This is a genomic window from Bradyrhizobium valentinum (genome assembly GCF_001440405.1).
GTDB classification, from domain to species: domain Bacteria; phylum Pseudomonadota; class Alphaproteobacteria; order Rhizobiales; family Xanthobacteraceae; genus Bradyrhizobium; species Bradyrhizobium valentinum.
Genome location: NZ_LLXX01000226.1, coordinates 494 through 41064, shown reverse-complemented (window position 1 = coordinate 41064; position 40571 = coordinate 494). Strand labels below are relative to the sequence as shown.

Genomic DNA, 40571 nt, shown 5'->3' with positions numbered 1-40571 from the left:
CCAGACCCGGAATCTCGAGATTCTCAGGTGCGCAATTGCGCACCATAGTTCGATGCGTTGCATCGCCCCGGAATGACAGCTATGAGCGGCACGTCACGTACAAACCGCCTCGACATTGTTGCCATCGGGATCGATCAGGAACGCCGCGTAATAGGTCGGGCTGTAATCCGTCCGCGGCCCGGCGCCGCCATTGTCGCGGCCGCCGGCCTTCAGGCCCTCGGCGTGGAATTTCTCGATCGCCGCATGATCCTTGGCGCGAAACGCAACATGCGCGCCGGTATTCGGCGATCCCTTGTGCAAGTGCAGCCAGAGGGCAGGGGCGCCCTTGGGGCCAAAGCCCGCGCCGGAATCGTCGCGCGAGCACAGCACGAAGCCGAGAGGCGCGAGCGCTGCCGTATAGAAGCGCACGCTGGCGTCGAGGTCGCCGACACGTAATCCGATGTGGTCGTACATGATATTCTCCAGTTGAAGCGCGCGAACTCGCGCGTCCCGGAGAAAGCCTAGCTAGTTGAGGGCCAGCCGTTCTTGGAAAATCTTGCGCTTGCCCCGCGATGCCTGGCGGAACTTCAGCGGCGAGATGCCGGCGGCGCGATGGAAGGTGCGCACGAAATTGGACAGGTCGGCAAAGCCGACATCGTAGGCGATATCGGTAACCGGACTGTCGTCGTCGGCCAGCCGTCGCGCCGCGTGGCGCAGCCGCGAGCGCACCAGATATTGATGCGGGGTGACGCCGAGCACCTCCGAGAACAGCCGCAGGAAGTGGAACGGGCTGATACAGGCCTGCGCGGCAGCATCTTCGAGGCCGATCGCCTGGTGCGAATGGGCGTCGATCCACAGCGCGGTCTCGACTGCGCGGCGGCGGTCGCGCGCCGCGTCGGGACCGGATTTGCGCGGCTTGCCGGAGACCACCTCGATAAAACGGCTCGCCAGCACCTGACCGATCTCGTCGAGGCCGATATCGCTGCTGCCATCTGCTGCCGATTGCGCCAGTTCGCCCAGTACCACCAGTTCCGGCAGCGGCGGCGCCGAGCCGATCTGCCAGGGCGTCTTGCTGTCGCTGATCGCTTCCACCAGTTCGGGGGCGAGGAAGAATGACAGGCACTCGTCGCCGCAGACGTGCTCGTGGGTGCAGGTATATTCGTCGCCGGGATGGCCGATCAGCACCGATCCCGCCACCAGTTCGCTGAACTTGCCGCGGCAATGCAGGCCGAAACTGCCCTTGCGCACATAGGAGATCGAATAGCGGCTGTGCTGCTCCGCAAACGGCTTATCGCCGGGCCCCGCGGTGCAGCGGAAATCGGAAACGGAGATGGACTTGCGTTCGAGAAGCGTGGTCGCGTTCATCGGGCAGATTTAGGGATGCCGCGGCGGCGGTGCAACCGGCAGCAGCACATCGAACAGCGTCTTGCTGGAAGTCGGGCTGGTGCCCTCGATCGAGAGCAGCCGGCGCTTGGAGATCGCCCCGCCATGGGCTGAGATCTTGTCGGCATAATTGCCCGCCTCGAGCACGCGATGGCAGGGTACGATGATCACGAAGGGATTGCGCGCGATCGCCTGCGCCACCGAATAGGTCGCGCCGGATGCGCGAAGGGCCGAGGCGATTTCCGCATAGGTCCGGGTCTCGCCGCGCGGGATCGTGCGCGTAAAGGCGTAGACGCGCTGGTTGAAGGCGGGAATGCCGGTCATATCCAGCGTGACGTCGGCAAAATCGCACGTCGCCCCGCGCAGCAGCGTGCCGATGCCCTCGATCGCGGCCAGGACATTCGGGGGAGGGCGAAGTTCGCGCGCATCCGGATAAAGCTGAAACAGCCGCCGCCGCGTGTCGATCTCGCGGACCTCAGGGAGCTGCACGCCGATAATGCCTGAAGGGCCCCATGCGATGCCGCAGCGGCCGATCCCCGTGTCAAAAATGGTATAGCCACGCCCCGTCATACGCCAATCTGCCCCGGAACAGATCATAGCACCGGCTTGAGAGAGCGCATCTGGAATTTTGTGGAAGCCAACAGTGTGGCGGGACGGGTAACGGAACAGCTTGGCGGATCGCGCGATGTCGGCTAATCATGGGGCGCGATCCGCGGGCGTAGTTCAATGGTAGAACGGCAGCTTCCCAAGCTGCATACGAGGGTTCGATTCCCTTCGCCCGCTCCATTCCATGCTGCATCCCTAGCCCTGCATCGGGTTCGTCGCCTCGACTGTTGTCTGTTGCGGAACCGCGCCGCATCACCCGCCGGGATGCGGATGCCGAAGACGTATCTGCTGTTGCCGCGCCTGACACCGGGCCTGCGTTTCAAGCATGATTGCGACGATGAGCGCAGTCCGCATTTCAGCTTCCCCCAGTGTTTCTACGGTTGAGAGATCGCGCGACGGTAAACCGGTGCGCCAACAAAGAACGCCGATAGCTTCTTCGCTGCATTGGTAGGACCTTCGACTTCGTCCCGCACGAACGGGAAAGCAACAGTCCTGCTTAAAGAGCTCGCCGCTCAGAAAAGAGGCTCCCATTTTTTTGGGGATCTGGCCTCCTTAATTGCCGGGAGTTCGTGTGATTCGCGAATTGATGTCAGTCCACAATGGAGGCTGCCATGAAAGCGTTCGGTCGCGTACTTACGATGTTCGGTATTCTTCTGGTGTCTTTTCGTGCTGACGCTCACGATGCGTCGATGCAGCACCACGAGTGGTTCAATGCGCAGGAAATGAACCCGGCCGCACGGGAGCGGCTCGGTGTTCCATGGAAATCATGTTGCGACAACGGCGATGTGTTCAAAACACGCTTCCGCGTCGCAGACGACCATTCGGACCAGTGGCAATACCTCAAAGACGGCCAGTGGAAAGTTATCCCACCCGACATCATCAAGTCTGAAGACACGCCAGATCATTTGCCCGTGCTGTTCATAAACAAGCGCACGGGGGACGAGCTCTGCTTCTTCGTGCCGAAGGGTGGATTGTGATGCCTTAGACCTGTCGCCAGCTCGACCCGTCGATTACGGGCAACAGAAGCCTATCTTTCGCGAGCGATCACGCGTAGGGTCGCCTCGTCGCAAGACGATGGCGCTGAACCTTAGAGTGGACTGCGGGCAGACCCGGGGGCAGTACCCGGCGCCTCCACCTTAGCAGCTTGAGCTTAAAGGTCTCATCTCGGTGAGATCGATTCTGCCGAAAGGCCGAATCCCAGGGCTGCTAAGGCGGGGGCGAACCAGGATCGATGGTCGCAAAGAAGCTCTGAATTGTGCTCGGCATGATACCGCCGTTATCGGGTCAAAAACCTAAATGCAAACGATAACGTTGCATTGAACGAAGTGCGCCTCGCGGCGTAACCTGTTCGGGGTTGGTCCACCTGGCAACAGAACGGCCATCGCCGCGTCAGCCTTCGGGTTGGCGCGGCTTTTATTTGCAGTCTGCCCGCCTCACTTGCGTTGCCTTCAATCTCGGTCCTTGCCGTGCTAGGCGTAGGGCATATCGAAAAAAAAGGAGTGAGCGTTGACGCAGGCGATCACCTCCGCCGGCACCTCCCGCAACAACCTGCTGATGATCGCCGCCGGCGGCGTCATCTCCGGCATTCTCACCCCACTGTTGCCGGCGCTGATCGACCAGATCGGCGGTCCCGGCCAGCTTCGCATTTCGCTGATCGCGGTGCCGTTCGCCGTGCTCGTCTTCATTCTGGCGCGGCGCTTCAGCGCCAATCCGCTTTGGGCAGCCATGCTTGCCGCCATCGTCACTATGATCGCGTTCGTCTGCGCGGTGAATGCGGCCATCTTTATCGAGGGGCAGACCGCGGGCGCGGCCACGGTCATGCGCTATCTCCTCGCCGGATTGACCGGCGGCCTGGTCGGCACCGCCGTGATGGCGCTGGGAATCGGCCTGCTGCCGGCAGGGCCGCGCATCGCCGCGGCGTGGTGGCCGATGCTGATCACGGGCACGCTCGCCGGCACGCTGCTGGCGCTCGACAATGCGCTCGGCCTCGACCAGATCTCATTCCTCTATCCGGTCTGGCAGGCGGCGGTCGCGGTGCGGTTGGTGATGGCGCTGCGGTCGTGACGGCCCAGAGTCGCGTGCAGCCCCGTAGTTCTACCGGCCCGCATTGAAGCCTGCATTAAGGCTGCCTTAGCCGAGTTCCGCCTACGTTGACCGCTCCCTCACGCAGCGGAATCACAAAATGCGGATCGGTCGACTCTTTGCGGTATCGATGCTTTCGGTGACGCTCCTGGCGGTCATTCTTGGCGCCGGGGTCCTTATCCCGCAGTACCGGACCTATGCCGGAAAGACCGAGGCGATCAAGGCGGTGGAGGCCTACGGCTCCGTGCTGGCGGTTGGCCAGCAGGTCGCGGGCTACCGGGCGCCTTATGTCGGCCCGCTGTTTCAGGAAGGCGCCGCGACGCAGGCCCAGCTCGATGTGGCGGCGAAGGCGGTGCAGACGGCAGATGCAGCGTTCGCCAAGGCGCGGACCGCCGTCGGCGCACTCAGCGATGGCGCGGCGATCGTCCAGGGCCTCAACCAGGCGGCCGCCAAACTGGCCGAGGTTCGCACAGCGAGCGATCGCGCGATGGCGCTGCCGATGAGTGCGCGAGATCAGGCTGATATCAAAGGCTTCCTGCCGGGCATTGCACAGACCGTGGCCATTCTCGAACCGCTGTTGAACCGGCTTGAAAATCAGGTCGCGATGGCGGACGCGTCGTTGACGGCGCTGTTGAATGTCGCCCGCACGTCGCAGGATTTGCGGATCTCGGCCGGCGGCCGGGCTGCTACGGTATCGCTTGCGATCAGTACCCGCCGACCAGTGACGGCGGCTGAAATATCCACCATGGACCGCGCCCAGGGCCGCGTCGATCTCGACCGCGAACGGATCGAGGCCGGTGTGGATCAGATAGGCAGTCCGCCGCGTCTTGCGAAAGCGATGCACGATGCGATCGAGGCGTATTTCGGAAAAGCCGCGCCGTGGCTTGAAAAAGTGATGGCCGCCGGACGCAACGACGGCCAATACGGGATCGGCGCCAATGAACTCGCCACGACGATCGTGCCGGCGGTGCAGGCCTTCTTCGCCGTGCGCGATGCCGCGTTGGCGGAAGCCGCCGAACGCGCGGGCGCAGCGCGCGATGGGGCGCTAACGATGCTGGCGCTGGCCGGCCTTGCCGTCGCGGCGCTGCTCGCCGTGCTCGCCGGCGTCACCATGATGCTGCGTCGGCGCGTGATCACGCCGCTCGCAACGCTAACCGGCGCCGTTGGCGAACTCGCCGCCGGCCGGCATGACGTCACGATTCCGACCATCGATCGCGCCGACGAAATCGGCGCCATGGCGGGTTCGCTGCAGGTCTTCAAGGATGCCCTGATCGCCAAAAAGGCCGCCGACGAGGCCGCCGCAGTGGAAGCCGATGCAAAGATCCGGCGCGGCCAGCGCGTCGACCGGATCACAAGCGACTTCGAAGCGATGATCGGCCAGATCGTCGACATCGTGTCGTCCGCCTCGACTGAACTGGAGGCCTCCGCCGGCACGCTGACGGCGACCGCCGAACGTTCGGAAGAGCTGACCACCATGGTCGCGGCGGCGTCTGAGGAAGCCTCCACCAATGTGCAATCGGTCGCATCCGCCACCGAAGAGATGGCTTCCTCGGTCAACGAGATCAGCCGTCAGGTCCAGGGCTCGGCGCGGATCGCCGGTGAAGCGGTGGAGCAGGCGCAGAAGACCAACGACCGCGTCGCCGAACTCGCGAAGGCCGCCGCCCGAATCGGCGACGTCGTGGAGTTGATCAACACCATCGCCGGCCAGACCAATCTGCTGGCCCTCAATGCCACCATCGAGGCGGCGCGGGCTGGCGAATCGGGGCGCGGTTTTGCCGTGGTGGCGTCCGAAGTCAAGGCGCTGGCCGAACAGACCGCGAAAGCAACCGGCGAGATCAGCCAGCAAATATCGGGTATCCAGGCGGCAACACAGGAATCAGTCGCGGCCATCAAGGAGATTGGCGACACCATCGGACGGATGTCGGAGATCGCCTCCACCATCGCAGCCGCGGTCGAGGAGCAGGGCGCGGCGACCCAGGAAATTTCGCGCAACGTGCAGCAGGCCGCGCACGGCACGCAGCAGGTCTCCTCCAACATTACCGACGTGCAGCGCGGCGCCAGCGAGACCGGGTCCGCGTCGGCTCAGGTGCTGAGCGCGGCAAAGTCGCTGTCCGGCGAAAGCGACCGGCTCAAGCGCGAGGTCGGCAAGTTCCTGAGTTCAGTGCGGGCGGCCTGAGCCGCCGCTATCGCAAAAGCGGACGCGCTACGGCGCGATCGTCAGCACCGCCTTCATGTTGGGATGGTACCGGCAATAATACTCGACGGTACCGGCCTTCGTCAGGACCGACGTCACCGTCTTCTTCGCCGGCATCATCACGTCGAAATCGCCGTTGTGTGCGGTCGCGGTGTGCACGAACACGTCCTTGTTGATCCATTCGATGGTGTCGCCGACCTTGACCGAGACCTCGGCCGGCGCGAAGACCAGATCGGTCGTCGTGATTTGAATCGTCGCCGCATGTGCCGGGACTTCTATCGCGCCGAACAGCAGGGCGGCCATGACAGGCAGATAGCGTCCCGGGCGCATGGCGGGCTCCTTACTTCAGCTTGGCTGCGACCTGTTCGGCATGCTGCTGGTGGCCCTGGAAGATCTTCAGGCCGGTTTGCAGCAGGCTCTTCAGCTCGGCATTGCTGGCCGACGGAATCAACTGCGTCTCAAGCGCGCCGTTGACGGCCTTGTGGTAGGCGACCTCGTTGGCGACATAGGCCTTGTCGTATTCGGCGCCTTTCAGCTTGGCGAGTTCGGCGAGCTTATCGGCCGCCTGCTTCGACAGCGTCTTGCTGGTGTCGTTGTCCTCCGGCGTCACGTTCAGCTTCTTGACGAGGTCGAGCGCCTGCTTGTTCACGGCCTCATGGTCGCGCACCATGTCCCGCGCGAACGCCTTGACGTCCTTGTTGCCGGCTTTCTCGATCGCCTGCTTGGCGGCGGTTATGTCGATGACCCCTGCGGTGTAGGCGATATGCGCGATCTGCGGGTCGGTGGGTTTTGCGCCCTGCGCCAGCGCGGCGCTGCCTAGGATGCTCAATGCGGCGATCGCCGCGCTCAATCGAACGAACATGTCTGACACTCCTGTGGCGCGGCAAGCCGCGCGTTGTTGATGCACAGGAGTTGGATGGTGGGAATGCGCAGAGGTTCCGAAAAAAGATCAGCTTCCGGGCCTCGTGGTTCGAGACGCGCGGCTGTGCCGCGCTCCTCACCATGAGGGTCTCAGACCTCATCCTGAGGAGCATCGCGAAAGCGATGCGTCTCGAAGGATCGAGCCCCGCTGCCTCAGAACCCCAGCCGCTTCAATACGGCGTCCGTCAGCCGTTCGCAGCGCTTGCCGGCAAAGGGAAAGGCTTCCATGACCACGGGGCCGATTTTCCTCTCGACGTTGTCGCGCAGCATGGAGCGGGCGCGGTGCAGCCGGCTCTTCACCGTCTCCGGCTTGAGCGAGAGAATCCCGGCGGTCTCTTCCACGTTCATCCCCTCGATCACGCGGGTGATGAAGACGAGACGAAACGCCTCCGGCAGCTCGTCGATGGCATGCTCGACGACGGCTTGAATTTCACGCTGGGCCATGGATTTTTCCGGATCGTCTGACACGGCGAGAGGGAACGGGATGATCTCCGCTTCGAGCGCGCCCTGCGGCAACGAGTCGAGGTCGACGGCGGGCCGCTGACGACGCAGCCGGCCGAGCGCCTCGTTCATGGCGATCCGCGACAGCCAGGTCGAAAGGCTGGAATCGCCGCGAAAGCTCTCCAGATGCGTGAAGGCGCGGACGTAGGCCTCCTGCACCACATCCTCGGCCTCGCTGTCGTTGCGCAGGATGCCGCGGGCGAGCCGGTAGAGCCGGCGGTTGTTCGCCCGCATGATGGCGCGAACCGCGGCTTCGTCACGGGCGAGCGCGCGGCGCACCAGTTCGGCGTCGCCGGTGTCGAGGGGCGCTATATGCGGTATCTGGGCCTGGCGCATGATGGCTCCACCAATAACAGGGTATTGGGATTGGATGCGGCAAGGGCCAACAGGTTCCCGAAATAAATCGGGGTGGGTTATGCGTGCCCCGCCCACCCCACACTGCCAGACCTCATCCTGAGGAGCGCGTCTTCGCGCGTCTCGAAGGATGATTGGCACCAGCCGGGCCACATGGTTTCGAGACGGCGCGGAGCCTGTCATCGGGCCGCGCTACGCGCGGACCCGTTGGCGCCTCCACCATGAGGATCCAAGAGCTGCTACGCCTTCGGCACCTGGTCGAGGAACCCGGTGATGCTGCGGATGCGCCCGTTGCTGAGCACGGCAAAATCCGTTCCCTTGATCGAGCTGTCGCCGCCATCGGGGCCGAGCCCCCAGGAGAAGCGAACGTGGTCGCCGAAACCGTTGGGCTCGCCGATCAGCTTGAACCTGAAATCCGGAAAACGCTGCTGCACGCCGGCGACGAGCGCGTCCACGCCGTCATGGCCGTCGCCGCTCATCAGGGGATCGACGTATTTCGCGTCCGTCGTCCAATTCGCTGCCAGCATCTCGCGGCGGCGGGTTGGGGCGCGCTCGTTCCATAGGGCGATATAGTTGCGGGCAATGCTGTGAACGTCGGTCATGGTGATCTCCTTATGGTTAGGCCGGATTGATCGGTTGACCGACTATCTGATATCCGCGAGCGCCAATCGATTACCTCTGAGGTCAAGGATTGTCCGGATCGCATCCACGGACCAATGATCGGGCTAGGGCATGCGCCGGATTTGGCGTAAAAGCATGATCCCGACCTCGTCGGTTCCTAGGGAAAACGTCAAAGCTCGGGCTCTTGCCGTCCTCCTCATTGTGGGGCGATCGATCGGTGGCAGAAGAAACCAAGACGCCGAAGCAGAACGCGGGCGCCGACTGGGCGCAGCAGGTGTGGCTGTGGCCGCTGGAAGCCGCGCGACTGGCGCTCGACAGCTACGCGCAATGGTTCGCAGATCAGAAGCCTGCGCCTTCCCCCGCATCGGAACAAAAGCCGCTCGCCTGGACCACGCCGAACACCGTAGTGCTGCAACTTCAGTCGATGCGATTGCGGGAGTTTTCGCGCGGAAATTCGAAGCAACAGCCTGTTCTTGTTTGCGCGCCCTACGCGTTGCACGGGGCGCTGGTTGCGGATTTCGCGCCTGGCCATAGTCTTGTCGAGGCGCTGCAGCGAGACGGCATGAACCGCATCTATGTCCCGGACTGGTGCTCGGCGACGGCGGACATGCGCAACCTGTCGATCGACAATTATCTTGCCGAGCTCAATGTGGCGATCGATGAGATCGGCGCGCCGGTCGATCTTGTCGGTCTGTGTCAGGGCGGATGGCTGTCGCTGGTCTATGCCGCGCGCTTTCCCGGCAAGGTGCGGCGGCTCGTGCTTGCCGGCGCCCCTGTCGATATCTCGACGCCCTCCGAACTCTCGAAGATGGTGGCTGCACTTCCGCGGCAAGCTTTCGAGCAGATGGTGCGCCAGGGCGAGGGCATCGTGAGCGGCGAGCATATGCTGCGGTTCTGGAACATTCCGTTCAACCAGCATGACGTGGAAGCAACGCTGCAAAGGAATCTCGGCGAGGGATCGGACGAGGCCTGCGTGCTGCTGGATCGTTTCGAGCGCTGGGACCGCGCGACGCTGGATCTGCCGGGGACCTATTATCTCGAAGTGACCGAGCAGGTTTTCCGGCAGAACCTGATCGCTAGAGGCCGCTTTGTCGCGCTCGGCCGCCGAATCGATCTCGGCGAGGTGCGCGTGCCGGTCTTCCTGCTGGCCGGCGATGATGACATCGTCGTCCCGCGCGATCAGGCGTTCGCGACTGCAGCGCTGCTGGGCACGCCACCGGCGCGGCTGGAGCGGGCCTGCGAGCCGTGCGGTCACCTCAGCCTTTTCATGGGGCGTAAGGTCTTGAGCCATTCCTGGCGCCGGATCGCCCGATGGCTTCAGGCCGATCTCGGCGATGTCGCCGGCGCCAAAATCAGCGCGTGAGATGCAAATGAAAACGCCCCGGATTGCGCGTGCAATCCGGCGCAACGAAACGTTTGCGGTAATGGCCTTACTTCGCCGCGACCACCATGATCTCGACATTGTACTGCGGCGCCGCCAGCTTCGCCTCGACGGTGGCGCGTGCCGGCGTGTTACCCGCCGACACCCAGCCGTCCCACACCGCGTTCATTTCGGGAAACGTCTTCATATCGGTGATGTAGATCGTGGCCGACAGCAGCTTCGACTTGTCGGTGCCTGCCTTGGCAAGATGGCCGTCGATGATCGAAAGGATGTCCTGCGTCTGCTCGGTCACGCTCTTGCCGGCTGCCTTGCCGGCGACGACGCCCGCGAGATAGACGGTGTCGCCGTGGACGACGACCTGGCTCATGCGAGGTCCGGTTTCGAAGCGCTGGATGGTCATATTGTTCTCCTGATAGGGGGCCGCGGTTTCTTAGCGCGCTCACGCCTCAAGGGCTACTGCGTTATTTGCATCGAACCTTGCCGCACCCGGGCTTGACGAGAAGGCGTTTCACCCTGCCGCCTTCGCCGCCGCGCGTCCTGCATTCCTCCCCGAGAACAGGCAGCCGCCGAGGAAGGTACCTTCCAGCGAACGGTAGCCGTGCACGCCGCCACCGCCGAAGCCGGCGGCTTCGCCCGCGGCGTAAAGCCCCCTGATGATCTGGCCGTCATTGCCGAACGCGCGCGAGTCAAGATCGGTCTCGAAGCCGCCCAGCGTCTTGCGGGTCAGGATGTTGAGCTTGACCGCGATCAGCGGGCCGTGTTCGGGATCGAGAATCCGGTGCGGTTTGGCGGTGCGGATCAGCCTGTCGCCGATGTAGCGCCGCGCATTGTGCAGGTTCATCACCTGCGCGTCCTTGACGTAGGGGTTGGTGATCTCGCGGTCGCGCGCCTCGATCTGCGCCTTGATGTGATCATGCTTGAGCAGGTCGCTACCGGCGAGCGCGTTCATCGCGCTGACGAGGTCGGCGAGATTGTCGCGCACGATGAAGTCGGCGCCGTTCTGCTTGAACGCTTCCACCGGCGCCGGCGCGCCCTTGTTGGTGGCGCGCTTGATCGTCATGCGCCAGCTCTTGCCCGTGAGGTCGGGGTTTTGCTCGGAGCCGGAGAGCGCAAACTCCTTCTTGATGATGCTCTGGGTCAGGATGAACCAGGAATAATCATGGCCGGTGCCCATGATGTAGTGCAGTTGGCCGAGCGTGTCGGAGCCCGGGAACAGCGGCGCCGGCAGGCGCTTGCCCGTAGCGTCGAACCACATCGAGGACGGGCCGGGCAGGATGCGAATGCCGTGGCGCGGCCAGATCGGATTCCAGTTTCGGATGCCTTCGACGTAGTGCCACATCCGGTCGCGGTTGATCAGCCGCGCGCCCGCGGCTTCCGTGATGCCGATCATGCGCCCGTCGACATGTTCGGGCACGCCGGAGATCATGAATTTCGGCGGCTCGCCCAGGCGCTTCGGCCAGTTCTGCCGGACCAGGTCGTGATTGCCGCCGATACCGCCGGAGGCAACGATCACCGCCGGTGCGCGAAAGCTGAAATCGCCGATCACCTTGCGCGACGAGCTTTTGCCGCGCTCCACGGGATCGGGCTCGAGCACCGAACCGCTGACGCCCCCGACCGCGCTGCCTGTCATCACAAGTGTGTCGACGCGGTGGCGGAACTTGAACATTAACCGTCCGCTCTTCTCCGCCTCGCGTGCGCGCCGCTCGAACGGCTCGACCAGGCCCGGACCGGTGCCCCATGTGACGTGAAAGCGCGGCACCGAATTGCCGTGGCCCATCGCGTCATAGCCGCCGCGCTCGGCCCAGCCGACCACCGGAAAAATACGGTGGCCCATCGCGCGCAGCCAGTCGCGCTTTTCGCCGGCGGCAAACGCGACATAGGCTTCCGCCCATCGCTTCGGCCAATGGTCGTCGTCGCGGTCGAAGCCCGCGGTACCCATCCAGTCTTGCAGTGCGAGATCGTAGGAATCCTTAATGCCGAGCCGGCGCTGTTCGGGAGAGTCCACCAGGAAGAGTCCGCCGAACGACCAAAAGGCTTGTCCGCCAAGGCTTTGCTCGCCTTCCTGGTCGACGACGATGACGCGCTTGCCGGCGTCCGCGATCTCCGTCGCCGCGACCAGACCTGCCAGTCCGCCGCCGACCACAATTACGTCTGCGTTGTCAGCCATCATTTCCTCCCCGTGCCATTTTTGATTCAAGCCCGCGTCCTCGCGCGCGGTCAACGGCTATTGGGTTCTTGGCTGTGACTGCTTCGCCACCTCGGCAAGAGTCGTTTGTTCCAGTTTGGGACCTTTGCGCGCGGAGGGTGCAGCGGCCAAGCAACACTTAATTTGAATTTGTTTTGACGTGCTGTGGTTGCCTAGACAAAATCACGATCTCAAACGACGCTACGTCCTGTCTTGCATCACTGAGACGATCAGATTCGGTTTCGACATTTTTCGACTGGGGCAGGGATATGAAGCTGCTGACGGGGTTGCTTGCCGCGGTGCTGCTGCTGGCGGGGGTAGGCGCGAGCCAAGCGGTGGTGCGGATAGCCGATGATCGCGGCGGCCGGATCGGCACCTATGTCGACAGGTATCAAGGCCTGCGCTCCTCGGGCGAAACCGTCATCATCGATGGCCTTTGCGCCTCGGCCTGCACCATCGTTCTAGGCGCAGTTCCCCATGACCGGATCTGCGTTACCTCGCACGCCAATCTCGGCTTCCACGCCGCCTGGGATTTCGGCGCCAATGGCCGCGCCATCATGAACGCCGAGGCGACCCAGATGCTGTATTCGATGTATCCGCCTGCGGTGCGGAAGTGGATCGCTGCGCGCGGCGGCCTGACCCAGCGCATGATCTTCCTGCGCGGCAAGCAGCTGCAGGCAATGTATAGGCCCTGCTATCTCGATGCGCAGGCCTCCAGCAACAAGCCGGCGTCGCGTTAAGCCTAGCGAACTGACCTTCCCAAATTCATGGTTCGAGACGCGCGGCGGTGCGCGCTCCTCACCATGAGGACGTCGGTCAAACCCTGAGGAGCGGCGTCTTCGCCGCGTCTCGAAGGATAATGGCCCCGCTCTCGCCAAGCCTTCCCCTCCGCATGACGTGATCTGCCGCCCGGCCATTCCGCTTGCCTGCCCGGGGAACTCGCCCTATCTCAACCCCATGGTTCAGCCGATCTCCACCCGACAGGGCATCATGGCGGCCGCCCGGCCGCAGGGCAGGGTGGCCTCGATGATTGCCTGGGGCGCCGCCGGCATCAGTGCGCTGGTCGTGCTCGGCGCGGCCGCATTGTGGTTCCATTACGGCACCGCCGTGTTCTTCGAAATGATCGCCGCCGGCATCTCGGCCTGCTTCTGATCGGGCAAAAAGGAATTCCACGATGGACCGGACCATTCGCCCGCTGGTGATCATTGCGGCTTTTGCCGGCAGTCTGCTGGTCGGGCTCCTGATCATGCTGTGGGCGCTCGGAGGCTTGCGCACCGTTACGGCGCCGGCGGCGATCGGCGGGCCGTTTCAACTGACCGACCAGGCCGGCCGGACCGTCACCGAGCAGAATTTGAAGGGCAAGCCGACGCTGATCTTCTTCGGCTTCACCCATTGCCCCGACGTCTGCCCGACCGCGCTGTTCGAGATTTCGGAAGTGCTGAAGGCGATGGGCAAGGACGCCGACCGCGTCAACGCCTGGTTCGTTTCGGTCGATCCCGAGCGCGACACGGCGGGCGCGATGAAGGACTATCTCTCCAGTTTCGATCCGCATTTGAAAGGGCTGACTGGCGAGCCCGCGGCGGTGGCCAAGGTGCTTTCGGCCTACAGGGTCTATGCCCGCAAAGTCCCGCTCAAGGACGGCGACTACACCATGGACCATACCGCGCTGATCTATCTGATGGATCGCAACGGCAATTTCGTAGCGCCTTTCAACCTGAAACGGAGCCCTGAGGAAGCCGCGAAGGATTTGAAGCGCTACCTCTGAGCGGTTGCCCGAGGGGTCAAAAGCCGAAAACGGCCCTCGCATCGCAGGCCGGATGGTCTATAAGGCCGTGAATTCCGTAACATATTGCAGACGATGCCATATCTTACCGCTCCGTTAACCAATGCAAGACTGCATCGCGCCGTCCGCGCGGGGCTGGTCGGGTTGTCGATCGTGTCAGCGCTGACGGCTGTCAGCAGTGCTGCGGCGCAGGCGCAAACCCAGCCCCGCCCGGCGGTCGAGGCAGCCCCGCAGGCGGTGCCCGGCTTCTGGGACCCGCGGCGGCGCCCGGACCGGCCGGACATGTCGCGCCTGACCGTGATCCGGTTCCTGACCGAGACTGATTACCCGCCGTTCAACTTCACTGGTCCTGACGGCAATCCCGCGGGCTTCAATGTCGATCTGGCGCGTGCGCTGTGCGACGAGATCAAGATTTCCTGCACCGTCCAGATGCGCCGGTTCGAGACGCTGGTCGACGCCATCACCAGCAACCGTGGCGACGCCATCATCGCCTCCATGGCGGTGACGCCGGCGTTGCGCGCCCGGCTCGATTTCACCGATCCCTATTACCGCGCGCCGGCCCGTTTCGTGTCCCGGCGCGACGCCGTGATGCCGGAGATCCGCCCCGAATATCTCGAGGGCAAGAAGGTCGGGGTCATCGGCGGTACCTCGCACGAGGCCTATCTGAAGGCGATGTTCACCGACGCCGAGATCAAGTCCTATCCGAACGACGATGCGCTGCGGCTCGCTTTGCGGCGGAGCGAGGTCGATTTCATCTTCGGCGACGCGATCTCGCTGGCGTTCTGGATCAACGGCACCGATTCGGCCGAATGCTGCGCCTTCTCGGGCGGGCCCTTTGTCGAGAGCCGCTATTTCGGTGAGGGCATCGGCATCGCCGTCCGCAAGGGCAACGATCTGCTACGGACGTCGCTGAACTGGGCGCTGTTCCGGCTTTGGGAGAAAGGCCGCTTCACCGATCTGTGGCTGCGGTATTTTTCCGTCAGCCCGTTTTGAGACGGCGTCATTCCGGGATGGTCCGAAGGACCAGACCCGGAATCTCGAGATTCCGGGTTCGATGCTGCGCATCGCCCCGGAATGACGGCTTTGCCGTCATTTTGCATTTTGCCTCGGAAGCGCTAGTTTCCGCGGCTTCCGGAGAGAGCCTTAATAAATGTCCGCCATCGACGTTGCCTTTAGCCCGAGCGATCTGCGTGCGCTCGCCGAACAATCCAACGCCTGGCCGTTCGAGCAGGCCAAGGCCATTGTCGCGCGGCTGAAGAAAAACCCGAAGGACGAGGTGCTGTTCGAAACCGGCTACGGTCCGTCGGGGCTGCCGCATATCGGCACCTTCGGCGAGGTCGCGCGCACCACCATGGTGCGCCATGCCTTCCGCGTGCTCACCGAGGACAAGATCAAGACGCGCCTGCTCGCCTTCTCCGACGACATGGACGGCCTGCGCAAGGTACCGGACAACGTGCCGAACAAGGAGATGCTGGCGTCGCATCTCGGCAAGCCGCTGTCGCGGATACCCGATCCGTTCTCCAATGAGTATCCGTCGTTCGGCGCGCACAACAATGCGCGGCTGCGAGCGTTCCTCGATACATTCGGCTTCGACTACGAGTTCGCCTCTTCGACCGACTACTACACCTCCGGTCGGTTCGACGCCGCGTTACTGCGCATGCTGGAACGGCTCGACGCCGTCATGAAGATCATGTTGCCGAGCCTGCGCGAAGAACGTGCTGCGACCTATTCGCCGTTCCTCCCCATCTGCCCGCGCACGGGCATGGTGCTCTATGTGCCGATCGTCGAGCATGATGTGAAGGCCGGAACGGTCTCCTACGACGATCCGGAAACGAAGGAGCGCGTCACGCTCCCTGTGACCGGCGGGCATTGCAAGCTGCAATGGAAGCCGGACTGGGCGATGCGCTGGTTCGCGCTCGGCGTCGATTACGAAATGGCCGGCAAGGACTTGATCGACTCGGTCAAGCTGTCCGGCAAGATCTGCGCGGCGCTCGGCGGCACGCCGCCGGACGGCTTTAATTACGAGCTGTTCCTCGACGAGAAGGGCCAGAAGATTTCGAAGTCGAAGGGCAACGGCCTGACCATCGACGAATGGCTGCGCTATGCCTCGCCGGAATCGCTGTCGCTGTTCATGTACCGCGAGCCGAAGGCAGCGAAGCGGCTGTATTTCGACGTGATCCCGCGCAATGTCGACGACTACCAGCAATTCCTCGACGGGTTTACGCGGCAGGATCCCAAGCAGCAGCTCGCCAATCCGGTCTGGCACATTCATTCCGGCAAGCCGCCGAAGGCCGACATGCCCGTCACCTTCCAGCTCTTGCTGACGCTGGTGTCGTCCTCGAACGCGGAGAACGCCGAAACGTTGTGGGGCTTCATCGGCCGCTACCGTCCCGGCGTGACGCCGCAGACGCATCCGAAGCTGGATGCGATGGTCGGCTACGCCATCAACTACTACCGCGACTTCGTGGCGCCGACGAAGCAGTTCCGTGAACCGACGGACAACGAGCGCGCCGCGCTGCAGGATCTGCGCGATGCGCTGTCGCAATTGCCGGCCGGATCATCTGCGGAAGACATCCAGAACGTGGTCTACGAGATCGGCCGCCGCGAGCCGTTTTTGGATCAGGTGAAAAAGGGCAAGGACGGCCGGCCCGGCGTCTCGCTCGACTGGTTCAACATGCTCTACCAGGTGCTGCTCGGCCAGGAGAAGGGCCCGCGCTTCGGCTCGTTTGTCGCAGTCTACGGCGTGACCAACGCGATCGCCATGATCGACGGCGCGCTGGCGCGGAGTGCGTAGGCCTCTTCGTCGTCCCTGCGAACGCAGGGACCCATAACCACCGAATGCAGTTGTCGTGAGAAGGCGTTTGCCACTCTGCCCTATCGGTAGATCACGCGGTATGGGTCCCTGCGTTCGCAGGGACGACAAGGGCTTTTTTCCCAACTCGGCTGCAGCACGTAGCGGCGGCTCGACCAGTCCGTCTACCCCGCAAACCGGGATGGCAGGTCCGCCGCAATTTCAGCCATGGCAGCGCCGGATTGCGCTGCACTACTGCGCATAACAGCCGTCAAAGCCTCCACCGAGGGGCCAGCAAATAAGCGCATTAGGGAGAAAGCTCATGCAGTTCAGGGTTTCGCCGAAGACGCTCAGCGAGTACAGCGCCGAGGAATGGCAGGCGCGGGTCGATCTCGCCGCCGCGCACCGGTTGGCCTTCATCCAGGGATTTTCCGAAGGCATCTTCAACCATCTGACCTTCGTCGTGCCGGGCAAGAGCGATCGCTATTACCAGATCCCGTTCGGTACGCATTGGTCCGAGGTCACGGCGTCCTGCTTCATGGAAGTCGGCATCGACGACGGTGAGGTTAAACGCGGTGAAGGCGAGGTCGAGCGCTCCTGCTATTGCATCCACGCGCCGATCCACAAGGCGCTGCCGCAGGCGAAGGCGGTGTTTCACACCCACATGCCGCATGCCAGCGCGCTGACGCGGCTCGAAGACCCCCGCATCAAAGAGATCGGCCAGACCGAGGTCGGGCTGTCAGGCGCCATCGCCTATGACGACGAATATACCGGCCCGGCGCTCGATCCCGCCGAAGGCGCGCGGCTTGCAAAGGTCATCGGCGACAAGACTGTGCTTTTCATGGCCAATCACGGCATCTCCACCGTCGGCGCCACCGTCGCGGAAGCCTATGACATGCTGTACTACGTCGAGCGTGCCGCCCAGGTGCAGATCTACGCGATGTGGACCGGGCAGAAGCTGAAGCAGCTTCCTGCGCCTGTGGTGGAGAAAACCAAGCGCGATTACAAGGACGAGCATCTCTACAAAGGCCCGACCCCGGCCCAGCGGCATTTTGATGCGCTGAAGCGGATGCTGGACCGCAAGGAGCCCGACTACGCGACGTAGTTTTTTTCGCGGCGCAGTCTTTGCGTCGTCCCTGCGAAAGCAGGGACCCATACGCCGCGGCCCGCGGAAAGGGCAGGCGGAGAGACGTCGTCCTTCGCCACTAACATTTGTGGTTATGGGTCCCTGCGTTCGCAGGGACGACGGTAACTACTGGCTCGGGCCTCACGATCTGCATGGTCAGCCAACCGCCGCTCTGACCTCATCCGCAAACCGGTGCCAGATTTCCGGGCGCCAGCTTCCATTGGCCGCGCCCGAGGTCGACGGCAAGATCCACACCCTGGTATCGCCGATCAGATCACACTGCTCGCCATAGTCCCGCTTGCCGTCGAAGAATTTCTGTCCGGCCGTCTTGCTGGTGAATGCGAGGAATTGCGGACGAAATGTTGCAATTGCATTGCTCAGCCGGGCGCGATCCGCCGCCGTCAGTTTGGGAAGCGTGGCGCGGTCCATTCCCGCACCCGCTTTCACGAGATCAGTCAGGCCGATGCCATGGTGCAGCAGGCTGCGATATTGATGCGGTCGCAGCGGCTCCGGCGTCAGCCGCGTCTCGTGCAGGATCTTCCAGAACTTGTTTTGCCGGTGCGCGTAGTAGGCCCGCTCGGCGGCGGACGTCGTCCCCGCGGCGGTTCCGCACAACACGATGCGAAGGGAATGTTGCAGCAGGTCGCTCAGCACGTCCGTCATGGCGCGGCAATCCTACTGGCTCGCCCACACGATCCTTGCGATCCAGGCGACGTCGTCGGCGTCCAGCGTACGATCGGCATGGGCCGGGTTGAGCGACTGCAATTCCAGCGTCTTGGTGGTCCGGCGCTTCAATTCCTTGACCATCACTTCGCCGCCTGACGTCTTGAGCACCACCCGGTCGCCGCGCCGGATCGCCGTGCCCGGCGACACCACGATGATGTCGCCGTCGCGATAGGTCGGCTTCATCGAATCGCCCGAGATCTCGAGCGCGTAGGCATGCTCGTCGCTGGCCGACGGCAGCGCCACCTCGTCCCAGCCACGGCCGGAGGGAAAGCCGCTCTCGTCGAAATAGCCGCCGCTGCCGGCTTGCGCCAGGGCGAGCAACGGCACCGATTGCAGGCCGCGCGCGCCATCGCCGATCAACTGCACGAAAGTGTCGATCGACGAATTGGTGGCTGCCAGCGCCTTGGATACCGATTCGGTCGACGGCCAGCGCTCGCGGCCGTCACCGGTGATGCGCTTGGATTTGTTGAAGGTGGTGGGGTCGAGGCCGGCACGCTTGGCGAGGCCCGAGGGCGACATGCCGGCGCGTTCGGCCAACCGGTCGAGCGCGGTCCAGACCTGGTTATGGGTCAGAATTCGGTGCGCCTTGGAATGTCTCGCCATCGAAAGCCCTGAATCGGTCTAGGAATTATTGCCTCATCCAGTCGGCCAGCGCAAATCTTGCGTAGCGTTTTCCAGCGAAGCGGATAGCGGTTCGCGTGAAGAAAACGCGTCAAAACAAGAGATTGGCGCCCCGGTTCTGATCGAATCAGAACCGAACAGGCGCTGCGCCCTGCCGCAGCGGCGCTTGAGTTAGCGGCCTGCCGCCTTTACGGTCGGCGGCCACCCCGGCCATTTCCGGGAAAATCCCAAGAGACTCAAGCGACAAGCCGGAACGCCGTGCCGACCATTTATAAAATCACTTCCGCCTCGGCCTGGCGCGAGGCCGAGCGGCAGGGCGTCTATCGCGGCAGTGCAGACGATCTGCGCGACGGCTTCATTCATTTCTCCACGGCGTCCCAGGTCGCCGAGACGGCGCGAAAGCATTATTTCGGCCAGACCGGCTTGTTCCTGGTCGCGGTCGACGCGGAGGCGCTCGGCGATGCGTTGCGCTGGGAGCCTTCGCGCAACGACGAACTGTTCCCGCATCTCTACGGCGAGCTTGATCTCGGCGCGGTAACCGCGATCCTCGACATGCGGGCGCGGTCCGATGGCTCTCACGATATTCCGGAGCTCACCCCGTGATCCGCGCCTTCGACGCCTTTTCGCTGCCGCTGCTGCGCTGGTTCGATCCGGAAGACGCGCATCGCATGGCGATCCAGGGCCTGCGGCTGCTGCCGCCGGTCAGGCCGCGGGCCGACGACCACAAGCTGGCGGTGCGCGCCTTCGGCTTGAATTTTCCCAATCCGATCGGCATGGCCGCGGGCTTCGACAAGAGCGCGGAGGTGCCCGACGCGCTGCTCAGGCTCGGGTTCGGCTTTGTCGAAATCGGCACCGTGACGCCGAAGCCGCAGGGCGGCAATCCACGGCCACGGCTGTTTCGCCTCGAGCGGGATGAAGCCGTGATCAACCGCATGGGCTTCAACAATGACGGCGCCGAAGCTGCGCTGCGCCGGCTTGCGGCGCGCGCCCACCATGGCGGCATCGTCGGCGTCAATGTCGGGGCCAACAAGGATTCGCCCGACCGCGTCGCAGATTATGTCAAGCTGATCGAGACGTTTGCGCCGGTTGCGAGCTATTTCACCGTCAACGTCTCCTCGCCGAACACGCCCGGCCTGCGCAATCTGCAGCAAGCGGCGGCGCTCGATGAACTCCTCGCCAAGGTGATCGATGCGCGCGAGCGGGTGCGCAGGAATGCCGGCGATTCACCGGTGCTGCTCAAGATCGCGCCGGACCTGAGTTTGGCCGAGCTCGACGACGTCGTGCACATCGCGCGCTCGCGCGGGGTCGACGGCATGATCGTCGCCAATACCACGCTGGCGCGTCCCGCGACGTTGCGCGAACAGGCGAGAGCGAAAGAGCAGGGCGGATTGTCGGGGCGGCCGCTGTTTCGGCTGTCGACGCGCATGGTGGCCGAGACTTATGTCCGCACCGAAGGTGCGTTTCCATTGATCGGCGTCGGCGGCATCGATTCCGGCGGCGCCGCGCTGACGAAAATCCGCGCCGGTGCCAGCCTGATCCAGCTCTATTCGTCGCTGGTCTACAAGGGCCTCGGGCTGGTGGACGACATCAAGAACGATCTTGCCTCGACGTTGCTGCGCACCGGGCGCGACTCGCTGTCGGAGATCGTCGGCGCGGATGCTGCGACGATCACCGCCGAGGACTGGCCGGTGGTGTAGCTTTTCGCGCGCGAGCGCGTTTGAAGTCACCTCGCCCCGCTCTTCGCGGGGAGAGGTCGGATTGCGAAGCAATCCGGGTGAGGGGAGCCTCCGCATACTCAGCTCTATCGAATTCGCGGAGACAGCCCCTCACCCCGACCCTCTCCCCGCAAGAGCGGGGCGAGGGAGAAGCAAGCCCGTCAGGCCGCAAACGACTTCCTCAACAGCGCCGGATACCACAACGCCTGCAATCCGCCGCGGGCGGCATAGTGCACCAGAAACGCGCCCCACAGTCCGGCGTTGCCGAACGATCGCAGCGCGAACCACGCGGCAAGGAAGATCAATAGCGACAGCACCATCAGATTACGCATGTCGCGCGCCCAGGTGGCGCCGATATAGATCCCGTCATAGGCAAAGGCGAACACGCCGAGCAGCGGCGCGAAGATGACGAACGGCAGATAGTCGCGCGCGATGCGCCGCACGTCCGCGCTCGCGGTCAGCACGTCGATCAGCGCAGGCCCGAACAGCGCGAAGCTTGCGGCGACTGCAAAGGCGAAGCCAAAGCCCCAGATCACGACCAGCTTGACGGCTCCGGAGAAGGCGCGCTTGTCGCGGGCGCCATAGGCGCGGCCGCAAAGCTGTTCGGCGGCGTTGGCGAGGCCATCGAGGAAGAAGCCGCTGATCATCAGAAAATTGTTCAAGACCGCATTGGCCGCGAGCGTCACGTCGCCGGCGCGGGCTCCTTGCGCGATGAAGAACAGGAAGGCTGCAATCAGCGCTGCGGTACGAATCAGGATGTCACGATTGACTGTCAGCATCCGCATCAGTTTTGTGCGGTCGAACAGCGTCGCAGGCGAGATGGCCGATTGCCCACGGGACAGATGCCGCGCGATCAAAATACCGAGCAGGACGCCGGTCGCCTCCGCGATCACGGCTGCGATCGCGGCGCCGGCGATGCCGAGGTCGAATACCAGTACCAGCAGCACCGTCGCGATCATGTTGGTGACGTTGATCGCAACCTGGGTCGTCAGCGCCAGTGTGGCGCGCGCCTGTCCGATCAGCCAGCCGAGGACGACATAATTGGCGAGCGCAAGTGGCGCCGACCAGATCCGGATCGTGAAGTAGGTTTTTGCCGCGTGCGTGACGCCCTCGCTGCCGCCCATCGCACCCAGCAGGATGGTGGCGAGCGGAACCTGCAGCGCAATGAGCGCCGTGCCGATCAGGGCCGCGACCAGGAAGCCGCGGATCAGGATCGCACGTAATTCGATGGTTTCACCGGCGCCGAGCGACTGTGCGGTGAAGGCGACCGTGCTCATGCGCAGGAAGCCGAACAGCCAGAACATGCAGTCGAACAGCACCGAGGCCATCGCCACGCCGCCGAGCAGCGTGGCGTCGCCGAGCCGGCCGATCGCCGTGGTCGAGACGATGCCGATCAGCGGCGTGGTCAGGTTCGCGACCATCGCGGGACCCGCGATGGCAAACACCTGTGCCGTCGTGACCCCAGAAGCAGGATTAGGCGAATGCATGCCTAGAGCTCGACGACCATGCCGTCATGGGCAGCCGTGTAGATCAGTTCGCTCAGCCGTCCGAGCATGTCGTCGCTCATATGCGTCAGCACCAGCCGCTTGGCGTTGATTTCGCCCAGGTGCGCTTCCAGCGTCTTCAGGCTGAGATGGTTCTTGACGGTCTTGTCGTAGTAATACGCTTCCGCAACGAACAGGTCCGCGCCGCGCGCCGCCGGGATCAGCGCATCAGTCCATTCGGTGTCGGCGCTGTAGGTGATGACTCGGCCCTCGGCCTCGACCCGATAAGCCAGGAACGGCCCGCCGGATTCGCCGTGGACGACAGGATAGGGCGTCACCTTGACTTCGCCAAAAGTCCGGCTCTGCTCCGGTTCGAGTGCGACGACGGATAGATCGAAGCGTTGTTTGGCTTTGGAGGAGTGCTCGAACAGCGCTTCCATCAGGTTGGCGAGCTTCGTCTCGATGCCCTGTGGACCAGCGATCACCAGCGGACGGGAGCGCCGCGTGAACTGCGCATCCAGCAGCAGGAACGGAAGGCCGCCAAAATGGTCGCCGTGGAAATGCGTGATCAGGATCAGGTCGATGCCGTCGCGCGCGATGCCGAGACGCTTCAGCGCCGGCAGCGACGACGCGCCGCAGTCGATCAGGAAATTGACGCGTGCGCCGGTGACGTGGAAGCAGGTGTTGAACCTGCCGCCGGAACCGAGTGCGTCGCCGCAGCCGACAAATCGCAATTGCATCGGCTGCGGCCTTTACGAGTTGAATCTATCGCCCGCGCGGGGCGCCGAACAGCCGCGACAGCAGCCAGATCGGGACCACGATCACGGCACCGAGCAGGAAGTAGCGCCACAGCCAGTTGACCGCGTCGAAGCCGAGGTCCCACAGCCGCCGGAACAGGGTCTGGATGCTGTGCAGGATATTCCAGGGATCGAAGCCGATCGCGGCCAGCACCACGCCGACCAGGATCGACAGCAGGATCAACCGGAACGCCACCGACAGCGGCGAGCCGCCGAGGAAGCGGTACAGGCCGTCATTGCTGGCCGGCAGGTCTCTGACGTCGTTTGGCATCGGTCTCTCCTCGCGGGTCGCGCGCATTATAGGCACGGCGGGGCACATGGGGAACCCGCTCGTATCAGTCAATGGCCGCTATGCGCCGCTGGAATGTTAATTTGCCGTCACGTCTTTGAGCATCCGTTCCAGCGTCTCCAGCCGGTCGGCCTCGCGCGGCGGCTTGTCCCAGCGCAGCCGGCTGATGCGCGGAAACCGCATCGCGACGCCGGATTTGTGCCGCGGCGAGCGCGCCAATCCCTCGAAGGCGACTTCCAGCACCAGGCCCTGGTCCGGCTCATGCACGACATGCCGCACCGGGCCAAACTTTTCCGTGGTGTTGCGGCGGACGAAACGGTCGATCTGCAAGAGTTCCTCGTCGGTGAAGCCGAAATAGGCTTTTCCGACCGGCACCAGTTGCTCGCCGTCCTCGCCCGAGGTCCAGACGCCGAAGGTGTAGTCCGAATAATAGGACGAACGCTTGCCGTGGCCGCGCTGCGCATACATCAAGACGGCGTCGATGATGTGCGGGTCGCGCTTCCATTTCCACCACTGGCCCCTGGGGCGGCCCGGCAGGTACGGCGCGTCGCGCCGCTTGAGCATCACGCCTTCGACCGCCTCGGCATCTTCGCCCGCCCCAGCGCTTGCGGGATCGGCGCGCGCCGCCATCAGCGCGTCCCAGCTATCGAAGGCGACCGTCGGCGACAGATCGATGCGGGAATCGTCCAGCTTCCGGACGAATGCCTCGAGATGCGCGCGGCGCTCGACGAACGGCAGTTCGCGCAGGTCGTTCTCATCGTCGCCGAGCAGGTCGTAGGCGCGCAAGTGAATCGGAAATTCGCTGATCAGTTTCGGCGAGACGACTTTTCGGTTCAGCCGCTGCTGCAGCACGTTGAAGGTTTGCACACGGCCTTCGCGCAGCACCAACAGCTCGCCGTCGATGGCGCCGGGGAGGTGCAGCGACGGCAAGAGGTCGGGAAAGCTCTTGCTGATGTCCTCGCCGGTGCGCGAATAGAGCCGCGCCTGCATGTGGCCGCGCTCGTCGCGGCCCGAGACCGCCTGCACGCGGATGCCGTCCCACTTCCATTCCGCGATGTAATCGGACGGATCGAGGCTGGCGAAATCCGTATCCTCGATCGCATGGGCCAGCATTACCGGGCGGAACGGCGCCGGATCGCGGTTGACCGGCTTGTCGCCGCGGCCTTCCAGCCACGCGAACAGGTCGAGATAGGGCGGGGAAAGTCCCGGCCAGATCAGTTCGATCTCGTGCGGGTCCTTGTCGCCGAGTGCGGCCGCGGCGGTTTTGGCGAGCCGCGCCGAAATCCCGATCCGCATCGCGCCGGTGACGAGTTTCAGCAGCGCCCAGCGGCCGGTCTCGTCGAGCTCGTCGAGCCAGCGCGCGAGCTGCGCCGGCAGCTCGGTCTTGCCGAGGGTGCGAAGGGTGGTGACGACTTCACTCAGCGTCGGCGGCGGAGGGTTATTGTGGCCGCGTTGCTCACCCGTGGGATACCCCTCTCCCTGGCCCTCCCCCGCAAGGGGGGAGGGAACAGTGAGAGTTGTGAGTGCGGCTTTCGAGTTGAGTCGCGGTGACAGCGCAGCACTCAACTGGGCTCCCTCCCCCCTTGCGGGGGAGGGCGGGGGAGAGGGGTGGCTCAGCAAAGACTCGCCGTAGTGATCGCCACCCCTTGGCCACATCAGCGCGACCGTCTCGGATAAATCGCCGACGTAATCATACGACAGCCCGAACAACACCGGATCGGTGCGATCCATAATCAGATCGCGGACCAGTCCCGGCTTGGCATGCTTGAACGACAGCGCGCCGGTCAGCGCCGCCAGCGCGTAGCCGCGGTCGGGATCTCCGACTTCACGAAAATAGCCCGTGATCAGCCGCAACTTGTTGTTGCGGCCGGGCTCATAGGCGAGGCGATCCAGAAGTTCGGCGAAGCGGTTCATGCCTCGGCCTCGTCGGCCGCGACCACCTCGTGCTCCTCCTCGTCGCCGTAGCCGACGAGGTCGAGCGGCCGCGCGGCCAGCCCGCGCGCCTTGCACCAATGCACCAGCGCGTCTTCCTGGCCATGCGTGACCCAGATCTCGCCGGCGCCGGTGGCTTCGATGGTTGCGGTCAGGCCGTCCCAGTCGGCGTGGTCTGATATCACCAGCGGCAGTTCGACGCCGCGCTGGCGGGCGCGCGCCCGTACCCGCATCCAGCCCGAGGCGAACGCCGTGACCGGATCGGGGAAACGTCGCGTCCAGATGTCTGAGGTAGCCGATGGCGGCGCCAGCGTGATGGTGCCGGCGAGATCGGCCTTCTTCACGCCCCTGACCGGACGTAGCTCGCCGAGCGCGACGCCACGCCTTTCATAGTAGTGTGTGATCGTTTCCATCGCGCCGTGGAGGTAAATCGGCGCGTCATAGCCCTGCTCGCGCAGCAGCGCGATCACACGCTGCGCCTTGCCGAGCGAATAGGCGCCGACCAGATGCGCGCGCTCCGGAAACAGCGCCACTGATGCCAACAACTTCTTCACCTCATCCGCCGCATCGCCATGGCGAAACACCGGCAGTCCGAATGTTGCCTCGGTGATGAAGACGTCGCAGGGCACCACTTCGAACGGCGCGCAGGTCGGATCAGTCGCGTCCTTGTAGTCGCCGGAGGCGACGATGCAGGTGTCCTTGCAACTCACCGCAATCTGCGCCGAGCCCAGCACGTGACCCGCAGGATGGAATTTGATGGTGACGTCGCCGAGCCGAATTTCCTCGCCATAGCGAATGGCCTGGGTGCTGCGGGCGAAATTGTCGCCGTAGCGCAGCCGCATCATGTCGAGCGTTTCCTGCGTGGCGAGTACGGCGCCATGGCCGGGCCGGGCATGATCGGAATGGCCGTGGGTAATCACGGCCCGCTCGACCGGGCGCACCGGGTCGATATGAAAGCCGCCCGGCTTGCAGCACAGGCCGGCGGGAAGGGGAATCAGGATGTCCTGCGGACGCATGCCTGACATATAGGAGGTCTCGCGCCGGATTTTACCCGTCATGCGCGGGCTTGACCCGCGCATCCATCTTCTGAAGAGTCTCCCTTTATTGATGGATTGCCGGGTCCCGGCTACGCCAAGGCTTCGCCGGGCACTCTAGTGTCAGGCCGGCGAAGCTTCAGCGAGGTCGGCAAGCCTGGCAATGACATGTTTCGGAACCCATGCCTGCCCGCCTTTTTCTCTCCTCCGGCGATCTGATGGCCGACCGCCGGTTCGAATTTGCCCGCGACCTGCACTTGAAGGGCGACCTACCCGCCGCTGCCGATCTCCTGATGCAAGCGATCGAACTGGCGCCCAATTTCACGTCCGCCTGGTTCACGCTCGCCGGCATCCGCGAAGAGCTCGGCGAGCACGACGCGGCGATTGCGGCGTTTCGAAAGGCTCAGGCCAGCGATTCCGATGATCGGCACGGCGCGGGGCTTCGATTGATGCGGCTCGGCGCCGAACCATTGTCCGGCATGTCGCAGGCCTATGTGCAGACGCTATTTGACCAGTATGCGCCGCGATTTGAATCGTCGCTGGTGGGCGATCTCGGCTATCGCGGCCCGGAGCTGTTGTTCCGGGCGGTGCTGTCGGTGCGATCAGCCGCGCGCAAGCCGGCGTTCTTCAAGCGCGCGATCGATCTCGGCTGCGGCACCGGGCTTGCGGCATCAACGTTCGCCAAGGGGGTTGATCATTTCATCGGCATCGATCTGTCGCCGCGCATGATCGAGCGGGCGCGCGCCAGTGGCCTCTATGCCGAGCTTGAAGTCGCCGACATGCTGCAGGGCTTGCGCGGCCGGGCGGATGCAAGCGCCGATCTCATCCTCGCCGCCGATGCGATGGTCTATGTCGCCGATCTCGCCCCCGTGCTGGCGGAAGCCGCTCGTGTGCTTGCTGCAGGTGCTCTGCTCGCATTCACCGCCGAGACCCATGATGGTGGGGGCGTCGTTATCGGGCGAGGGCTGCGCTATGCTCACGCTGCGGCTTACGTGCGCGCTTCGGTTGAAGTCTCCGGGCTCAAATTATCTCTGCTGGAAGATCGCTCCGCCCGCAACGAGGACAACGCGCCGGTTCCCGGGCTGGTCGCCGTCGCCGCGAAAACTTGAGTCTAGACGCTACGCGCGCCGCGAATGCGGCATTGCGTGCGACATGTCAGCTATTGCCACTGAGGCCGGAATGCCTGATCAAGACTCCCATAAGGGAGAACAATAATGAAGAACAAACAAACCCGGCGCGAATTCGGCGCCACCGCGCTCGCCACTGTCCTCGCATCAGCCATGCCCGCGCCCTTCGTCCGGGCCGCGGAGAAGAAATACGATCCGGGCGCCAGCGACACCGAAATCAAGATCGGGCAGACCGTGCCGCATTCCGGTCCCGGCTCGCTCTACGGCGTGTTGGGCCGGGTCGGCGAGGCTTATTTCCAGATGCTGAACGAAAAGGGCGGCATCAACGGACGCAAGGTAAAATTCCTCTCCATGGACGACGCCTACAGCGCGCCAAAATGCGTCGAGGCGACGCGGCGGCTGGTCGAGCAGGAGGAAGTGCTGGCGCTGTATGGCTCGCTCGGCACCGCGCCGCAGACCGCCGTGCACAAATACCTCAACTCGAAAGGCGTGCCGCAGCTCCTGCTCAATACGGGCGCGTCGAAATGGAACGATCCCAAGAACTTCAAATGGACCATGGCGGGCCTGCCGCTGTATCCGACCGAAGCACGCATTCTCGCCAAGCATGTCGTGAGCGTGAAGCCGAACGCGAAGGTCGGCATCCTCTACCAGAACGACGATTTCGGTCGCGATTTTCTTGGCCCCTTCAAGAAGGTGCTGGCCGATGCCGGCGGCACCGCCAAGGTGATCATGGAGCAGACCTACGATCTGACCGAGCCGACGATCGATTCGCAGCTCATCAATCTCTCCAAATCGGGCGCTGACGTCTTCTACAATATCTCCACCGGCAAGGCGTCGTCGCAGTCGATCCGCAAACTGGCCGAACTCGGCTGGAAGCCGCTGCATCTGTTGTCGGCGGGATCGACCGGTCGTTCGATTCTCAGTGCCGCCGGCTTCGAGAACGCCACGGGCATCGTCGCGATCCGCTACGCCAAGGAGGTCGGCGTGCCGCGCTTCGAGAAGGATCCCGACGTGATGGCGTTCGAAGAACTGCGCAAAAAGTACCTGTCCAATGTCGATCCTGATAACACCATCGCTTTTGCCGGTTACGGCCAGGTGGTGGCGATGGCGGAGATCCTGCGCCGTTGCGGCGACGAGCTCACCCGCGCCAACGTTCTAAAGCAAGCCACAACGCTGGCGGGCTTCCATTCTCCCTACATGCTGGACGGCGTGACCTACAGCTACACGCCCGACGACTACACCCCGATGAAGACGCTCTATATCTCGATCTTCAACGGCAAGGACTGGGACATTTCGGACAAGCCGGTGACGGAGTAGCGGGCGCGCGCCTTCCCTCGCTCGTGGTCCCGTCACCCTGAGGAGCGCGGAACGCGCGTCTCGAAGGGCGACGGCCACCAGCGGGGCCGCGTACCCTTCGAGGCTCGCTCGCGCTCGCACCTCCAGCGACAACGGCGAAGCCGTTGCGCGGGGGTGACGGATCGGACGTCAGCGGGCGAGATGAGGTAGCTCCGGCCCCTCGACGAACTCGCCCGGACGGCTTACCTCTTCTCCGTGCCGTCGCTTGATCCCTTACCGTTCACGCCGCTTGAAACGGCTGCGCTGCTGCCCGACCGCTTCCGCCGCTGGTTCGCCGCGCGCGGCTGGTCGCCGCGCGAGCATCAGCTGGCGCTGCTGGCAAAAGCCAGCGATGATGCGTCGGCGCTGCTGATTGCGCCGACCGGTGCGGGCAAGACGCTGGCCGGCTTTCTGCCGACGCTGGTGGAGCTTTCCGCCGTTCCGAAGGGCGGCGGCGAGAAGAACCTCATCTCCACCGGCCGCAGCGTCAAACGCAGCGGCGGCCTTCACACCCTCTACATCTCGCCACTGAAAGCGCTCGCGGTCGATATCGCGCGCAATCTGGAGACGCCGATTGCCGAGATGGGCCTGCCGATCAAGGTCGAGACCCGCACCGGCGATACCCCGGTGTCGCGGCGGCAGCGGCAGCGGCGCTATCCGCCGGATGTCCTGCTTACCACGCCCGAACAACTGGCGCTGTTGCTGTCTTCGGACGACGCGCCGTTTCTGTTCTCTTCGCTCAAGCGTATCGTGCTCGACGAGCTGCATGCGCTGGTTACCTCCAAGCGCGGCGATCTGCTGTCGCTCGGGCTGGCGCGGCTGTGGCGGCTGGCGCCGGAGATGCGCGCGATTGGACTGTCGGCAACGGTGGCAGAGCCGGAATCGCTGGCACGCTTTCTGGTGCCGCAGCAGGGCGGCAGGGAAATCTCCTCCGATATAGTCGTGGCGGGCGGGGCGGCGGCACCCGTCGTCGAGATGCTCGATACCAGGGAGCGCCTGCCCTGGGCCGGCCATACCGCGCGGCATGCGCTCGGCGAGATGTATGAGCTGATCAAGCGCAACAAGACCACGCTGATCTTCGTCAACACGCGCAGCCAGGCCGAAATGCTGTTTCAGGAGTTCTGGCGGATGAACGACGATGGCCTCTCCATCGCGCTGCACCACGGCTCGCTCGACGTTGCGCAGCGCCGCAAGGTCGAGGAGGCCATGGCCGCGGGCCGATTGCGCGGCGTGGTCTGCACCTCTTCGCTCGATCTCGGCATCGACTGGGGCGACATCGATCTCGTTATCAATGTCGGCGCGCCCAAAGGCGCCTCGCGGCTGATGCAGCGCATCGGCCGCGCCAACCACCGCCTCGATGAACCCTCGCGCGCGGTTCTGATCCCGGCCAACCGTTTCGAAGTGCTGGAGTGCCGCGTCGCCATCGACGCGATCGCCGAGAATGCGCAGGACACCCCGCCGCTGCGCACCGGCGCGCTCGACGTGCTGGCGCAGCACGTGCTCGGCTGCGCCTGCGGCGAACCGTTCCTGTCAGACGAACTTTATGCGGAAGTGCTGACCTCGGCGCCATACGCTTCGCTGACGCGCGGCGATTTCGACGACGTCGTCGATTTTGTCGCCACCGGCGGCTATGCGCTGAAGACCTATGAGCGTTTCGCCCGCATCAAGCAGGACAAGCAGGGACGCTGGCGCGTCGCCAATCCAAAGGTGCGGCAGAGCTATCGCCTCAATGTCGGCACCATCGTCGAAGAAGCGATGCTGAAGGTAAAGCTGGTGCGTGGACGTGGCGGCGGGGCCGGCTCCACCGGCATGATCGGCCGCGGCGGCAGGATGCTGGGCGAGATCGAGGAATACTTTATCGAAGGCTTGGTCGCCGGCGACACTTTTGTGTTCGGTGGCGAGATCGTGCGTTACGAGGCGCTGGTCGAAGACCAGGTTTATGTCTCCCGCTCCAACGACAAAGACGCCAAGGTGCCGTCCTATATGGGCGGCAAGTTTCCACTCTCGACCTATCTGGCCGAACGCGTGCGGAAACTGCTGGACGACCGGCGGCAATGGAATGCACTGCCGGAACAGGTGCGCGACTGGCTGTCGCTGCAGCGGGATTTTTCCCGCGTGCCCGGCGTGCGCGAGCTCCTGATCGAAACCTTTCCGCGCGGCGGCAAGCATTACATGGTGTGCTATCCGTTCGAGGGCCGTCTCGCGCACCAGACGCTCGGCATGCTGCTAACGCGCCGGCTGGAGCGCGCCCGCGCCCGGCCGCTCGGCTTCGTCGCCAACGAATATGCGCTGGCGATCTGGGGCCTTGGCGACATTTCCTTCATGGTTCGCCACGGCAAGCTCGATTTCGCCGCACTGTTCGCGCCCGACATGCTTGGCGACGATCTCGAGGCGTGGCTGGCGGAATCCGCGCTGATGAAGCGCACCTTCCGCAATTGCGCGCTGATCTCGGGCCTGATCCCGCGCCGCTTCACCGGCGAGGAGAAGAGCCGCCGCCAGGTACTGTTCTCGACCGACCTCGTCTATGACGTCTTGCGAAAGCACCAGGCCGACCACGTGCTGCTCCGCGCGGCGCGCGCGGACGCCGCCGCCGGCCTGCTCGATCTCAAGCGTCTGGGTGATATGCTCTCGCGCATTCAGGGGCGAATCACCCATCGGGAACTCGAACATGTTTCGCCGCTCGCCGTTCCCGTGATGCTGGAAATCGGCCGCGAGTCAGTTTATGGCGAAGCAGGAGATGAGTTGCTGGCGGAAGCCGCCGATGAACTCATCAAAGAGGCGATGGGGTAGGACGTGACGGCGGGGGCGCAATCTTCGGGAGACGATCAAGAGATGCGCGCCTCGAAGGTCATGGTTGCAGACGTCACGTTCGTTGCCGACCTCTCCGGCGCGCTGTTCTGGCACGAGCAGCGCCTGCTCGTCGTTTCCGATTTGCACCTGGAAAAGGGCTCCAGTTTTGCGACGCGCGGCGTGCTGCTGCCACCTTATGACACGGTGGCGACGCTCGGCCGTCTCGCCGCCGTGATCGCGCGCCACGACCCGCGCATGGTGATTGCGCTCGGCGACAGTTTTCACGACCGAGCCGCGCATGAACGGCTGTCGGCGCCTGATCGCGACGCGCTCTCGGCGATGCAGGCGCGGCGCGACTGGATCTGGATTTCGGGCAATCACGATCCGGCGCTACCGTCCGATCTCGGCGGCGTGGTGGCAAGCGAAGTCGCGATCGGCCCGATTGCGTTCCGTCATGAGCCGACCGGCGTAGCGGGCGAAATCGCCGGCCACCTGCATCCCAAGGCGCGCGTCGCCACCCGCGGGCGATCGATGGAGCGGCGGTGCTTTGCGAGCGACGGCGAACGCGCCGTGATGCCCGCCTTCGGCGCCTACACCGGCGGTTTGAGCATCCGCGATCCGGCCTTTGCGAAAATTTTCCAGACGCCGGGCTTCATGGCGCATGTGCTCGGTGACAACCGGCTGCACACCATCGCCGCGTCGCGGTGTTATTGAGTGGCCACACATGACGACCTTATCCTGAGGAGCCGCGCAGCGGCGTCTCGAAGGATGGGCCGCGGGCCTCATGGTTCGAGACGCGCTTCGCGCTCCTCACCATGAGGGACGACCTACGCCGCCTTCGCTTCCACGCTGTCGCAGAATTCGGCGAGGCGATCGGCGAGCCGCAACGTCGCCGGGCTCGCATCAGGGGAAGCCATCAGCGCCACTTCCGTCTTGTCGATCGGCGCAAAGCCCTCCTTCGCCGTCAGCACGCGATGGCCGGGTTGGATGGCGATGTCGGAGAGAATGCTCAAACCCAGCCCTGCGGCGACCGCCGCCTGAATGCCGGCGAGGCCTGAGCTTGTATAGGCCATGTGCCATGAGCGTCCGGCGCTTTCGAGCGCATGGATGGCGCGCGCCCTATAGAGACAGCCGGCGGGAAAGCCGATCAGCGGCACCGAGCCGGAACTGATGTCGAGCGGCTGGGTCTTGCTGGTGACCCAATGCACTTTCTCGGGCCACACGGCGATCGCGCCTTTCTCACCGGCGTCGCGCTTGAGCAGCGCGAGATCGAGATCGCCGCGTTCGATATCGCGTCTGAGATATGTGCTTTGGTCGGCGCGCACGTCGAGCCGCAGGCCGGGCCGTGACCGCGCGAACGTCGCCAGAAGTTTGGCGAGGCGATAGGCAGCGAAATCCTCGGAAACGCCGAGCCGAACAGCGCCTTCGCTCTCCGGGCGCGCCACCACATCGCGCGCCTCTTCCGCCAGCGCCAGCAGGCGCCGCGCATAGGACAACAGCCGCTCGCCGGCTTCGGTCGGCGTCACATCCTTTCCGTTGCGGTTGAGCAGCGGCTGGCCGACGTCGTCTTCCAGCCGCTTGATCTGCTGGCTGACGGTCGATTGCGTGCGGTGGACGCGCTCACCGGCGCGGGTGAAGCCGCCGGCATCGACCACGGAGACGAAGCTGCGCAGCAGTTCGAGATCGAGCATGTGAATGCTCCATTTATAAATCAACTGGATGTCAGTCTATCATTTAATTTCCAAATATCAAGGCACGGCTCTAGATCATGGGGCAAGGAGACTCCCATGTCGCTCGCCCCCTCGGTCGCGGTTCCCCGCACCGGCTTCAATCCGCTCCCGCTCTATATCGCGCTCTTCTGTCTGCTCTGGAGCTTCGCTTTTGTCGCCGGTAAGGTCGGCGTTACCGATTGCCCGCCGCTGATCCTGCTCACCGCGCGCTTTTCGCTGGCCGGCATCCTGATCCTCGGCGTCACCGCGCTGCGCGGCGAAGCGTGGTCCTCACTCACCTGGCGCGACGCCGGCATTTTCGCGATCCTCGGCGTTGCCAACAACGCGCTCTATCTCGGCCTCGGCTATACCGGCCTGCAGACGGTATCCGCCGGCCTCGGCGGCCTGATCGTCAGCGCCAATCCGGTTTTCACCGCGGTGCTCGCGGCGGCCTTCCTCGGTGAGACGCTGACCTGGCGCAAGGTGACGGGGCTATTGCTCGGCATCGCCGGCGTCGGTTTTATCGTCTGGCATCGCATGTCGGTCGGTACGGACGACTGGCACGGCATCCTGTTCACGCTGGCGTCATTGGCCTCGATCGTGGCGGGCACCATCCTGTTCAAGGTGCTGGCGCCAAAGGGCAGCCTCTGGGTCGGCAACGGCGTGCAGAATCTCTCAGCAGGCATCGTGCTGCTGCCATTCGCCTTCACCCTGTCCAGCGTCGATGAGATCGTCCCGAGCGCGCGGCTGTTGGGTGCGTTCGCCTTCCTCGTGCTGGGCGGCTCGATCCTGGCCTATCTGCTCTGGTTTCATCTATTGAAGGTTTGCGGCGCGACGGCCGCGAGCGCCTATCACTTCCTGATGCCGCCGCTCGGCATGCTGTTCGCCTTTCTCGTACTCGGCGAACACGTCGAATTCCGCGATCTGCTCGGCATCGTTCCCGTAGCCCTCGGCATTTATCTGGTGACCCGCCCCACCGCGGCTACCGATCAATCTTGATAGAAGGAGCAAGTCATGACAGTTACCATCACCCTGATCGGCGGACCCACCGCGCTGATTGAAGTCGACGGCTTCCGCCTGCTCACCGATCCGACTTTCGACGAGCCCGGCGCCTATCAACTGCCGCATGTCAAGCTGGAGAAGCTGGTTGGCCCCGCCATCAGCGCGCATGATATCGGCGATGTAGATGCCGTGCTGCTCAGCCACGACCAGCATTCGGACAATCTCGACCATGCGGGGCGCGATTTTCTCAAATCAGCGAGGCGCGTGCTGACGACGGAAGTCGGCGCGAAGCGGCTCGGCGGCCATGCCGAAGGCTTTGCGCCGTGGCAGGTCACCGAACTGACCGGCCGTAACGGGCATTCACTGACGATTACCGCGACGCCCGCGCGTCATGGCCCGGCCGGCATCGAGCCACTGGCGGGTGACGTCATCGGCTTTGTGGTCTCGTCAAGCAAGCCCGGTAGTCGCCCGATCTATATCAGCGGCGACACCGTCTGGTACGACGGCGTTGCCGACGTTGCCAAGCGTTTCAAGGCAGGCGTCGTGCTGCCGTTTGCAGGCGCGGCGCAAACCCGCCGGCCCTTCCACATCACCATGGACACTAACGACACCATCGAGACCGCGCGCGCCTTTCCCGACGCGGTAATTATTCCCGTGCATACCGAGGGCTGGAAACACTTTCGTCAGGGCGCGGACGATCTGCGCGCCACCTTCGATACGCTGGGTTTTGGATCGCGCTTGCGGATCCTGGAGCCGGGTGTTGCGACGATCATCGAGCCGCCGCACGCCCCCTAACCGGCGCTTGTGGGTCCGGCGCAGCGACCCTGAAGCAAGTTGCCATTCAGGAACTGAATCCCTTCAGGGTCGTTGTCGGTGCGGCTGGACCCAGCATGACCAATCGTACCAAATCAAGTTTGAAGCATCGCGCAAGTTCGGCCTCCAGTCATTCAAAGCAGGCCGTGAAGAACCAACCGCCGCGAGCGTCTCGCTTCCGCCATGCGCTGAAGGCGCTCGGCCCCGGACTGATCACCGGCGCATCCGACGACGATCCGTCGGGGATCGGCACCTATAGTCAGGCCGGCGCGCAGCTCGGCTACGGTATCGGCTGGACCATGCTGCTGACGTTTCCGCTGATGGCGGCGATCCAGGAAATTTCCGCGCGGGTCGGCCGCGTCACCGGCCATGGCATATCGGGCAATGTGAGCCGGCATTATTCGTCATGGCTGCTTAATTTTGTGGTGGCGCTGCTGTTCATCGCCAACACCATCAACATCGGCGCCGATCTCGGCGCCATGGCGGATGCCGCCAAGCTCCTGATCGGCGGCCACAGCATCATCTATGTCCTGCTGTTCGGTGTGACGTCGGTGGCGGCGCAGATCTTCCTCGATTACAAGCGCTACGTCGCGGTGTTGAAATGGCTGACGCTGAGCCTGTTCGCCTATGTCGCGGCGCTCGCCTTCGCCAAGGTTTCCTGGGGTGACGCGCTCGCCGGCGTCCTCGTGCCGCGCCTGACCTGGAGCATCGACTATTTCACCACCATCGTCGCGATCCTCGGCACCACGATCTCGCCCTATCTGTTCTTCTGGCAGGCGTCGCAGGAAGCCGAGGACCAGCGCGTCGACGCGGCCAAGCGTCCCCTGATCGAAAAACACTACGGCGCGCGGCGGGAATTTAGCCGCATCCGCGCCGACACCATCATCGGCATGGCGTTCTCCAATTTGATCGCGCTGTCGATCATCGTGACTGCGGCGGCGACGCTGCATGCGGCAGGCAAGACCGACATCCAGAGCTCGGCGGAAGCGGCCGAGGCGCTGCGTCCGATCGCCGGCGCGTTTGCGGAAGCGATCTTTGCGCTCGGCATCGTCGGTACGGGGTTGCTGGCGATCCCGGTGCTCGCCGGCGCTGCGGCGTACGCCGTCGGCGAGGGGTGCCGATGGCCGGTCGGGCTCGCGCGCAAACCGAAGGAAGCCGCCGCATTCTACGCCGTGCTGGCACTGTCGGCGGGTATAGGCATCGCGCTGAACTTCACGCCGATCAACCCAATCTCGGCGTTGTACTGGAGCGCCGTCATCAACGGCGTGCTCGCCGTCCCCGTGATGGTGCTGCTGATGTTCATGGCGCGCCGCAAGGACGTGATGGGCACCTTCGTCGTCGGCGGCTGGCTCTATTGGCTAGGCTGGCTGTCGACGGCAGCGATGATGCTCAGCGTCGTCGCGATGGGCGTGGTTTTTTTTGTCGGGAAACCGTAGGATGGGTGGAGCGAAGCGATACCCATCATATTCGAGCCCGGGGCAGGTCCGACGTTGGGTATCGCTGCGCTCCACCCAACCTACGCAATAACGCTCAATCCTTCCTGAACACGATCGAGGCCATCCATCCCGTCATCAGTGCCATGAACGCGGTGATCAGCCCGTAGACGAAGCCATGCTGCTGCGCGGTGGTGGCAACGAACTGCTCGAAGCCGACCTTGACGATTTCGAACGCGGTGTCCGTCTTGGCCACCAGCGCGCCGTCGGCGAACAGCTTGATCTCGACGTTATAGAGACCGATCGGCACTTCGGCCGGCAGCGGAATGCCGGTGCGGAACAGCGTCGGCGTCAGGAACGTCACCGCCGAGGTCTCCTCGCGATAGAGGCCGTGCTGTTTGCGTAGGCGCACGAAGGCGCTGCGGAACGCGTCGTCGGGCACGACGTCGGCGTAGTCGGGGCCGACGCGCTGGGTCAGCAATACGTTGTTCAGCCCGAGCTGCTGTCGCCGCTGCACCTCGGGAGAGGCGATGGCGTCGAACGGGCGGTTGGAAAACAGCGCCAGATAGGTCGGCACGCCCAGGAATTGCCGGGAGTCGGTGTTGATCCAGATCCCGAACCGGCGCTCCTTGCGGCGCGTCACCATGTCGGCGCGCGGGCCGGCAACCGTCACCACCAGATCGTAAGTGCGATTGGCCGACGTGTTCGCGTCCTTTTCCACCGAGCCGAACAGCACCAGTTCCTCGCCGGAGTAGTTCGGCGTCACGGTGACGCGGTGGTTCGACACCGACACGATCAGCCGTTCGGCCCGCGCGGGCGAGGCCGCGAGCGCCAAGCCCAGCGCAAGCCATCCGAGCATGAGGATGAGCCGCAAGGTCATTCCGTCACCCCCGTTTCGCGGATGGTGAAGAGATCCTCGGGCCGGATCACCAGTTCGACGGCAAAACGGACACCGACGGCGAGCACCAACAGCCCGAGCAGGAGCCGCAAATGCTCGCCGCGGATTTTCTGCCCGGCGCGCGCGCCGAATTGCGCGCCGGTGACGCCGCCGACCATCAGGATCAGCGCCAGCACGGCATCGACCAGATGGTTCGTGACCGCATGCAGCATGGTGGCGAACACCATCGTGACCAGCGTGAGCACCATCGAAGTGCCGATCACGGTCGAGGTCGGCACCCGCAGCACGTAGATCAGCAGCGGCACCAGGATGAAGCCGCCGCCGATACCCATCACGGCACCGATGAAGCCGATGATCAGGCCGATCACCACGACGGGAATGACGGACAGGTAGATTTTCGAGCGCTTGAAGCGCATCTTCAGCGGCAATCCATGGATCCAGACATGGCTGCCCGGGCGGCGCGTGGTGACTGGACCGCCGCGGCGGGCCCGCAACAGCGCGCGCAGGCCCTCCCAGAACATCAGAGCGCCGACGGTGGTCAGCAGGATCACGTAAGACGTCGCGATCATGAGATCGAGCTGACCCAGCGAGCGCAGCAGCGTGAAGGTCCATACCCCCAGCGCCGTGCCCAGAGTGCCGCCGGTCAATAGCACCAACGCCAGGAGCGGATCGATGGCGCGCCGTCGCCAATAGGATATCGCGCCGGAAAACGAGGAGGCGGCGATGTGGCTGGCGACGGAGGCGACCGCGACCGCTGGCGCAATGCCGACGAAGATCAACAGCGGCGTCATCAGGAAGCCGCCGCCGATCCCGAACATGCCGGAGACGAACCCGACCGCCGCGCCCATCGCCAGGATGAGGAAGACATTGACTGGAATGTCGGCGATCGGGAGGTAGAGCTGCACGCGCGTCTGCTTTTTGTAGCTTTGCCGCAACAGACGGCCGGAGGCCGCTCACGGCATGGTTTCTCTTCTAATTTGCCGGCAGTGGGATCCGGTTCGCGCATGCACGTTTGCGTGCGCAGGGCCGGTTCCTGCGCCTTTGCATAACTGAATTCGAAGGGATGAGGGACTAAAAACGCCCGGAAAGGCAAATTTTTGCCGTACATGCCCGCGCGTCCGTCAGGATGTTGAAACGCTGTTACAAATTCGTTGGGCAGGTCGGTTCGTGTGGCCCGGTGCTCGGCGGGCTCAGGGCTTTCCGAGCGGCTCGGTGACGAGGTTCATCGCTAGCGCCTGCTTGGGGCTGAGCCAGCGAATCTCGCGGGTCTCGGACATCGCTTCCACTATGGAAGACGAGACCCCCATTTTGGTCATGTAGCCCAGCACCGCGCCGGAAACCCGTTGTGCCTCGGCGACGGGATCATCGACTGGCCGGGTTGTGACAAACCGATGAACACCCAGGGCCGAGCCCAATACGCCGAAGCGGGCCTTGCCGCCGGCATAGACGAGCACGCAGGCGCTGGCGCAGTAGCCAGGCTTGACGCGGCCCGAAGCGTCGGCGCTGCCGACCGCGGTCGCCAGCGAGCGTGACCGGATGATCTCGCCCATGATAGCGGCCTGGTTCAGATCGCCGCCGGGGGAGGCCAACAGGACGATGTCGCCCGCCGCCAGATTGGCCTGGTCCAGACTGCCGCGAAACCAGTTCGCGGCGGCCGGGCCGATCGTCCCGCTGATGAACAGGGCACGCCGGCCCCGGCTCGAACCATCGAGATGGAGCGTGTCGATCACCTGGGATGTCAGGCCTGGGGAGACGTACTGGTCCTTCCAGTAGTCCCAGGCCTCCGGCTGCGACAGGTCCCGGTAGGCGCGAATGGCGACGCCGGCAACCAGCAGGATGAAGATTACGACCGTCCAGAAATGCCGTTTATGCCAAGGCAACTGGACTGGCGGTGTGGGGGCCCGGCCGGGCGGTATGCGCGGCGGCGCTACCGCAGGGCCTGTCGGCGACCTGCGGAAGCGATTTTCTCCATCCTGGCTGTCGTCGGTCGACAATCGATCCTCGTTGCAGGCGGACCCGCTCGCGGTCGGGCTGGCCCGAAGCATTATACGAATTTATGGCCGAGGATATGGCGGCGATGCCGCCGGCATCGCAACTCGTCTTAATGAACTTTAATGAACGGCGGCGGTGCGCTTGGTCGCAGCGGGCTTGGCGGCGGGCTTGGCCGTGCTTGCCGGTGCCGAATCCCAGCCCCCGGCGGGTGACGCCGCGTTGACGGCGTCGTCGGGTTGCGGCTCCGGCGTAAAAGTCTGGATCGCGAGCCTGGCAGCCGCCAGCGACTGGATGTCGAGGCGCTTGGCGATATCGTCGCGTTTGCGCCCCGCATCTGCGTCGCCCTGGGCCGCGGCGAGGCTGAACCATTTGAAGGATTCGGCGAGGTTCTGTTCGACGCCGATGCCGCGGGCATAGAGGATGCCGAGGTTGAACTGGCTGTCGGCGACGCCGCGATCGGCGGCTTTGCGGAACCATACCGACGCGCTCTTGTAATTGGCGCCCTTGCCGCCGCCGTCGGCGTCGAGCACGGCCAGATTGTGCATCGCCTTGGCGCTGCCGCGTTCGGCCGCCTGCTGATAGTAACGCCGCGCAATATCGACGTCGCGTTTCACGCTCAGGCCCTTCTCGTAGAAGGTGCCGAGCCGGAAGATCGCGGGCACCACGCCGGCCTGCGCCGCGCGGTCATACCACTTGGCGGCTTCCTCGAGGTTCGAGGCAACGCCCTTGCCTTCGGCAAAGCGCATGCCGATCTCGTAGGCCGCGGCCGGGTCGCCCTTCAACGCGGCGGCGCGCAATACCGGTCCGCCGATGCCGTCGGGCAGCCGCTCGGTCGGCGGCACCACGATCATGGCAAGCTTCCCGCCGGTAGCCGGCACCGTCGGGATCGCGCCGGTGATGTCGTTGGCCGCCGCCGGGGGCGACGCTGGCTGCGGCGGCACCGCGATCCGCGCGCTATCCAGCGTGT

40 protein-coding genes, 1 tRNA gene and 1 other RNA gene are annotated in these 40571 nt (G+C 64.2%); 21 read left to right on the top strand and 21 right to left on the bottom strand.

What is annotated here, in order from left to right; translation table 11 throughout:
* Positions 1-93 precede the first annotated feature (93 nt).
* The 3 genes from CP49_RS39405 to CP49_RS39395 are packed head-to-tail and all read right to left on the bottom strand — an operon-like array spanning position 94 to position 1932.
* Positions 94-453, bottom strand: a complete 360-nt coding sequence (locus CP49_RS39405) for a VOC family protein (protein ID WP_057855465.1) — start codon at positions 451-453, stop codon at positions 94-96.
* Positions 454-504: 51 nt separating this feature from the next.
* Complete coding sequence (locus CP49_RS39400; protein WP_057855464.1) at positions 505-1344, bottom strand: helix-turn-helix transcriptional regulator; 840 nt, start codon at positions 1342-1344, stop codon at positions 505-507.
* 9 nt (positions 1345-1353) lie between these two features.
* Complete coding sequence (locus tag CP49_RS39395; protein ID WP_057855463.1) at positions 1354-1932, bottom strand: methylated-DNA--[protein]-cysteine S-methyltransferase; 579 nt, start codon at positions 1930-1932, stop codon at positions 1354-1356.
* Positions 1933-2074: 142 nt separating this feature from the next.
* Between CP49_RS39395 and CP49_RS39390 the strand changes: the two genes are divergently transcribed.
* From CP49_RS39390 to CP49_RS39375, 5 genes are all read left to right on the top strand, one after another.
* Positions 2075-2148 (top strand) — tRNA-Gly (locus CP49_RS39390).
* Between the two features lie 431 nt (positions 2149-2579).
* Positions 2580-2945: a hypothetical protein gene (locus tag CP49_RS39385; protein WP_156438896.1), complete on the top strand. Its 366-nt coding sequence runs from the start codon at positions 2580-2582 to the stop codon at positions 2943-2945.
* Between the two features lie 47 nt (positions 2946-2992).
* Positions 2993-3354: a transfer-messenger RNA gene (gene ssrA / locus CP49_RS42070) on the top strand.
* A gap of 120 nt (positions 3355-3474) precedes the next feature.
* Positions 3475-4032: a hypothetical protein gene (locus CP49_RS39380; protein ID WP_057855461.1), complete on the top strand. Its 558-nt coding sequence runs from the start codon at positions 3475-3477 to the stop codon at positions 4030-4032.
* 118 nt (positions 4033-4150) lie between these two features.
* Positions 4151-6226, top strand: coding sequence for a methyl-accepting chemotaxis protein (locus CP49_RS39375; protein ID WP_057855460.1), 2076 nt, complete (start codon positions 4151-4153; stop codon positions 6224-6226).
* Between the two features lie 27 nt (positions 6227-6253).
* Here the strand turns inward: CP49_RS39375 and CP49_RS39370 are convergent, their stop codons facing one another.
* The 4 genes from CP49_RS39370 to CP49_RS39355 all read right to left on the bottom strand — a co-directional run bounded on the left by CP49_RS39370 (position 6254) and on the right by CP49_RS39355 (position 8622).
* Complete coding sequence (locus tag CP49_RS39370) at positions 6254-6574, bottom strand: cupredoxin domain-containing protein (protein WP_057855459.1); 321 nt, start codon at positions 6572-6574, stop codon at positions 6254-6256.
* Positions 6575-6584: 10 nt separating this feature from the next.
* Entirely contained in the window at positions 6585-7106 is a 522-nt protein-coding gene (locus CP49_RS39365; protein WP_057855458.1) for a DUF4142 domain-containing protein, read from the bottom strand.
* 212 nt (positions 7107-7318) lie between these two features.
* Positions 7319-8002 (bottom strand): RNA polymerase sigma factor, encoded by a 684-nt coding sequence (locus CP49_RS39360; protein WP_057855457.1) that lies wholly within the window; start codon positions 8000-8002, stop codon positions 7319-7321.
* A 257-nt stretch (positions 8003-8259) separates the two neighbouring features.
* A complete protein-coding gene (locus CP49_RS39355; RefSeq protein ID WP_057855456.1) occupies positions 8260-8622 on the bottom strand; it encodes a nuclear transport factor 2 family protein in 363 nt (120 codons plus the stop codon).
* A 236-nt stretch (positions 8623-8858) separates the two neighbouring features.
* Between CP49_RS39355 and CP49_RS39350 the strand changes: the two genes are divergently transcribed.
* Complete coding sequence (locus CP49_RS39350) at positions 8859-10004, top strand: alpha/beta fold hydrolase (RefSeq protein ID WP_156438895.1); 1146 nt, start codon at positions 8859-8861, stop codon at positions 10002-10004.
* A gap of 67 nt (positions 10005-10071) precedes the next feature.
* On the opposite strand, the gene CP49_RS39345 is transcribed toward CP49_RS39350, so the two are convergent.
* Together CP49_RS39345 and CP49_RS39340 are read right to left on the bottom strand one after the other, a co-directional pair.
* The gene (locus CP49_RS39345) at positions 10072-10422 is read right to left on the bottom strand and encodes a RidA family protein (protein WP_057855455.1); all 351 of its coding nucleotides are present in this window, start codon (positions 10420-10422) and stop codon (positions 10072-10074) included.
* 108 nt (positions 10423-10530) lie between these two features.
* Positions 10531-12189, bottom strand: coding sequence for an FAD-binding dehydrogenase (locus CP49_RS39340; RefSeq protein ID WP_057855477.1), 1659 nt, complete (start codon positions 12187-12189; stop codon positions 10531-10533).
* A gap of 287 nt (positions 12190-12476) precedes the next feature.
* Here CP49_RS39340 and CP49_RS39335 point away from each other — a divergent pair, with 287 nt between their 5' ends.
* From CP49_RS39335 to CP49_RS39310, 6 genes are all read left to right on the top strand, one after another.
* Positions 12477-12947 (top strand): hypothetical protein, encoded by a 471-nt coding sequence (locus tag CP49_RS39335; protein WP_057855454.1) that lies wholly within the window; start codon positions 12477-12479, stop codon positions 12945-12947.
* A gap of 157 nt (positions 12948-13104) precedes the next feature.
* Positions 13105-13359, top strand: coding sequence for a hypothetical protein (locus tag CP49_RS39330; protein ID WP_245311092.1), 255 nt, complete (start codon positions 13105-13107; stop codon positions 13357-13359).
* A 22-nt stretch (positions 13360-13381) separates the two neighbouring features.
* The gene (locus tag CP49_RS39325) at positions 13382-13972 is read left to right on the top strand and encodes an SCO family protein (RefSeq protein WP_057855452.1); all 591 of its coding nucleotides are present in this window, start codon (positions 13382-13384) and stop codon (positions 13970-13972) included.
* 93 nt (positions 13973-14065) lie between these two features.
* Positions 14066-14983 (top strand): transporter substrate-binding domain-containing protein, encoded by a 918-nt coding sequence (locus CP49_RS39320; protein ID WP_057855451.1) that lies wholly within the window; start codon positions 14066-14068, stop codon positions 14981-14983.
* A gap of 157 nt (positions 14984-15140) precedes the next feature.
* A complete protein-coding gene (locus CP49_RS39315; protein WP_057855450.1) occupies positions 15141-16784 on the top strand; it encodes a lysine--tRNA ligase in 1644 nt (547 codons plus the stop codon).
* Positions 16785-17103: 319 nt separating this feature from the next.
* A complete protein-coding gene (locus CP49_RS39310; RefSeq protein WP_057855449.1) occupies positions 17104-17886 on the top strand; it encodes a class II aldolase/adducin family protein in 783 nt (260 codons plus the stop codon).
* Between the two features lie 177 nt (positions 17887-18063).
* Here the strand turns inward: CP49_RS39310 and CP49_RS39305 are convergent, their stop codons facing one another.
* Both CP49_RS39305 and CP49_RS39300 read right to left on the bottom strand, forming a co-directional pair.
* Complete coding sequence (locus CP49_RS39305) at positions 18064-18570, bottom strand: mismatch-specific DNA-glycosylase (protein WP_057855448.1); 507 nt, start codon at positions 18568-18570, stop codon at positions 18064-18066.
* Between the two features lie 12 nt (positions 18571-18582).
* The gene (locus CP49_RS39300) at positions 18583-19236 is read right to left on the bottom strand and encodes a S24 family peptidase (RefSeq protein WP_197423358.1); all 654 of its coding nucleotides are present in this window, start codon (positions 19234-19236) and stop codon (positions 18583-18585) included.
* 276 nt (positions 19237-19512) lie between these two features.
* Here CP49_RS39300 and CP49_RS39295 point away from each other — a divergent pair, with 276 nt between their 5' ends.
* Together CP49_RS39295 and CP49_RS39290 are read left to right on the top strand one after the other, a co-directional pair.
* Positions 19513-19857 (top strand): DUF952 domain-containing protein, encoded by a 345-nt coding sequence (locus CP49_RS39295; protein ID WP_057855447.1) that lies wholly within the window; start codon positions 19513-19515, stop codon positions 19855-19857.
* Positions 19854-20951, top strand: a complete 1098-nt coding sequence (locus CP49_RS39290; RefSeq protein ID WP_057855446.1) for a quinone-dependent dihydroorotate dehydrogenase — start codon at positions 19854-19856, stop codon at positions 20949-20951. Before CP49_RS39295 ends, CP49_RS39290 begins: the two co-directional genes overlap by 4 nt.
* Before the next feature lie 179 nt (positions 20952-21130).
* Here CP49_RS39290 and CP49_RS39285 read toward each other — a convergent pair whose 3' ends face one another.
* The 5 genes from CP49_RS39285 to CP49_RS39265 form a co-directional block, all read right to left on the bottom strand.
* On the bottom strand, positions 21131-22456 hold the full coding sequence (locus CP49_RS39285; protein ID WP_057855445.1) for an MATE family efflux transporter: 1326 nt from the start codon (positions 22454-22456) through the stop codon (positions 21131-21133).
* 2 nt (positions 22457-22458) lie between these two features.
* Positions 22459-23193, bottom strand: a complete 735-nt coding sequence (locus CP49_RS39280) for an MBL fold metallo-hydrolase (protein ID WP_057855444.1) — start codon at positions 23191-23193, stop codon at positions 22459-22461.
* A 25-nt stretch (positions 23194-23218) separates the two neighbouring features.
* The gene (locus tag CP49_RS39275) at positions 23219-23521 is read right to left on the bottom strand and encodes a DUF6460 domain-containing protein (RefSeq protein WP_057855475.1); all 303 of its coding nucleotides are present in this window, start codon (positions 23519-23521) and stop codon (positions 23219-23221) included.
* 96 nt (positions 23522-23617) lie between these two features.
* The gene (locus tag CP49_RS39270; RefSeq protein ID WP_057855443.1) at positions 23618-25453 is read right to left on the bottom strand and encodes a cisplatin damage response ATP-dependent DNA ligase; all 1836 of its coding nucleotides are present in this window, start codon (positions 25451-25453) and stop codon (positions 23618-23620) included.
* Positions 25450-26487 carry a ligase-associated DNA damage response exonuclease gene (locus CP49_RS39265; protein ID WP_057855474.1) on the bottom strand — a complete coding sequence of 346 codons (1038 nt, stop codon included), beginning with the start codon at positions 26485-26487 and terminating at the stop codon, positions 25450-25452. Before CP49_RS39265 ends, CP49_RS39270 begins: the two co-directional genes overlap by 4 nt.
* A gap of 200 nt (positions 26488-26687) precedes the next feature.
* Between CP49_RS39265 and CP49_RS39260 the strand changes: the two genes are divergently transcribed.
* The 4 genes from CP49_RS39260 to pdeM all read left to right on the top strand — a co-directional run bounded on the left by CP49_RS39260 (position 26688) and on the right by pdeM (position 32471).
* Complete coding sequence (locus tag CP49_RS39260) at positions 26688-27614, top strand: class I SAM-dependent DNA methyltransferase (RefSeq protein ID WP_057855442.1); 927 nt, start codon at positions 26688-26690, stop codon at positions 27612-27614.
* Positions 27615-27719: 105 nt separating this feature from the next.
* Positions 27720-28949 (top strand): ABC transporter substrate-binding protein, encoded by a 1230-nt coding sequence (locus CP49_RS39255; RefSeq protein ID WP_057855441.1) that lies wholly within the window; start codon positions 27720-27722, stop codon positions 28947-28949.
* 234 nt (positions 28950-29183) lie between these two features.
* A complete protein-coding gene (locus CP49_RS39250) occupies positions 29184-31757 on the top strand; it encodes a ligase-associated DNA damage response DEXH box helicase (protein WP_057855440.1) in 2574 nt (857 codons plus the stop codon).
* A 42-nt stretch (positions 31758-31799) separates the two neighbouring features.
* On the top strand, positions 31800-32471 hold the full coding sequence (gene pdeM, locus CP49_RS39245; RefSeq protein ID WP_057855439.1) for a ligase-associated DNA damage response endonuclease PdeM: 672 nt from the start codon (positions 31800-31802) through the stop codon (positions 32469-32471).
* A gap of 113 nt (positions 32472-32584) precedes the next feature.
* Here pdeM and CP49_RS39240 read toward each other — a convergent pair whose 3' ends face one another.
* Positions 32585-33448, bottom strand: a complete 864-nt coding sequence (locus CP49_RS39240; protein WP_057855438.1) for a LysR substrate-binding domain-containing protein — start codon at positions 33446-33448, stop codon at positions 32585-32587.
* A gap of 96 nt (positions 33449-33544) precedes the next feature.
* On the opposite strand from CP49_RS39240, the gene CP49_RS39235 reads away from it, so the two are divergent.
* From CP49_RS39235 to CP49_RS39225, 3 genes are all read left to right on the top strand, one after another.
* Positions 33545-34465 (top strand): DMT family transporter, encoded by a 921-nt coding sequence (locus CP49_RS39235; protein WP_057855437.1) that lies wholly within the window; start codon positions 33545-33547, stop codon positions 34463-34465.
* A gap of 15 nt (positions 34466-34480) precedes the next feature.
* Positions 34481-35263 carry an MBL fold metallo-hydrolase gene (locus CP49_RS39230; RefSeq protein WP_057855436.1) on the top strand — a complete coding sequence of 261 codons (783 nt, stop codon included), beginning with the start codon at positions 34481-34483 and terminating at the stop codon, positions 35261-35263.
* Between the two features lie 164 nt (positions 35264-35427).
* Positions 35428-36717, top strand: coding sequence for an NRAMP family divalent metal transporter (locus tag CP49_RS39225; RefSeq protein ID WP_057855473.1), 1290 nt, complete (start codon positions 35428-35430; stop codon positions 36715-36717).
* A 94-nt stretch (positions 36718-36811) separates the two neighbouring features.
* On the opposite strand, the gene CP49_RS39220 is transcribed toward CP49_RS39225, so the two are convergent.
* The 4 genes from CP49_RS39220 to CP49_RS39205 form a co-directional block, all read right to left on the bottom strand.
* Positions 36812-37594, bottom strand: coding sequence for a TIGR02186 family protein (locus CP49_RS39220; RefSeq protein WP_057855435.1), 783 nt, complete (start codon positions 37592-37594; stop codon positions 36812-36814).
* The gene (locus CP49_RS39215) at positions 37591-38517 is read right to left on the bottom strand and encodes a sulfite exporter TauE/SafE family protein (RefSeq protein ID WP_057855472.1); all 927 of its coding nucleotides are present in this window, start codon (positions 38515-38517) and stop codon (positions 37591-37593) included. Before CP49_RS39215 ends, CP49_RS39220 begins: the two co-directional genes overlap by 4 nt.
* 285 nt (positions 38518-38802) lie before the next feature.
* Positions 38803-39606, bottom strand: a complete 804-nt coding sequence (locus tag CP49_RS39210) for a COG3904 family protein (RefSeq protein ID WP_057855471.1) — start codon at positions 39604-39606, stop codon at positions 38803-38805.
* A gap of 117 nt (positions 39607-39723) precedes the next feature.
* Positions 39724-40571, bottom strand: an 848-nt coding sequence (locus CP49_RS39205; protein ID WP_197423357.1) for a tetratricopeptide repeat protein, incomplete at its 5' end; no start/stop codon positions are given.

Coding starts and splice junctions, on each gene's coding strand:
- CP49_RS39320 (WP_057855451.1), top strand. CDS start 14,066: ATGCCATATCTTACCGCTCCGTTAACCAATGCAAGACTGCATCGCGCC.
- CP49_RS39340 (WP_057855477.1), bottom strand. CDS start 12,189: ATGGCTGACAACGCAGACGTAATTGTGGTCGGCGGCGGACTGGCAGGT.
- CP49_RS39230 (WP_057855436.1), top strand. CDS start 34,481: ATGACAGTTACCATCACCCTGATCGGCGGACCCACCGCGCTGATTGAA.
- CP49_RS39280 (WP_057855444.1), bottom strand. CDS start 23,193: ATGCAATTGCGATTTGTCGGCTGCGGCGACGCACTCGGTTCCGGCGGC.
- CP49_RS39335 (WP_057855454.1), top strand. CDS start 12,477: ATGAAGCTGCTGACGGGGTTGCTTGCCGCGGTGCTGCTGCTGGCGGGG.
- CP49_RS39365 (WP_057855458.1), bottom strand. CDS start 7,106: ATGTTCGTTCGATTGAGCGCGGCGATCGCCGCATTGAGCATCCTAGGC.
- CP49_RS39275 (WP_057855475.1), bottom strand. CDS start 23,521: ATGCCAAACGACGTCAGAGACCTGCCGGCCAGCAATGACGGCCTGTAC.
- CP49_RS39220 (WP_057855435.1), bottom strand. CDS start 37,594: ATGACCTTGCGGCTCATCCTCATGCTCGGATGGCTTGCGCTGGGCTTG.
- CP49_RS39255 (WP_057855441.1), top strand. CDS start 27,720: ATGAAGAACAAACAAACCCGGCGCGAATTCGGCGCCACCGCGCTCGCC.
- CP49_RS39240 (WP_057855438.1), bottom strand. CDS start 33,448: ATGCTCGATCTCGAACTGCTGCGCAGCTTCGTCTCCGTGGTCGATGCC.
- CP49_RS39300 (WP_197423358.1), bottom strand. CDS start 19,236: ATGGCGAGACATTCCAAGGCGCACCGAATTCTGACCCATAACCAGGTC.
- CP49_RS39315 (WP_057855450.1), top strand. CDS start 15,141: ATGTCCGCCATCGACGTTGCCTTTAGCCCGAGCGATCTGCGTGCGCTC.
- CP49_RS39325 (WP_057855452.1), top strand. CDS start 13,382: ATGGACCGGACCATTCGCCCGCTGGTGATCATTGCGGCTTTTGCCGGC.
- CP49_RS39360 (WP_057855457.1), bottom strand. CDS start 8,002: ATGCGCCAGGCCCAGATACCGCATATAGCGCCCCTCGACACCGGCGAC.
- CP49_RS39235 (WP_057855437.1), top strand. CDS start 33,545: ATGTCGCTCGCCCCCTCGGTCGCGGTTCCCCGCACCGGCTTCAATCCG.
- CP49_RS39400 (WP_057855464.1), bottom strand. CDS start 1,344: ATGAACGCGACCACGCTTCTCGAACGCAAGTCCATCTCCGTTTCCGAT.
- CP49_RS39305 (WP_057855448.1), bottom strand. CDS start 18,570: ATGACGGACGTGCTGAGCGACCTGCTGCAACATTCCCTTCGCATCGTG.
- CP49_RS39310 (WP_057855449.1), top strand. CDS start 17,104: ATGCAGTTCAGGGTTTCGCCGAAGACGCTCAGCGAGTACAGCGCCGAG.
- CP49_RS39385 (WP_156438896.1), top strand. CDS start 2,580: ATGAAAGCGTTCGGTCGCGTACTTACGATGTTCGGTATTCTTCTGGTG.
- CP49_RS39405 (WP_057855465.1), bottom strand. CDS start 453: ATGTACGACCACATCGGATTACGTGTCGGCGACCTCGACGCCAGCGTG.
- CP49_RS39265 (WP_057855474.1), bottom strand. CDS start 26,487: ATGCGTCCGCAGGACATCCTGATTCCCCTTCCCGCCGGCCTGTGCTGC.
- CP49_RS39285 (WP_057855445.1), bottom strand. CDS start 22,456: ATGCATTCGCCTAATCCTGCTTCTGGGGTCACGACGGCACAGGTGTTT.
- CP49_RS39345 (WP_057855455.1), bottom strand. CDS start 10,422: ATGACCATCCAGCGCTTCGAAACCGGACCTCGCATGAGCCAGGTCGTC.
- CP49_RS39355 (WP_057855456.1), bottom strand. CDS start 8,622: ATGACCGACGTTCACAGCATTGCCCGCAACTATATCGCCCTATGGAAC.
- CP49_RS39270 (WP_057855443.1), bottom strand. CDS start 25,453: ATGAACCGCTTCGCCGAACTTCTGGATCGCCTCGCCTATGAGCCCGGC.
- CP49_RS39375 (WP_057855460.1), top strand. CDS start 4,151: ATGCGGATCGGTCGACTCTTTGCGGTATCGATGCTTTCGGTGACGCTC.
- CP49_RS39370 (WP_057855459.1), bottom strand. CDS start 6,574: ATGCGCCCGGGACGCTATCTGCCTGTCATGGCCGCCCTGCTGTTCGGC.
- CP49_RS39395 (WP_057855463.1), bottom strand. CDS start 1,932: ATGACGGGGCGTGGCTATACCATTTTTGACACGGGGATCGGCCGCTGC.
- pdeM (WP_057855439.1), top strand. CDS start 31,800: ATGCGCGCCTCGAAGGTCATGGTTGCAGACGTCACGTTCGTTGCCGAC.
- CP49_RS39260 (WP_057855442.1), top strand. CDS start 26,688: ATGCCTGCCCGCCTTTTTCTCTCCTCCGGCGATCTGATGGCCGACCGC.